We start from the raw sequence: 55,788 nt of genomic DNA on the forward strand, positions 1-55,788 counted from the left end.
GGGAGGTCCTTCGCGTTGCTCAGGATGACAGTGGTGTTGTCGTCCCGAACGTAGTGAGGGATCTCCTTGTTGGAGTTACTGCCAAGAGTTGGGAGGTCCTTCGCGTTGCTCAGGATGACGGAACGTAGTGAGGGATCTCCTTGGTGGGGTTGTTGCCAAGATTTGGGAGGTCCTTCGCTTTGCTCGGGATGACACGTGGTTAGAGTAACGATTCGCCCCTTATTAGTTCTTCAATAAGCATTGAAGTTGCCTGTCTACGAGTATAAAATGCCGGGATTAATTTTCCTGAGTGTTTACCCGAAGGTACACAAATTAAGGAGGGGGCGTGGGCTCTTTGTTGAAAAAAAACGCAAATGCTGTATCTTTTTTAGCGATGCTTCTACTTATGCCAGGTCTTTTGCATGCGGCGGCTCAAAATGCCGGTGGCAATGCACCAGCTACTAGCCAAGTTAATCCCCCGTCTCCACCAGCCAGCAGCCCCGCTCCTTTATCGCAAACTGGTCCAGTTGAACCGCTACTCAGTGGTTATTACCCTGCATACCCTCCAACCGCTCCGGCAACGGGAGATCAAGCAGAATTGATTAAGCGCGGAGAGTATTTGGCGAGAATGGGAGATTGCATTGCCTGCCATACCGATGTCAAGGCAAAAACACCCGCTTTCGCAGGTGGGTTACCGATCAATACGCCATTCGGCACCTTCTATAGCCCCAATATTACACCTGATAAAGAAACAGGTATTGGCAATTGGTCTGAGAAAGATTTCATTCGCGCTATGAAACAAGGCCGGGATCCGCAAGGTAGAAATTACTTCCCCGTGTTTCCTTATATCTATTTCTCTAAAATAACAGATGAAGATGCCCGAGCGCTTTATGCTTACTTCATGAGTATCCCCCCAGTAAAGCAGAAGAATAAAAGTTTGCCTTTCCCGTTTAATGTTCCAGGGGCCCGCTTCGGTCTATGGGGTTGGAATCTTTTATTCTTTTTTCCAGAAGATAATCCTATTAAGTATGATCCCACTCGGTCAGCTGAATGGAATCGTGGAAGGTACATTGTTGATAGCTTGGGACACTGCAGTATGTGCCACACACCTTTAAATGTTTTTGGTGCTCCCAAAAACCGGTTCTATTTAACTGGTGCTTTTGTTGACGGTTATTGGGCACCAAACATTACCAAATACGGTTTAGCAACTGCTACCCACGCTGAGGTTTCAAATGTGTTTTCAAAGGGTGAATTAATTAATCGAGCAGGTACTGTTGCAGGTCCTATGGCAGAAGTTGTTCATAATAGCCTGACCCATCTGACTGAGGAAGATCGGCTAGCAATGGCCACTTACTTGAAAACAGTCATAAGTGAAGAACCGTTAGGGCTTCAGGGTTCAGAAGCACAGCCTACTTTAAAGCGTGGGAAACAAGTCTATGTCAATGCCTGTGTAATTTGTCACCAAAATGGAGAAATGGGTGCACCCCTAATCGGTGATTCTTCCAACTGGTATTTTCGTTTAAAGCACAGTGGTTTGACAGGCCTTTATCGACATGCCATTGAGGGTTATAACAGTATGCCCGTTAAAGGCGCGTGCGTTACTTGCTCTGATAATGACATCATTGCCGCAGTTGATTACATTCTTAATAACTCCCTAACACGCTCACAGTGGAGTGACTTGACTACCGGTGGAGCAGCAAAATACCCCTCAAGCGGTAGCGAAATATATGAAGAAAACTGTGGCGTTTGTCACAATCAAGGGCTACACGGTGCACCGAAGATTGGAGATAAAAAGATATGGGCGCCTTTAATCGCACAAAATATGGATGTACTTATCCAAAACACGATGAAAGGTCCAGATCATCCTGCAAATGGAGGTTGCAAACACTGCACGACAGGAGAGGTGATTGAGGCAATCAAATACATGGTGAGCCAATCTAAAACAGAGGGTAATTTCTCACTTTGGTGATGATGCTAATTCGAGGCTCTAACAAATTTAATCAGTAGGTCATGACTATGAGAAAAGCCTATGCATATCATTCTGATAGTCTTTTAACTCAAAATCTTGGCAAAATGAAGAGGTGAAAACGGGGATGCTAAATAGGTCGAAGGTAAGCAAACAGCTTGCTGTCTTGATTGGGATGTTGACTGGGCAGTCAGCAATGGCCGAAGTCGATAAGTGGCAATTGAATATGCCAAAAGGGGTTACCCCGCTTAGTCGAGATATGTACGATTTGCACATGATTGCTATCGTCATCTGCGCAATCATTGGCATAGTGGTATTCGGAGTGATGATTTATTCCCTGATTCACCACCGCAAATCCAAGGGCTTTACCCCCGCCACGTTCCACGATAATTTCCGGTTAGAGATTGTTTGGTCCATTATTCCATTTTTAATTTTAATAGGGCTTGCTATACCTGCAACCAAAGTGTTAATCCGCCAAAATGACGCCAGTGAGTCAGAGGTGACGGTTAAAATAGTAGGTTACCAATGGAAGTGGCAGTATCAATACCTTAACGAAGGAATCAGCTTTTTTTCCAATTTGTCGACTCCTGTGGCACAAATTTATAATCAGGAACCTAAAGGAGATTGGTACTTATTGGAAGTGGACAAACCTTTAGTTCTACCTGTCAATAAAAAGGTTCGTTTTCTTGTGACTTCTAATGATGTCGTCCATTCTTGGTGGGTTCCGGATATAGGCGTCAAACGCGATGCAATCCCGGGATTTATGCATGAAGCCTGGGCAAGAATTGAAGAACCAGGAACCTACCGTGGCCAATGCGCTGAACTATGCGGCATAAATCATGGATTTATGCCGATTGTCGTGCAAGCAGTAGGTGAGGAAGAATACAATCAGTGGGTTGCAAGCCAAGTCAAAGTGAAGGATCAATACGCGCAGGCAGCAAACGCACCTTCTGAGCAGCCAGAAGTTGCCCTTGATGAACTGATGAGTCGAGGTAAGCAAATGTACGATCAGAACTGTGCTGCCTGCCATAGAGTCGATGGTAAAGGGTTGCCACCCATGTACCCTGCACTAAAAGGAAGTTCAGTGGCAGTAGGTAAACCAATTTCTCGACATATCTCGCTTATCCTAAACGGTATTCCAGGCTCAGCGATGCAACCTTATCGGGATCAATTGAGTGATAAAGATATAGCCGCAATTGTGACTTACGAGCGAAACGCTTGGGAAAATAATACAGGTGATGTGGTTCAACCTGCTGACGTTGCGAAAGTGCGTCAAGGCGAAATAAAACAACCTAAAATGGTGGAAAAAGCAAAGGTCGGAGGTTTACGATGAGTCAAGTGCTAGCACATGATGCAGAACACGAAGAGCATGGTCCAGAACAAGGGAAAGGGTTCACGGGGTTTGTCAAGCGATGGCTCTTTACCACAAACCATAAAGACATTGGAACATTGTACTTATGGTTAGCAATGACCAGCTTCTTTGTGGCGGGTGCTATGGCTTTAGTCATTCGAGCCGAACTTTTTCAACCAGGTCATCGCTTCGTTGATCCGAATTTTTTTAACCAAATGACCACGTTACATGGCTTGATCATGCTTTTTGGAGTAGTGATGCCTGCGTTTACGGGAATGGCTAACTGGCAAATTCCCATGATGATTGGCGCACCCGACATGGCTTTACCTCGTTTAAACAACTGGAGCTTCTGGATCCTCCCTTTTGCATTCACTTTGCTTGCTTCAACCCTATTTCATAATGGTGGTGGACCCAACTTCGGCTGGACAATGTATGCTCCCTTGTCGACAAAATTTGCTCCGCCGAGTACCGATTTTATGATTTTCTCAGTGCACATGATGGGGCTTTCTTCCATCATGGGGTCAATTAACATCATTGCAACCATCTTAAATATGCGTGCGCCAGGAATGACATTAATGAAAATGCCCATGTTCGTTTGGACTTGGCTTATCACCGCATTTCTACTTATCGCGATCATGCCAGTCCTTGCAGGTGCAGTGACGATGATGCTTGCTGATCGGCATTTTGGCACCAGCTTCTTTGAAGCAGCGGGTGGTGGTGACCCCATTTTATTCCAACACGTGTTCTGGTTCTTTGGCCACCCTGAAGTGTATGTTCTTGTGTTACCTGCTTTTGGAGTTGTCTCTGAAATTATCCCCACATTCAGCCGCAAACCCTTATTCGGTTACCACTTCATGGTATATGCGACCTTGAGTATTGCCTTTTTGTCGTTTATTGTTTGGGCACATCACATGTTCACCACAGGAATACCACTAACCAGTGAATTGTTTTTCATGTACACGACGATGCTGATTGCTGTCCCCACAGGAGTTAAAGTCTTTAACTGGGTCAGTACAATGTTTAAAGGGGCAATGACTTTTGAAACCCCGATGCTTTTTGCAGTGGCATTTGTGTTTTTATTTACAATCGGAGGATTCACTGGGCTGATGCTTGCGTTGGTGCCCGCTGATTACCAATATCAAGACACTTACTTCGTTGTTGGCCATTTCCATTATGTACTCGTTCCCGGCGTTATTTTTGCCCTATTAGGTGCTACCTATTACTGGCTGCCGAAGTGGACAGGGCATATGTACAATGAGTGCCTGGGTAAATGGCATTTTTGGCTGTCAGTCATTTCAGTGAATGTGGCCTTTTTCCCCATGCATTTCTTGGGTCTTGCTGGTATGCCGCGGCGAATTCCAGATTATGCATTGCAATTTGCCAATTTTAATATGGTATCAACCATAGGTGCTTTCGTTTTTGGATTCTCACAATTGTTATTCTTATACAATGTGGTGAGAACCGTACGCAAGCACGGCCCGAAAGTAGAGGCAAGAGTGTGGGAAGGCGCCCATGGCTTAGAGTGGACTTTACCTTCTCCACCCCCTTACCATAGCTTTGTAACGCCACCTCATGTCGAGTCGGAACACCTTCTCCACTATTGAGTAATGGTTGAGCCTATCCATGCGGGAACTCGGCTTATAGCCGAGTAGATAAGTAATGTGAGGTAGAATGGCTGTAAAAAGTCATAAAAAATTAGTGATTATTTTAGCTGTAACTGTGCTTGCTATGTTTGGTTTTGGCTTTGCATTGGTGCCGATTTACAACAGTTTGTGTAAAACCCTAGGCATCAATGGGAAAGTGAATGATAAGCCAGTAGTCTATGATGCAAAGTCGGCAAAAATTCTTTGGGATCGAGAGATAACCGTAGAATTTGTTGCGACCAATAATGGAGGGGTGCCTTGGGCATTTTATCCAAAGGTGCAAAAGATTAAGGTTCATCCAGGAGAGATTGCCAAGCTTGCCTTTTATGCTGAGAATAAAACAGATCACCCCATGACGGTGCAAGCGATTCCAAGTGTGACACCAGGTATAGCAGCTAAATATTTGAAAAAAACAGAATGCTTTTGTTTTACCCAACAAACACTGAATGGCCATGAGGCGATGAACATGCCTTTGTTGTTCCACCTGGATATTGATTTACCGGCGAATGTGAGGACAATAACATTGTCTTATACCTTGTTCGATGTCACTGGTAGAGTAATTTCTAATCAAAGTGTTGCTGCGGGTAAATGAAGTAGCAACTAATAACAGGAGAAAAGCACATAATGGGAGCGCATGGTACTTATTACATCCCTAAACCCAGCCATTGGCCACTCGTTGGTTCAATCGGTTTAACCACAACATTGGTTGGAGCGGGTTCTTGGCTGCACTCTGATTGGTACGGTCCCTATATTTTCACGTTAGGCCTCGGTATTTTAATTTTCATGATGTTTGGCTGGTTTGGACAAGTTATTTATGAGAATCAAAAGGGAGTATACGATTTACAGGTCGATCGCTCATTTCGCTGGGGCATGTGCTGGTTTATTTTTTCCGAGGTTTGTTTTTTCGGTGCTTTTTTCGGTGCGTTATTTTATGCCCGTCTATCTTCTGTCCCCGAATTAGGTGGAGAACTCAACCCAATTACCCATATTACGCTTTGGCCGAATTTTACTGCGACATGGCCATTGCTCAAAAACCCCAATAACCAAGTGTTTTTTGGTGCGCATGAAGGCATGGAAGCTTGGGGATTGGCTGCTGTGAATACCCTCATTTTATTAACTTCAGGTGTCACCATCACTTGGGCGCATTGGGCTTTAAAATTAAACAATCGCCGGCAATTGATCGTGGGTATGGTATGCACCATAGCTCTCGGTATCCTGTTCTTGATTTTACAATCGTATGAATACCACGAAGCTTATACGAAAATGGGACTCACGCTTGACGCGGGTATTTATGGCACTACCTTTTTCATGTTAACCGGTTTTCACGGCCTGCATGTGACCATAGGAACAATCATGCTCATTGTTATCCTCATTCGCTGCATCAAAGGACACTTTACACCAGAACGACATTTTGCTTTTGAAGGGGTAGCTTGGTATTGGCACTTTGTGGATGTGGTCTGGTTGTTCTTATTCATTTTTGTGTATTGGTTATAGAAAGGAAAACGGAGAGCAGACCCTATTCTCTCCCTTCCCCTAGGTCCCGCGGCTTGTCCGTGGGATTAGAAGAGGGGAACGCTCTATTAGGGTGTAAAGCAACGTCTTCACAGCAAAAGAGGGTTGCTAACGAGGCGTGCAGAATTCTAGGTTTGAGATGAAATCAAATCAACAACACTTTGTAAATTTTGCAGACTATCGTAGTGGATAATCAGCGCGCCCTTACCTGACTTTCCAGGTTTGATGCGAATTTTTGTATTCAGTTGCTCCGCTAGTGTTTCAAGTTTTGCTTTCACCGTAGGGCAAATCTCGGGAGTATTAACCTGCTGCTCCTTTTTGCCTTCCTTAACTCGCGCAACCAATTTCTCCGTTTCACGCACCGACAAATTTCTGGCAACAATCAGTCGAGCGACTTGTGCTTGCTGCTCTTCCTCAAGGATAAGTAAAGCCCGAGCATGTCCCATATCCAAATCACCATGCTCTAAAAAACGCTTCACTTCGGTATTTAAACTAAGCAAGCGTAGGTAATTGCTTACCGCAGCGCGGGATTTGCTGAGTAAATCAGCAACTTGCTGATGTGTGAGATTAAATTCGCTGGTTAGACGATGCATTGCCCTTGCTTGATCCATGGCGTTGAGATCTTCCCGCTGCAAATTTTCGATTAAAGCCATGGCCATGGCTGTTTCATCATCAACCTGACGGAGTATGACAGGAACTTCAGTCAGTTCTGCCAATTGGCAGGCACGCCAGCGCCGCTCGCCCGCAATAATTTCAAAATGGCCGTCCGATATTTCCCGAACGACTATGGGTTGCATTAAGCCTTGCTGCTTAATGGACTCTGCTAATTCGATAAGAGAAGTTTCTTCGATTTCTGTACGTGGTTGATATTTACCTGGCTGCAGGCAATGAATAGCTAATTTAAAATAATCTTGAGGCTGTTTTTCAGCCAGTAAATGAGTGGTTGCGTTACTACCCAATAATGCGGATAAATTTCGTCCTAAACCGCCACGTTTTGCTGTCATATCTACCTCAATTTTAAGCGGTTACTGTCTGTTTGCTCATAACCTCAGCAGCCAATACCATGTAGGCGGCAGCTCCTGGGGATGATTTGTCATACTGTAAAGCCGGCATACCGTGACTAGGCGCCTCAGCTAATCGCACATTACGAGGCACTACCGTTCGATAGACTTTGGAATGGAAATGCTCGAGCAACTGTTTGGAAACCTCGGCACAAAGCCGGTTGCGTGCATCATACATCGTTCGCAATACGCCCTCGATGTGTAAGCGAGAATTTACTGAGGCTCTTATTTGATCGATGGTGGTCATTAAAGCCGCTAAGCCTTCCAGTGCGTAATATTCGCATTGCATGGGAATTAATACGGAGTCAGCAGCAACTAACGCATTAATAGTAAGTGTATTTAACGCAGGAGGGCAATCAATCAAAATAAAATCATAAGCCGATTGAATGGGCTGCAAGGCTTTAAACAGAAATGTTTCACGATGGTCTCTTTCCATGAGACTGACTTCAGCAACGGTTAAATCACCATTAGCGGGTATTAAATCAAATCCGCAGGTGGTTGCGAGGCAAGCTTGTTCAGCTAAGCAATCGCGCAGTAAAACATCGTTTGTGGTATGAACTAAATTATTTTTATCGATACCTGAGCCCATTGTTGCATTACCCTGAGGGTCAAGGTCAACAAGCAAGACAGATTGGCGATTGGCAGCAAGGGAAGCTGTTAAATTAATCGCGGTTGTGGTTTTACCCACGCCTCCTTTTTGATTGGCAATTGCAATGACTTTCGCCATAGTTATTCCTTAGTTGCTTTTTCAATAATAACGCAGCAACGTTCTACATCCATACCGGGCACTTTGTAAGAATGAACCTGATAGGGCAGATTGATACTCGCTAGTTCAGTTTCAGGGTGGCGGCCTTTCATGGCAAGCCAGATCCCATTCCTGCCAACAAGATGCTGCGTCCACTTGATCATTTGTGCTAAATCACTAAAGGCTCGACTGGTTACTGTACCAAAATCGACGGAAGGGTGGTAGTTTTCCACGCGACTTTGTATTACTTCGACATTATTCAATTGTAACTTGCGCTTTATCTCTTGCAGAAAGCGGATTTTTTTGCCGCTACTGTCTAATAGTGTGATGTGCAAATCAGGATTGGCTAGTGCCAAAGGTATACCAGGGAGACCTGCACCCGTGCCCACATCAAGTACTCGATGGCCCTTAATCCAGGACATAATAGCCAAACTGTCTAATACATGACGGCTGACCATAGTGTCTAAATCCCTGACCGCAGTTAAGTTATAGGTTTGATTCCACTTTTGCAATAAAAGTAAATATTGCATAAAGGGATTTGCTGCGGCAGACAGCCCTAATTCGTCTATTCCACTAACTAATTTTTGAATGCTCGTTTCAGGGAGGCTCATGCAGATGCTCGATGTTTTTTTAAGTGAACTAATAGTAACGATAAAGCAGCCGGAGTTACTCCTGAAATGCGACCAGCCTGGGCGATGGTGGTGGGTTTAATGCGATTGAGTTTTTGGATGACTTCACTGGATAAACCGGCCACTTGATTGTAATCTAATGTTAACGGTAGTCGAGTATTTTCATGTTTACGCAAGCGCTCAATTTCAAGCAATTGGCGTTCAATATAGCCGGCATATTTGCATTGAATTTCCACTTGCTCAGCAACTGCTTCAGGGAGCTTAGGTAACCCAAGCTCAGTAATCGCTTGCAAATGAAGGTAATTGATCTCTGGCCGCTTGAGTAAATCTGCCGCGCGGCAATCCTGTTGCAAGGGGTTTTCGAGCAAAGAACCTAAAGCCTCATTATGAGTAACGCGCACAACAGTGCTTTTTAAATGGGCTTGAGCACGTTCTATGGCTTCACGTTTTTCGCAGAAAATTTGCCAGCGTTGTTCACCCACCAAGCCCAATTCTCTTCCTTTTTCGGTCAGGCGCAAATCAGCATTGTCCTCTCGCAACAAAAGACGATACTCGGCGCGTGAAGTGAACATGCGATAAGGTTCTTGAGTGCCGCAAGTGATCAGATCATCAATCAGCACTCCCATATAGGCTTCATCACGACGTGGACACCAAAGCGGTAGCTCTTTTATCTGTAAGGCAGCATTCATTCCTGCAATTAACCCTTGCGCGGCTGCTTCTTCGTAGCCTGTGGTTCCATTGATTTGCCCAGCGAAAAAAAGGTTGCTCAGCGGCTTAGTTTGCAAAAAAGGGGTAAGGCCGCGGGGATCAAAATAATCGTATTCGATGGCGTAACCAGGTCGAGTGATATGGGCGTTTTCAAAGCCGCGGATAGTGCGCACAAATTGCACTTGCACCTCGAAAGGTAAGCTGGTTGAGATACCATTAGGGTAAATCTCGTCGGTAGTCAAGCCCTCAGGTTCCACGAAGATCTGATGCGATAATTTATCCGCAAAGCGTACAATCTTGTCTTCAATGGAGGGACAATAACGCGGGCCGACTCCCTCGATAACCCCCGCATACATGGGCGATTGATGTAAATTGGCTTGAATAATTTCATGGGTTTTTTCTGTTGTATGCGTGATATGGCAAGGCAATTGTTGTGGGTGATCTTTGACGCTACCCAAGTAGGAAAACACAGGAACAGGGCTATCGCCGGGTTGTACCGTCATTTGGCTGTAATCCAATGTGCGCCCGTCAATTCGCGGTGGTGTTCCCGTTTTTAATCGGCCCACAGGAAGGTCTAATTCACGCAGGCGCTTTGCAAGCGCAATCGCTGGGGGATCGCCAGCACGGCCGCCGGCATATTGGCTCATCCCAATATGAATTTTTCCACCTAAAAAAGTCCCTACTGTTAAAACCACCGCGTGGGCGCGCAATGTCAAACCCATCTGTGTCACTACTCCTGTGACTCGCCCGCCTTCGATAAGCAAATCATCAACGGCCTGTTGAAATAAAGTGAGGTTGGGTTGTTTTTGCAAGATTTGGCGAATGGCCTGGCGATAAAGCACCCGATCGGCTTGAGCGCGAGTTGCACGCACGGCAGGTCCCTTGGATGCATTGAGGATACGAAATTGAATGCCCGCTTGATCGGCTGCCAATGCCATCGCCCCATCCAACGCATCAATCTCTTTGACGAGATGGCCTTTGCCAATGCCGCCAATAGCAGGATTGCAAGACATTTGTCCAAGCATGTCCATGTTATGGGTGAGCAGCAGTGTTTGTGCACCTATCCGGGCAGCAGCAAGCGCTGCCTCAGTGCCTGCGTGTCCGCCGCCGACAACAATGACATCATAGTGTTTTTCAAGATTCATGGAAAGAAACGTACTAGACAATAAAAAGCGCAATTATACACTTTTTTGGCAACCTGCGCGACACTCTTGCCGCTATAGCAAAGCGCTAAATTTCTGTAGACTAGCCTCGGCCCAAGAAAAGCTAATGGGCTAAGCCGACTCCAAGGTCGGACCGAGGCCAATCTACTTGTTTATTGCCCTAGCAAAAGCCAAGATCATGAGTGTTTATAACGGCGAGATCAGCATTGGATGGCTCCTCCGCTAATTTGGTGTAATCCTCTGAGGGTTTCATCAAACCAAATAAATTACGTCCTTTTTTCGCTTCTTTTGCCGCGGTGTTTTCAAGCTGTTTAAGATCAGGATTGCTTGCAAAAGCCGCATAGTCTGCTTCATTAAAATAAGGCAATTTCTCATGCTTCGGTTCAAAACGGTTAATGATTGCGTTGGTAATAACTGCCAAGGCAAATCCCGCGGCTAGGACAGCCAACCCTATTCCTAATGGCATGAATATCAGCGACACGAACACCAGCGGTGGAATTAATGCATCAATTAATACCGAACGCACTAGTTTGGCCATCTGAAACTGTGCTGCGCGTTGCTGATAGTCGGATTCAGCCAGCGCCAATTTCATATCCAAGTAGAGCTGTTTTTTAAGATTGGGATCTGTTTCTTTTTTGAAAGCCCCTAAAAGGCGCTCACAAGTCTCCCTCTCAAGCTTGCTGGATTCTCTTGATTTGGCCACTTCGAGAGCGCCAGTCACTGCTGCCGTGGCAACCGTGAGGACAAAACACAGTGCAGCCCCCACAACCCCGATGATCATTGCGGTTGCGGGTACGATTGCAGCCGGTGGGAAGAAGAAACAGCACATGATGCTGAACGCCACCATAAGGCCTAAAGCATAGGCCCAGTCATTCATCAGACTGTATTTTTTATACTTCCATTCAAAATTGGCTTTGGTTTCCATTTTGTTAAGAGTCGTTAATTCGTTTTCCATACGCGCAAGCTTTGCTGCTAGCTCTTGTTTTTTAAACACATTAAGTTCGTTTTCAAGCGCAAAAGCCAGCGACGCTATTTCTGAGGCCAATTTTTCTTTGTCTCGTCTAATGGCTTCCATTTTTGTGTTGTGTTTTGTGGCTTCCTCGCAGAAACGCCATGTGGCGAGCGCAAGATCCATAAGGAGCAGGGCAACCGTTACCACATTGCCAGCATAACCCAGCATGCCGCCACCATTAAGCCAGAAAAAGCACACCATGTTGGCAACCCCCCAAATGGAGTCATTCAATAAAGCGAATTTTCGTTGATTCCATTGCGTAAGGAATCGCTCCCAGCGCGGAATATGGCATTCTTCTTTCGAGGGGTGAAAAGTGTGTTTCCATAATAGAAAAAGATTAATGCCAAAACGAGTGTAATAGAGTACCCAGCTCATGTAACCAGTGATAGGGGATGGTGCTGTCAAATTGGCTTGTGCTTCCAGTTTGTTGTAGAAATCATCAGGCAACATCGTAAAAATGGTATCGAGCATTCCACCGCCCCATACCCAATATAGGCGGCTGTTATTCACTTCAGTCATCCATTTGACGAGAGTGCCTGTGTGGTTATCCATGAACTGCTCAAATTTTTCAACAAACCATGACGCGATTTGCGTTAAGCCAATAAATTTTAGGCATTGAGTGGCAAGTGCGATGTTGGCTTCAAGATCGTCTTCAAAAGGAGTGGCTTGACCGCACACTCCTGTCGTATCTAACTCTTTAATACGTTGCACACAAAGCGCTAAAGCGTCTCCATGGTCTTTTAAGGTATATCCTCTTTTTTCTGTGGAGTCGAGCTGATATTGAGCATAGAGTAAATAATAAGTATAAATAAGCTTATTTTTTAATCTGATTTTTTGTTCAGGCGTTAAAAAACCGAAACTTGCTGGATTCGTTGTACCGAGTTCTTCTTTGTAGAATGTATGCAAAGCGAGTAAAGCCGCTCGCTGTTTTGCTAATTTCTTAGTGTTTAAGCGCAATAGGGCATCTTGTGCATGGTGAGCTTCAGCATAGAGTAAATAAATTGACTCTTGTTCTTCTTTGGTATGCACCTCAAATGAAGTTTTGATTGCTATGCTGATACCACCACTCATGACATCACCCCGCGATTCTTACTGCTAGATCTGAAAGAAAAATGCACAGAAAGTTCAATATGTTCTCTTTTATACCATATTAGTTATTCATTGGACAAGTTGCCAGGGCAAGAATTTACGGAATTGTTAACTTATTTACTGAAAATTAGGGTTAAAAATCAAAGGATAGTCCGAGAAGCAGGAAATTAAATTTTTTCGAATAATTTCTCTATGTTTGCCCAATAAGACGAACTCACTTCTTCTCAGTGGCGTCTCGGCTAAGGCGATGTCGTAGAGGAGGCGCATCTAAATGAGTACTATTCGATTTTTCAATTTGGTGGTTCAAGATAAAAGGGTTAAACTAAGCAACTGGATTCAATTTGTCGAAATGAAATGAAAAAAGCAGTTGTCTTACTATCTGGGGGCTTAGATTCCACCACTTGTTTAGCGATAGCGCACAAAGAAGGCTTTGCTTGTTACGCACTTAGCTTTGCCTACGGGCAGCGACATTCAGCCGAACTGGCTGCCGCTCGGCGCGTGGCTCAACATTTTGCTGTGGCCGATCATCGCATTATTGCTTTGGATATAGGTCAACTTGGCGGTTCGGCGTTGACCGATGAATCCATCCAGGTTCCAGATTACACGGGAAGCTCAGAAATCCCTGTCACTTATGTGCCCGCACGCAACACGATTTTTTTATCTTATGCATTAGGGTATGCGGAGACTATTGGTGCACGAGATATTTTCATTGGCGTGAGCGCTGTTGACTACTCTCATTACCCTGATTGTCGGCCCGAATTTATCGCTGCATTTCAAACCCTTGCTAATTTGGCTACCAAAGCTGGCGTGGAGGGGGATGCTTTTCGTCTTCATGCCCCCCTTTTGCATTTATCGAAAGCAGAAGCTGTTCGTATTGGCAATCGATTAAATGTAGATTATGCTTTAACGGTCTCCTGCTATCAGGCCACTGAAAGCGGGAAAGCCTGTGGTCGATGCGACAGTTGTTGCATTCGTAAACAAGGTTTTAGGGCTGCTGGCTTCAAGGATCCAACAATTTATGTTTAATATGGGCAAAATTTATTCTTTTTGAGCATAAATTTTATTGTTAAAAAACATGCACTTTACAATTATGTTACAACATATTGAGCATTTTTGATTCACATTTTGTGAAAGGCTTGTTATGATCCGTTTCGATTTTTAACCTTAGGAGTAAACATGCAATCAAGACCTAGAGATAAGACTGTTGTTGATTCAACAAGTAAAATGGGAAGCTCAAACGAATTTGTGGACTTTGATACTCCCGATTTGCTTTCCGGAGAAACGAAGAAGCCAAAAAGAAGCAATAAGGGTATTATCGCTTCAGCCGCTGGCAAAGTCGGGGGCGCAATCGTTGGTGCAGCTCAAGCCATTGGTCAGTTCATCAAAGACCACAAATACGCTATTGCTATAACTGCGCTTGCAATTGTTGGTGGTGCTGCTCTTACTGCTGGTATCATCTTCTTCTGGCCTGCTATCGTAGCTAGTGCGGCTGCTTTCACTGTCGCTTTACCTACTATTGGTACGGTTGCTCCTTTAGCATGGCTTAGCACATTAAGCCTTCCAGCCGCTGCTGCTGTGCTTGGTGCCTTTGCTGCTGTTGGAACAATGATTGCTGGTGGAGTTCTTTACGGTACGGCTAACCTTTTACAAGGTACTTGGAACTTCTTAAAGCACTCAGCTAACTTCTTCCGTGGTCCAACACCTTCTACTGAGCCCGCTACCAAAGAGGAGCTTAAGCAGATAGTTAAAGAGGAAGTCAAAGAGATAGTTAAGCACCAAGTTCAAAAGAAACTTGATGGAGCTATGGAAGTTGTTCACCAGCACATCAACGAAGAAGAGCAAAGACTAGGCGTCCGTGTTGATCATGCTGCCGGCTTTGTAGTGCGTGCTTTAATGCAGGGAGCACCTCGTTCGCAAGAGCCTACTGCTAGAGTTTTTTCCATGCCAACGCGCGGGGAGCAGGAGCAATTTGACCGTCGTGACGGATCAACTGTGGACACTATGTTCGGAACTTTTAGTAATCCACACCAATCTGGACAACCAGGTGCTACTGTATCTCATGGCAATCAGGATTTATTGGATACTGCTAGTACTAGTGATCAACCTCAACTACACTAATGTGTTTGAACTCTTTTTAACGCGGCTTCTGCCGCGTTTTTTATGCCCATTTTAAAAGGGGGCGTTTTGCTCTTTTCTGTACATCAAAACAAGCATTCCTATTTCCTATACGTTATAATCTTCCTTTTATTGCAATGAGCAAAATGGTATGACAAAAGTACGTAAAATGCTGGTAACTAGCGCGCTCCCGTATGCGAATGGCCATTTGCATTTGGGGCATTTGGTTGAACACGTGCAAACCGACATTTGGGTGCGTACCCATACTATGCTGGGGCACCAATGCATCAGTGTGTGTGGGGATGATGCGCATGGCACGCCAATTATGTTGAAGGCAGAGCAACTCGGATTGAGTCCAGAAGCGCTAACCAAAAAGATGCAGCAAAGTCATGAACACGATTTTAACGCGTTTGCGATTCATTATGATTGTTATCACACCACACATTCGCCTGAAAACCAAAGCTTGGCTACAATGATTTACGAACACCTACAAAGCGCTGGGGTCATTGTTAAAAAAACGATTCGCCAAGCCTACGACCCGGTAAAAGAAATGTTTTTGCCTGATCGTTATGTGAAAGGAACTTGTCCGAAATGCGGGGCAGCGGATCAATATGGCGATAACTGTGAGTCGTGCGGAGCCACGTATTCTCCTACTGATTTAATTGATGCGGTCTCTGCTATCTCTGGTGCGAAGCCCATTGAAAAGGATTCAGAGCATTATTTCTTTGATCTCCCCCATTATGAGTCCTTATTAAAAGAATGGACGCGCAAAGGCCATCTGCAAACGGAGGTGGCGAACAAGTTGGATGAGTGGTTCGCTGCGGGTTTAAAACAATGGGATATTTCGCGTGATGCCCCCTATTTTGGTTTTAAAATACCTGGCACGGAGAACAAATATTTTTATGTGTGGCTCGATGCGCCTATCGGTTACATGGCAAGCTTTAAAAAGTATTGTAATGAGCAAGGGCTGTCGTTTGATGAGTTTTGGGGTAAAGACGCAAAAACTGAACTTTATCATTTTGTCGGCAAAGACATTGTGTATTTCCACGCGTTATTTTGGCCCGCTATTTTAGCAGGGAGTGGTCATCGGCTGCCTACTGCTGTGTTTACTCACGGGTTTCTCACGGTTGATGGGCAGAAGATGTCAAAATCACGTGGGACATTTATTGAAGCACGTACCTACCTTAACTATTTAGACCCTGAGTATTTACGCTATTATTTCGCTGCGAAATTAAATGGCCGAGTGGATGATCTCGATTTAAATTTCGATGATTTTATCAATCGCGTGAATGCCGATTTAGTCGGCAAAGTGGTCAACATTGCCAGTCGTTGTGCTGGATTTATCAATAAGCGTTTTGCTAATCAATTGAGTGGAGAGCTTGCAGAACCTCAGTTATACCAGGAATTAGTGGCTGCACGCAGTGAAATTATCGAAGCTTTTGTCCAACGCGATTACGCACGAGCTATTCGTCAAATCATGGATTGTGCTGATCGAGTGAATCAGTACATCGACGCCAATAAGCCTTGGGTGTTGGCAAAAGAAGAATCACGATTAGCTGAAGTACAGGCGATTTGTACAATGGGGTTAAATCTATTCCGCATATTAATCACCTACTTAAAACCAGTAGTCCCTACGATGGCTGCTTCTGCGGAGCAGTTTTTAAATTGTACTCCTTTAACTTGGGACAGTATTGATAAGCCTTTGCTTAATCATGATATCAACCCATTTACCCCCTTAATGACACGCGTTGAACGAGAAAAAATCGACGCGATGCTTTTGCACACGAAGGAATCATTAATGAGTACAACCGACGATAAAAAAGCAGTAGCTGCTACTGAAAATACCATTAGCATCGAAGAGTTCAGTAAAATTGATTTACGCGTTGCCCGCATTGTTGCTGCTGAGGCCGTAGAGGGTGCTGATAAATTATTGCGGTTACAACTGGATTTAGGTGAAAAACAAAAACAGGTTTTTGCAGGCATTAAATCCGCTTATCAGCCTGCGGAGTTAGTAGGCCGTTTAACCGTAATGGTGGCTAATTTAGAGCCAAGAACCATGCGTTTTGGGGTATCGGAAGGCATGGTCTTAGCGGCGGGTGATGGCAAAGGTATTTTTCTGCTGCAACCGGACAGTGGTGCTCAGCCGGGGATGAAGGTTAAATAATGATTTTAGTGAGTCAATGCCTTACGTCCTCTTTTCCTATTTCAAACGGCTTGTCCGCGGAATGGAGAGGACAAGCCGTGGAGAGTGAACAATGAAGTCCGTTAAAGCCATCGATGCACTGCTTCCTCAGACGCAATGCACAGAATGTGGTTACGCGGGGTGTTTGCCTTATGCGGAGGCCATCGCGCAAGATAAAGCGCCTATCGATCGATGTCCTCCTGGTGGGGTCAAAACTGTGAAAGCACTTGCCGAGCTATTAGGCATAGACGCTGAACCTTATCTCCCAGTCGCACAAGCAAACACACGTCCTCCTGCGTTGGCACACATCCGTGAAGCGGAGTGTATTGGTTGCACTAAATGCATTCAAGCCTGTCCAGTCGATGCCATCGTTGGCAGTGGTAAGCTTATGCACGCTGTCATCACCACCGAGTGTACCGGGTGTGGGCTTTGTGTCGAACCTTGCCCTGTCGATTGCATCGAGTTAGTGCCTATTCCTGAATTTCATTACGATAAAGATCTTGCCAGACAACGTTTTAATGCAAGACAAGCCCGCTTATTACGCGAAGAGCAAGAAAAACAACACGCTTATCGAGAAAAGCGACAATTGGCTCTGAAGACGACCGACGAAATGTTGGACGCGAAAGCCAAGCAGGATTATATTTTGCAAGCGCTTGCACGCGTGCAAGCGAAAAAGACCAATAACCATGAATAAACAAAAACGCCGGGCCATTTTTGAACGCTTTAAAGCACGTAATCCCAAACCCACCACCGAATTGAATTACAGCACTCCTTTTGAGTTATTGATTGCGGTGATGTTATCGGCGCAAGCGACCGATGTTAGTGTCAATAAAGCGACCGCTAAACTTTTTCCTGTAGCCAATACACCGCAAGCGATATTGGATTTAGGTGAAGAGCAGCTTAAGAAATACATCAAAACCATCGGGCTTTTTAACAGTAAAGCGCACAATGTGATAAAGACATGCCAAATGTTGATCATGCAGCACGGCGGAGAAGTTCCTCACTACCGGGAGGCGCTGGAAGCTTTACCTGGTGTTGGACGCAAAACAGCGAATGTGGTGCTCAATACCGCTTTTGGGGAGCCTACTATTGCTGTGGATACCCATCTTTTTCGTGTAGCGAACCGAATCGGTATTGCCAAAGGGAAGACTCCTTTAGCCGTGGAGCAGGCACTGCTTAAAAACATCGATAATGAGTTTATCGACGATGCGCATCACTGGTTGATTCTACATGGCCGTTATGTGTGCACCGCTCGTAAACCACGCTGCCCTGAGTGCTTGATTCGTGATTTGTGTGAGTACCCGGATAAAACGGCTGAGTGTCATCCTGAGCAAAGCGAAGGACCTCCCAACTCTTGGCAGTAACTCCATCCAGGAGATCCCTCACTACGTTCGGGACGACAATACCACTATCATCCTGAGCAAAGCGAAGGACCTCCCGACTCTTGGTAATAACCCCACCAAGGAGATCCCTCACTACGTTCGGGACGACAATACCACTGTCATCCTGAGCAAAGCGAAGGACCTCCCGACTCTTGGCATTAGTAACCCCACCAAGGAGGTCCTTCGCTTCGCTCAGGATGACAATCCACCGTTGGCAATAATCCCATTAAGAAGATCCCTCACCATGTCTGGATGACAAAGGTTACGTGTCTATCGATGCTTTATTGTAAACGCAATGGTAAGATGTAGTATTCGTTAATGTGCCATCTTTGAAGAAGGAAAGAGCGATACTGTAGTGTAATTGATCATTTTCGAGAGACCAGCTGAATTTGCCCACACCCACTTCGATGCCATCAAGGGCCAAATTGCCTTCTTTACGGTAAGCAAGCAGAGAGCCCAAAAGTTGCTGGCCATCGCCGCTCCAATGGAGATGGGCAATATTTTTATCCACAACAAAGTTGCCTTGAGTACTGTAAGCTGAAATAGTATCAATAGGCATTTGTTCATTATCAAAGGTGATTGATGAAAAATCTGAACTTTGCTCAATGGTGAGGGAGATTTTTTCCTCAGGGTCATTATCACACACACCGGTCCAATGACCTGAAAAATCAGCATATCCATCGTGTGAGCGCAGACTTTGCTGACGATTTGGCTGTTTCTCTTGAAACAATTTAGGAAATAACGGAATTGCAGCAAAGCTCGACGAAGCTAACGCTAAACTTAAGTGAATTAAAATCAATTGTTTTTTCATGAAATTATCCGTTTGTTAAATACAATGAGTGGTATCGATACCCACTTTTTTAAAGGCAGTTTCAATAGGCTCAGGGTTTACATTTAAATCTTTAGCTGCATAAGTGACGCCGCAAGCACCGTCAGTAAAACCGGTTGTAGGTGTCCAATATTTGGAGTTAGCGACCACCATGACGTGGAAAGCGGTTTTAATCCCCAGTTGTCTGGACATAAGGTAGAAAGCCCTATTAAATACACCACTGGCGGTATGCACCAAAAAGCTTTGTTTTTCGAGTTCATTGTCCGGATATTTTGATTCGGCCAAGCCTAAAAGCTCAGGATAGCTGACCGTGCAAATGCTACGTTGGGTTCGGGCCATTGTTTTATCCACACAATCCGCTGAATTCCCATCTAACGAGGGCAAATCTAAAAAGCGAATCGCTTTGATGGGCAATGAGGGGGGGATTAATGTTTCACCAATGGCCCAAGTGACTTCATTCGGAATGAGATAAACCTTATTGTATAATTTGGGGAATTTTTCTAAGAGATACGCACGAGAAGCTTGAGCAGCCATATCGGAAAATGATTCATTCAGAGCGCCAGGCTCATCATGGTATTCAAGATTCGCGTGTTGCTGAGTAAACCCGTGTGCTACTTCATGGCCTGCAACATCCAAGGATACTAAGGGGTAAAAATAGGAGCCATCCCCAAAAGACATGGTGGCACCATCCCAGAAAGCATTGTCAAAAGCAGAGCCAAAATGCACGCGCATAATGAGTTTTTGAGGGTTTCCATCATCGTCTTGCAAGGCATTAAGTCCATACCACTCTTTAAATAAACCAACAATCATATGACCAAAAAAATAGGCGTCATTACCCGCCGAATACGCCCCATTGACAAAATCTTCGATATTATTATTGCAAGAATATCGATAAGGGGTGCGAATAAACCCTGGCCAATCCCACTCAGAATTGAGATTAACTAGTGTCACTTTCTCATCAGCAAGAATACAAGTTTGATCTTGTTGAGTGACTTCTAGACTAGGTAAATCATCCTTTCCATACCAGTACTCATGAACTTTTTCATTCCCTCCAGGACCGATGTCAGAATAGTATTGGATATTGTTCCATTGCTTCATGACCTCACCTGTTTGTGCATTAATGATGAAGAAAGGCCAAACAGGTTTATCATTCGATAAGCTTTTAAAAGAAACCAAATAAGTTAATTGCAATTGATTATCTTGAGTTACCCTAATCTGCAGCTCGCTTTTTTCATTACTAGAATTGGTTGGGTTAGCTTGATTAAAATAGTGGTTTTTCGCTAATTGAATAGCGTGTTGCGAACTAAATGCCGGATTGGTATTGAGCTGAATGTCATCAAATAAATGGCCGTTCACTTGCTCACCCATTAACCCGCGACGATTTGGATTTGCGCTCACGGTAACCTGGGCGCCAACAATAGGAATCCCTTTATAGAGTTGCTGATAGCGTGTTATGACAACCTTATCTTGCCGTGTGCGACTCATAGGTTTTAACTTATTCATACTCACGGAGGAGCCAACGGACATCGTTGCTTGATGCGAAAAAGAGAATGGCTTCAGTTGACTTATAGGCGCTTGGTGCAAATTGACATAAGTTGCTGCCCAGCTCGTTGAATAAAGGGAAATTAAAGCAGCAAACGTTATATTTTTTATCATATCGGTAATCTAAATTGCAAATAGATCGCATTTTGACATGAAAAGGCGCATTGAGCAATGGAAAGTTGCTAAGATGAAAGAGCTCATCTTATTTCATGATTTGTTTTAGCATAAAGAGCCCTGCTGGGATATCCCTGGGAGTTACTCGATTAATCAAATGGACTTTGATGAAACCACTATTACAATAAGCGCTTACGCTTAAAGTAATAAAACATAAGCATGGCTAGAATTAACATAATAAAAAGAATAGCAGGGTAAGAATAGCGCCATTTTAGTTCTGGCATGTAGACGAAATTCATCCCGTAAATGCCAGCAATGAACGTTAAGGGAATAAAAAGACTGGCGAAGACGGTCAGAATTTTCATTGTTTCGTTCATCCGTGTGTTGAGGGTAGAGAGATACATTTCTAGAATGCCGTTGATTGTTTCACGTTGCAGATCAATGGATTCGAGTAAACGGGCAGTATGGTCAAATAAATCGCGATAATAAAGAATGTACTTCACATCAAGTAAATGCTTTTGCTCGATAACAAGAATATGAACAATATCATTGAGAGGTGCTATCACTTTGCGCAATGTCATGGTTCGCCTTTTCATGGTGTATAAGTTTGTCAAATTAATCGCTGCGGGATTTTTTATTAATAGGTTTTCCATCTTTTCAAGGATTTGTTCGCATTCTTCAACAAAATTAAAATAATTATCAATGATGCAATCCATAATCATATAACCAAGGTATTCGCTACTTTGTTCTCTAATAATGGGTTCTTTTGCTTTTAGGCGTTTCTCAAGCGGCGTAAAATCACATCGATTGGATTCGCGAAAGCTAAGCAAAAGATTTTCTTTCAATACCATACTAAATTGCTCGATATTATAGGTAAGATTGTGTGTTGGCGTATCAAGCATTTTGAAAATAATAAAGAGACAATCCTCAAGATCATCTAATTTAGATCGTTGACGAGTGTTTAAGATGTCTTCAATGATTAAGGGGTGAATAGCAAATTCGGCACACAGGCGAGTAATTTGTTCGGTATTAGCAAGGCCGTAAACATCAATCCAAACGTGTTGCTTGTTCGCTAAAGCCTGACGAACAAGCTCAGGCTGAAAAGTTTTAAGCTTTTTATAACTTTTAGCGTCATAAATGTGAACCGATACTTGAGTGGCTACAGGAGGGTTTTCGCCCACGTAAACGGCAGTACCTGGCAGCAATCCGGCTTTGGCTGAAGATTTTTTTTTAAACGGAGTCATAAACAGTCCTTGTCCTATTTTTATTCAAATTATAATCTCCAGTGTAAAGATAGGCTAGTTTAGTGAAGAATATTTGCCAAAATAAAAATAAAAATGCTATATTCCTGGTCATTTTTTCAAATTCTGCCAAGGGGTAATCTTTGGGTTGCAAGACGAGTACAACTTAAAATGGCTGCCTTTTCAATTGGATTATCGAAACGAAGTTATTTGTCACTTACAGTGAGTATGATGACATGCCTTATCTTGTTGATTAATGTTTCATTTAAAATTATTGAACTGCATGGACTTATGTTCACTGCAAGCAGTGTGCTCTGCCCATTAGTTGCTATCCTTTATTTAATGGTTTTAAGAGAATGCAGCATCGTGCAACAGCGGCATATACTTAACCAGTGCTTACTTGCGTTATACCTTTTTTCGATAGGTATTTACCTACTGGTCAATTTACCTGCTGCTGAAAATATGCACGACAATCCTACTTATCAGATTGTTTTTGAAGCCATTCCTAAAAAATTTTTTGCATCGACGATTGCTTTTGCAATCAGTTTTTATCTGCCGCATTTATTTTGTTGTGCCCGCAAAACAGTCATATTGATCTCACCCAAAGGACGCCTTCTATTGGCGGTACTAGGAGGGTATGCTTTTTTTAGCTTTAATTTTTTGTTGCTTTTTTCTCATCCTCTGATTCAACAGTTTCAACAGATTTACATTGATTCCTTAATCATCAGTGGTGGGATCTTATTAGGTTTTGGGGTGGTGCATTTATCCGCGCAGTTCATATTAAAACCTGTCAAAATCGTGTTGAAAAAAAATGCGTTGCCTGCCTATTTATCAGTGCCTATGTACCATTATCTTGTCAGTTTTTCAGTCACTATCTTATTGATTTGCCTTGCTTGCGAGTATCGTTTAGTTTCCTTACCGGAAGGATATACCTTAGGGGCAAGTGGGCTATTATTCCCTTTAACCATTGTAGCAAGTAATCTAATTGGCGAATTGTTTGGTTACAGAGCAAATTTACGGTTAGCAGTCGTCCTTATGCTAACTGAATTAACGTTTGATTTGCTGTTAATGGGCGCCGTAGCGTTACCTGCACCGGAATTTTTTAATTTAAACCCTTTTTACTCTTATATCCTGCCGCGCCGGATCCCTGCAGGAACCTTGGCTCTATTTGTTACCTTTGTTGGCAATGCCATGTTGCTTGAAAATTTGAAGTACACTGGCCTTAACCTTAACCGAAGCACACGGATCTTGATTGCTAACGTGATCGCCTCTTCTCTTCTGTGCTTGGTTAACTACACGCTTTTATACGGTGGGGTTTACTCCTACGATCAAATTTTTAGTTTGGCAATGAGCTCCTGGACTTACAAAATCATTGCAACAGTAGTCAGTTTACCCCTTGTGGTATGGTTGTGTAAGCGTTGTAGTGAACAAAAAATATTACAGTCGACGCTTAAAGATAACGTAACTTATTGAGTGAACAACTAGTTGGGCCTCGACCCAACGTTCCTGCTCTTGTTCAGCGGTTATTCTTTTTTCTCCTTTTTAACAGGTCTTTTCCAGCCAAAAATTGTTTTTTGCTTGCTGACTGTCAAGGTGAGTTCCCCTGGAGGAACATCTTTACGGATTGTGCTTCCAGCACCAATGGTTGCATTAGCACCGATGCGTACAGGCGCCACAAATTGCGTATCCGAACCGACAAATACACCATCTTCGATGACGGTTTGATGTTTATTTGCGCCGTCGTAGTTACAGGTAATTGTTCCTGCACCGATATTGACTTCTTTTCCTATCGTGACATCGCCAAGATAGCTTAAATGACTCGCCTTAGTCCCTTCCGCCAGCACAGCGTTTTTGGTTTCCACGAAATTACCAATTTTACAATCGGCGGCAAGTTGAGTACCGGGTCTTAAGCGTGCAAAAGGACCCACATGACAATTGTTATCCAGTACGCAATCTTCTAACACTGAGTTAGCAAAAATTTCACAATTTTCACCTAAGGTGACATTTGTTAGGACGCAATGTGGACCAATTCGACAGCCTTTTCCTAGACGTACATGGCCATTGCATATCACATTGACGTCAATGAATACATCTGGACCGCATTGAAGTTCGCCACGCACGTCCAGGCGGTTTGCATCACTGATACTTACCCCAGAGAGCATCAATTGCTCTGCAACTCGCTTTTGCCAGACGCGCTCGAGCTGTTGGAGCTGCAGTCGATTGTTGACCCCTTGGATTTCTAAGAGATCCGTGGCTTGCATTGAGGTGATCGGCAAATTCTCAGCCACTGCCATCGCAATAATATCGGTGAGATAATATTCACCTTGAGCATTATGAGCATTCAATTGAGGTAACCATCGTGCTAAGTCTGCTGCTGATACGCAGCAAATGCCGCTGTAAATTTCGTTGATGCGCTTCTGATCAACTGTTGCATCTTTTTCTTCAACAATCGCGCGAATGGCCCCGGAGCCATCACGTACAATGCGTCCAAGCCCAGTCGGATTATCGAGCATCGCGACGAGTAAACTGAGCGGAATCGGTTTTTTCTCATGGGAAAGACTGGCTTTGACAAGCGCGCGCAAGGTTTCAGAGCGGATTAATGGCACATCGCCTGAAAGCACTAAAACTTGAGATTGGTCAGGAATATGCGTGAGTGCTTGTTTTACGGCGTGGCCAGTCCCCAATTGTTCCGTTTGCAAAACCCAATTCACGGATGAATTAGCGAGGGCTGATTTGATCGCTTCTCCCCCATGACCATAAACCACATGAATCGCGTCTGGATTTAACTGTTGCGCCGTCTCGATGACCCATTGCAGCATGGGTTTGCCTGCTAAACAATGCAGTACCTTGGGGGTATCGGAATACATTCGTTTGCCTTGACCGGCAGCTAAAATAACTATTTGCAGTGACATGAGTGTTATTATTTCCTAAAGTTAGCGCATCTTTTTAATTAATAGATGCTGAAATAAACAAATTGTATGTAGGTTGCTAATCAAATCATGAATAGATATGATAAAAAAATTGCGACAAAAGGAGTAGTGCAATAACGATTTTTCTTGATATAACCCAATATTTTTTGATTGACCATATTCCTTATGCTCAGGATGACGGGCTTAACTCACCACATAAGTTTTTTTCCATCAGCAGCTTAACCTGCTCACTATCTAAGTTTTTACTGAATAAATACAGCAATTTGCAATGGGCAGCCTCAGGTGTCATGTCATGGCCACTGATTAAACCAGCTCGTTTCAGCGTATAACCAGTAGCATATTGACCCATTTCGACCTTTCCTTGCTGACATTGGCTGCAATTGACAATCACAACACCGCGCTCACAAGCATCCTGCAGAATATTTAAAAAGTGTGGATCATTATTTTGTGCATTCCCACTACCATAGGTTTCAAGCACTAATCCGCGCAGTGGTTGCTGTAGGATGTAATCTAATACTTTAGTTGCGAACCCAGGAAACAAGCGAAAGTTCGCGATGAATTGTGGACTAATCATCTGTAAATGAAACGGTTGTTGAGGTGACGGTAGTAAAAGCTCTTTATGAAGCTCAATACTAATGCCAACTGTCGCTAAATGAGGAAAATTCGGGGAGTCAAACGCATTGAAGCGCTCAGAGCTGATTTTTTGTGTCCTGTTCCCGCGTAACAATTGCTGATTGAAGTAAATGCAGACTTCATTAATAGGTTGATGCGCGCAAAGCCATAATGACGTGATCACATTGTCCATCGCATCGTTTCGCACTTCAGATAAGGGAATTTGCGAGCCGGTGACAATGACGGGTTTAGATAGGTTTTCCAGCATGAATGATAAAGCGGAGGCGGTATAGGCCATAGTATCTGTGCCATGAAAAATCACGAAGCCGTCAAAATGGTTGTATTCCGCGTTAATGTCACTGGCAATGCGATTCCAGTCACTGACTGTCATATTCGAAGAATCAAGTAACGGTTGATATTCTTTGATCACGTAATTGGGCATTTCCGAGTGTTTTAACGCAGGAATTTGTGCGAGCGCGGTTTGGACGTACCCTAATGCGGGTTCATAGCCGTGACTGGTTTTGATAGAACTGATTGTGCCGCCAGTGTTAAGAATGAGGATGCGTTTTTTCATAAAAAAATTTCAATTTTTGCGACGATTATACGCTGTGAAAGCAATCTTTTGCAGTCCCTTTACGCATTGAGCAAGAATGTTTGTTAGCAATTTAGAATATAATTATTTAACATGATGATTTTTCGCATAAATGATAAAAGAGTTACGGGTATAAATCGGATTTAATTTTGTGGTTATTCTAGGAAAAGAGAAGCAAAATAAGTTGGAGTGCAGGTTTATGTCAATTTTTCAAGATAAAACGACTAAAAAGCACAGATTTATTTGCCAACCTCTTCCACTTTATGGAAAAATCAAGGTATTAACGGTTTAGTGTAAGCAGTGAAAAATGGTGATTGATCGTGCCGGATACCGGTTGAACGTTGGTATAATTCTTACCAACTCATCCGGTCGAGTGTTTTGGGGAAGACGTAATGGCCATGATGCTTGGCAATTTCCCCAGGGTGGCTTGGCCACTGGTGAAACAGCGCTAGAAGCGATGTATCGAGAGCTACGTGAAGAAGTCGGTTTAGATAGGGAAGATGTAGAGGTGCTCGGTGTTACAAAACGCTGGTTGAAATATCGTTTGCCTAAGCAGTATCTTCGTCATGGTAGTGAACCCTTAGTGATTGGTCAAAAACAAAAATGGTATTTACTAAAATTAATCACTTGTGAGCAAAAAGTACGTTTGGACTTAAGCGATTCGCCAGAGTTCGACAGCTGGCGCTGGATCGATTATCACGAGCCTCCCGAGCAAGTAATTTTTTTCAAACGTCAAGTTTATGCGCAAGCGATGAAAGAATTAGAGTATCTGTTAAAGAAACGCCGCACTCCTTTTGGTGCACGACGTAGGCGAGGTAATCATAGTCGATAATGTTAAAAATACTGAAACGAATCGTCCAGGATGTCACTACAGCAAGTCATTTAACTGAAGCACTCTCTATTTTGGTGCAGCGTGTTCGCAAAGCAGTTGATGCTGACGCCGTTTCTGTTTTTCTTATCGACAATAAACATGCTGAATATGTATTGATTGCAACCGATGGTTTGAATCAGCAGGCTGAGTCCAGAGTGCGTGTGGGGTTAGATAGCGGTCTTATTGGCTTAGTAGGGCGACGCGAAGAGCCCATTAATATCGAAGACGCGCCTTCTCACCCTGATTTTCATCACAATCCCTTGCTTGGCGAAGAACACCTGCTCTCCTTTTTAGGCGTACCGATTATTCAACACCGGAAGCTCTATGGGGTTTTGACTGTTCAACGTGCAGAAAACCGCTGCTTTGATGATGCAGAAGAAGCGTTTCTGATTACTTTGGCCGCACAATTGGGTGGTGTTATTGCGCATGCCGAAGCGACCGGCGAGTTAGCACAGTTAACTCAACCGGTTCTCACCGGCACTGCTAAAGGCGAGGCCGCCTCTGTTGCATTAACAGGCGTTGGTTCAGTGCCGGGCATTGGTATTGGAACCGCGGTGGTGGTTTATCCAGCCGCGGATATTGATTCTGTTCCTCGTCATTCTGTGGATGGCGTTGAAGAGGAGGTTGTAACATTTTACGAAGCGTTACAAGCGGCGCGCGAGGATATGCAACGCTTAAGCAGGCGTATGAAAGCGACTGTTGCTGAAGATGAGCATGCTTTATTTGATGTTTATTTGCGTATTTTAGATAAAGACAGTTTGGGTGCTGAGGTCGAACAGGTTATCCGTGAAGAACAAATCAGTGCCCAAGCGGCGCTATCGGCAGTCATTAAAAAACACGTGCAGCAATTCGAAAGCATGGAAGATGATTATCTACGTGAGCGAGCGAGTGATTTTCGCGATCTCGGTCGCAGAGTACTTGCTGAATTACAGCGCGCACAACGTGAGGAAATTGCTTACCCTCGTCGTACGGTCTTGATAGGGGAAGAGATCACTGCCTCTGCATTAGCTGAAGTCCCCGAGGGTCAATTAGTGGGTGTGGTGTCGGCAAAGGGGGCGAATAATTCGCATGTGGCCATTTTAGCACGTGCCCTGGGCGTACCTACTGTGATGGGAGTTCGAGGGCTTAAGGTTGAGCATTTGTCGCGACGTGCTGTTGTCGTTGATGGTTATTTTGGCCATGTGTATGTTTCTCCATCCCGAGCTATCTTTTCGGAGTTCAAAAAATTAGCCCGGGAAGAACAGGAGCTGACTCAAAGCTTAGTGAGTTTACGCGATAAGCCGGCTGAAACACTGGATAACTACCGCGTTTCTTTGCAAGTCAACACAGGACTCGCAATGGATGCTGGGTTGTCAATGAGCGTCGGCGCTGAGGGCGTGGGTTTATACCGCTCGGAAGTGCCTTTCATGAGTCGAGATCGTTTTCCTTCAGAAGATGAGCAATACATTATTTATCGTCAAATTCTCAAGGCATTCGCGCCCCGATACGTCACTATGCGCACGCTGGATATCGGTGGGGATAAGATTCTTCCTTATTTCCCTGTTTCAGAAGATAACCCTTATTTAGGTTGGCGTGGTATCCGGGTTACGCTGGATCATCCCGATGTATTTTTAATGCAAGTTCGGGCAATGATGCGTGCGAGTGAAGAATTAAATAATTTGCGCATCATGTTGCCTATGGTTACTAATTTAAGTGAAGTGGAAGAAGCCGTATTTTTAGTAGAGCAAGCATTTGAAGAATTATTAGAAGAGGGTTGCTTGATTGAAAAACCCAAATTAGGTGTTATGGTCGAAGTGCCTGCAGCGGTGTACCTCGCAAAAGAGTTGGCAAAACGGGTTGATTTTTTGTCCGTAGGAAGCAACGATTTGACCCAATATTTGCTTGCTGTTGATCGAAACAATGCGCGTGTTGCTGGTATTTATGATTCATTCCACCCTGCTATGCTGCGTACGCTCATGAAAGTGGTTGAAGGTGGGCATGCGGCAGGTGTGGAGGTCAGTATTTGCGGCGAAATGGCATCTGATCCTTTAGCAGTGATGTTATTGCTCGCGATGGGTTTTGATACATTAAGCATGAACTCCACTAGTTTGCCTCGTATTAAATGGGTTATTCGTAATATCACCTTGGCGCATGCGCGCAAAGTGCTTGCCGATGTCCTTGAACTTGAGCACCCTGCTGAAATCAGAATGCTTTTGCAAAAAGCATTGGAAGAGGAAGGCCTAGGCAGCTTAATTCGCGCTGGCCGCGGGTAGGTTCCTCGCGTTGCTCAGGATGACAGTGTTATTGTCGTCCCGAACGTAGTGAGGGATCTCCTTGATGAAATTACTGCCAAGAGTGGGGAGGTCCTTCGCTTCGCTCAGGATGACAGTGTTATTGTCGTCCCGAACGTAGTGAGGGATCTCCTGGATGGGGCTACTGCCAAGAGTCGGGAGGTCCTTCGCTTCGCTCAGGATGACGGTGGTGTTGTCGTCCTGAGCGAAGCGAAGGATCTCATTGTGGGAGTTATTGCCAAGAGATGACAAAGGGTTTTTCCTCATAATATTAGGAGATCCGTTTATTACAAGCGTGAACATTGTTGAAATGCTATTGCATGGTAGCCTCTATATTGTAGCAGGCATTATAGCAGGCCTAGTCTCGGGTGTTATGGGAATAGGCGGGGGCATTGTTGTGGTCCCTGCATTGGCTTTTATTTTTAATCATAAGGCTAATTTTCCTCATGAATTGGTCATGCAAATGGCTGCCGGTACTTCTTTAGCGGTGATGCTTTTTACTTCGCAATCTTCTATACGCACGCATTATAAGCAAGGTGTCATTTTGTGGAGTGTGTATAGGCGTTTGTGGCCAGGAATCGTCATGGGGGCCATCAGTGGTGCTTTAATTTCCCATAAGTTATCGACGTTTTGGCTTAGAATGCTATTTGGTTTTTTCTTGCTGTTTGTATCCATTAAAATGCTTGCTGATATGAATAAGAAAGAAATTAAGCCCTACCATTTTCCTCCTGCTTGGATAAATGGGTTAATTAATTTTGTAATAGGCGGGATTGCCGGTTTACTGGGGGTAGGCGGTGGGGCTTTAACCGTGCCCTATCTGAGCTATTGCAATTTAGATATAAAAAAAATTGCGCCTATTTCTGCCTTATCGACACTGACTGTGGCGGCAGTAGGAACGGTTGTTTTTATCATTACAGGAGCCAACGAGCCTGGACTCCCGATGTACAGTAGTGGGTTTGTTTACTGGCCAGCGGTTTTGGGCATTGCAATTCCCAGTAGTTTTTTTGCTCCTCTCGGTGCAAAATTAACTTATATTATTCCGGTTAAGCAATTGAAGTATGGTTTTATTGCATTATTGATTGCAACGGCGATTGACCTACTCATTTTAAGAGGACTTTTTTAGGATATATCCATGTTAGCATTTCCGCAAATTGATCCGGTTGCTTTTTCACTTGGGCCCATTAAAGTCCATTGGTATGGGCTTATGTATTTGGTGGGCTTTATTGGCGGTTGGGGTTTAGCACAATGGCGAGCTAAACATTATCAATTGAATTGGACTTCTGAGCAGATTGGCGATTTGATTTTTTATGGGGCTTTAGGGGTTATTATTGGTGGGCGATTAGGCTACATGCTGTTTTATAATACCTATCAATTTTTTACTCAACCTTGGACCGTATTTAAATTATGGGAAGGCGGGATGTCCTTTCATGGCGGATTACTCGGCGTGGCCGTTGCGATGTGGCTATTCTCGCGCAAAGTTAAAAAACCGTTTTTGCAAGTCACTGATTTTTTAGCACCACTTGTCCCTTTAGGATTAGGAGCAGGAAGGCTGGGTAACTTTATTAATGGCGAGTTGTGGGGGCGAGTTACTGATGTGCCTTGGGCAATTGTTTTTCCTCATTCCGATGGCCAACCACGTCACCCTTCGCAATTGTATGAATTGGGTTTGGAAGGGATCATTTTATTTGTTTTCTTGTGGTGGTATGCATCGAAACCACGTCCGGTTGGTCGAGTTTCGGCGATGTTCTTAGTGGGGTATGCGATTTGCCGCTTAATTGCTGAATGCTTCCGGGAACCCGATGTACAATTGGGCTATATTGCATTTGATTGGCTTACCATGGGGCAACTGCTGTCTATCCCAATGCTATTAATTGGCTTATGGGGATTAAATTGGGGTAATAAACGATGAAAACGTATCTACAGCTTCTCGAACATATTTTAGAACACGGTGTGGAAAAAACCGATCGAACTGGAACAGGCACCCTTTCCATTTTTGGCTATCAAATGCGCTTTAATCTCGCCGAAGGTTTCCCGTTGGTTACCACGAAGAAGCTCCATACGCGCAGCATTATTCACGAGTTGTTATGGTTTCTAAGAGGCGATACAAATATTGCCTACTTAAACGAGAATGGAGTAACCATCTGGGACGAGTGGGCTGATAGCAAAGGCGACTTAGGTCCTGTCTACGGACAACAATGGCGGGCTTGGCCTGCTGCGGATGGGCGAGTTATTGATCAATTATCAGAAGTGTTGCAGCAAATTAAAACCAATCCTGATTCAAGACGGTTGCTCGTGAGTGCTTGGAATGTGGGGGAACTCGATAAGATGGCCTTAATGCCGTGCCATGCTTTATTTCAATTCTATGTCGCTAAAAATCGCCTTTCTTGCCAATTATATCAACGTTCTGCGGATGTTTTTTTAGGTGTACCGTTTAATATTGCTTCCTATGCTTTGCTGACCCATTTGGTGGCGCAGCAATGCGATCTGGAGGTTGGTGATTTTATTTGGACGGGTGGGGATTGCCATCTGTACTTAAATCATTTAGAACAAGCGCGTACACAATTACAGCGTACCCCATTTCCGCTGCCACAGCTGATTATAGGCCGCAAGCCTGCTTCACTGTTTGAATATCGGTATGAGGATTTTGAGTTTATCAATTACCAATCCCACCCAACCATTAAGGCACCGATTGCAGTTTAATTCATCCTGTGTGTAGGGATGGTTCTCTTGATTCTTGGTCGAAACTTGATTCAGAAGGTTCTTCGCTATGCTTAGGATGATAGGTTGTGTGTTGGGATGTACCGAGAACCAATAAAAATTGAGCGGAATAATAAAGATACATCTCTAAAATAGAAATCAAGCGGTCATTGTCAAAAATAAACCGATTCAAGGCAAAGGTCAGATCAGAAAAAAGAAATAACAAGGCACCGAGAGTCACTATGGGTGTATGTTGCTTCACATGCAATGCGCAAAAAATCATTGGAATAAGCCAACACGTATAGATCATTACGGGCACTTTCATTTCGCCTAAATAGGGATAGAGAATATAAAAACCGAACGCGAGAGTGGCTAAGATTACTATAAAAATGGATAGGCGCTTTTTTTGGAAGCTAGCAATTTTTAAAAATAACAGGATATAAGCACATTGTGCCAAAATAAATGACAAAATGGTGATTTGTAATGAGAGCTGAAAAGGCAAAGTAAGAACAGCATCCCCCAGAAATGAGAAGCTAAGGGCCGCAAACAATAGACCTTTTGTGGCAGGTTCGTGATTACGTAGACTAAATAAAATAAGAAAAATAATAGGCGTCGGTTTTAGGATAGTGGTGATGGGATAGTCGATATAAGATGAAGCGAGAAGGTAAATGAGCATACTTAATACAGCAAGCGTCAAAGTTATTTTTGAATATTGGCCTGACATTGTATTCCTGTTCATCACTTAGATAATAGTTCAGGTCTTCCTTTCGATGCCGTAAAGGGAGAGCTATTACCCACTGAAAGCATTGAGTATACACCGCTTATTCTCGACTGAATATTTGTTTTTCGCAGAAAATATGATTTAATATTGCGCACTAAGATTTGTTTAATAGCCAATTATGAAAAAATTGATCTTCTTTGTTTTAATTTCCCTCGCTGTGACAACTGGGCAAGCGAGTAAACTAAGTAAATTCCTGCATAAAATGGAAGAAGAAAATAGGGTTCGCCAACAACAGGAGTGGCAACAGGACATGAATTTTGCTGATCTTTCTTTCCGATTAGAGAAGCGGTATGTGGATGAGCGCGGACAAGACTGTCGTGATTATATTTTTAGAGCACGAAGCAACCCTTATCTGCATGGTTATTATACCGTGTGTGAAGAACGATAACCGTAAAATAGGTCACATGATTAATCAAATAGGGTTTCATTCTCATTAAATACCCTCTCATACAAACGCAGTAATTGTTTTTTTGTTACTCGATGGGTCGATAAAGGGGGTAATGCATGGATGCTAAAAAAATCAATTTCAGCTATTTCTAGATTTTCCATTTTCTCACCAGAAATAATTTCGCAATGGAAAAAGCACTTATACACGTGTGGCCATTGAGGCGGATGATCATGTTTCTGTTTATCCCATAATGCAAGTAACCTAAAGGGCGAAACTTCGAAGCCCGTTTCCTCCTTAGTTTCTCTAATGACGGCCTCTGAGGGCGATTCATTCACATCAGCAAAGCCACCGGGTAAAGTCCATAAACCGTCAGAGCGTTCTTTTACCAGTAGCAAATTGTCATCATTAAGAACAAATGAACGCACATCAAGCTTAGGCGTTGCATAACTTTCTTCTAATGAAAACAAATGATGAATTTCCTCTGCGGAATGAGGTGAAAAATGGCTGGCAAACTCAGCAGCAATTTCACGAAATCGTGAATACCTTTGGGTATCAAATTCATTATCGGAATAAGCAAGCCCGTTTTGAGCAAGGGCTTGAATTTCTGAAATCAGTTTAAGCCAGTCCATATTGCGTTGACTCATGAATGATTAGCTCCGGTTTTTATCTCTTTTTTGTTTGCTTTACTAATTAAAAAATCAAGAACTTTCAGTAGTCTCTCTTCTCCTTTAGCCATTTGCAAATCGGTCTTATACTGATTCGCTATGACAAAAGCGGGCACACCATTTACATGATAGCGGGCCATTAAAGTCGTGGCTTCATTGATTTGCATATCGATGGTTGTTGAATTCTCAAAGGCACTTTTTGCCGTAGCCGGGTCGACTCCTTGAGCGGTGAAAAAATCGACCATCGCTTGATTGGAATTCATGGCGTTATCTTTCGCTTGAATCGTTTTGAATAACAGTGGATTAAGCTTGCTTTCTAAATTTAAGAGATGAGCGGTGTAGTATGCCTTGGCGTAATAGGCCCATTCTTTATGAAATATCACGGGTACACGTGAAAATTGAATGGTATTACCTTGCTGTTTTACCCAATTCTCAAGCGCCGGTTCAATTCGGTAACACCAGGGACAACCGTAACTAAAAAACTCGGTGACAGGAATTTTATTATTAGGCGCCTTTGGCTCAGTGAGACCACTGACAAGCTCATAATCTTTGCCCGCGATAAATTCTTCAGCAAAGCCTAGCAAAGGGAGAAATAAAAAAACAATGGGTATAAAACGTTTTAACATCATTAGTCTCTCTTTTAAATTTAAACTAGTGCCGCATGCAGCCTGCTTGGCGTTTTTTCGTCAACTAGGATAGCTTAATGTAAGCCTTGAATGTAATAGGCCACTGCCTCCATGTCTTCCTGGCTCATGCGTGCACTAATATCACGCATAATGGAATTCAAGTCGTTTGTTCGTTTCTTGTCTTTAAATGCCTGCAATTGCTGGATGGTATACTCTTCATGTTGTCCTGTTAACACAGGAAATCCAGCTTGTGCATTTCCAGTGCCTTTAGGGCCGTGGCATGCGATACAGGCTGTAATGTGTTTCGAAAAATCACCACCACGATACAGGAGTTCGCCTCGTTTTAAAAATTTTTCGGGTGTTTCTCCTTCTGCAATGGGCTGATTAGAATAAAAATTTGCCAACTCTGTCATATCCTGATCATTTAAATTGGCTAATACGGCCGTCATTGTTGCAGCATTACGCGTAACACCTTTTTTAAAATCATGCAGCTGCTTGATAAGATAGCTAGCATGTTGCCCTGCAAGATTAGGCCATTGTGGATTACTACTCACTCCTTGTGCGCCGTGACAGGCTGCACATACGGCGGATTTTAGTGCTTCTGCTTCTGGTGTTTCAGCGATACAAGTCGTCACTGTGCCGAGCAAAAAAATGGCACAAAAGATTTTTTTCATTCTTTTCCCGTGGTTTCAGCTGGTTTAATGGTACACTGTTTGTGTAAAAATCCCAAAATGAATTTTAGCGGAAGTACCCTTTTCGTAGGTTAGCCTTGGCCAAACGTGCATAGTTCATTGTATAACGACACAGTAATCATCGGCGGGTTAAAGGCTCAACCTACAATGGTTATGCAAGAATAAGGGACACTACAGGAATTTAAAATAAATGCTAATGAATCCTTATGCTCAAGCTGTTTTCTTAAAAAGTGCGGCGCGCGTTGATCAGCTCCCTCCGGATGAAGGGTTTGAAGTTGCTTTTGCCGGGCGTTCGAATGCTGGCAAATCAAGTGCATTGAATTGCTTAACGGGTATTAAGCAATTGGCCCGTACCAGCAAAACACCTGGTCGAACACAGCTCATTAATCTATTTAATATTGACGAGTCTCGGCGCCTTGTGGACTTGCCTGGTTACGGCTACGCGAAAGTTGCACAGCGTATTAAGGAAGATTGGCAGCAAAATTTAGCGCATTACCTAGAAGTAAGGCAATGCCTACGAGGTTTAATCTTATTGATGGATTGTCGCCATCCTTTGAAAGAGCTCGATCAAATGATGGTTGATTGGTCAATTAACCGGCAATTGCCAGTCCATATTCTTCTAACGAAGGCGGACAAGCTGAGCCGAGGCGAGACAAAAAGCACGGTACTCAAAGTACAGCGGTTTTATCAATCGATGGCTGGTTTGATTACCGTGCAAAGTTTTTCTTCCTTGAAAAAAGAGGGTATCGAAGCGTTAATTAATAAATTAAATGAGTGGTTTGCCTTAACTGACGACAGACGCTAATTTATATTCATCGGCCAATCGATCCGCTAAACGTGTGGTTTCAGGGATACGATACTTAGGGGATAATTTTAAAATCCATTCTCGCGCCGCTGTCAAAGTGATTTTGTGGCCAATAGAAATATAAACGGGATTCACTTGCGCGCGTGTCCTTAAGACGCAGCCAATGATATTCTCTTTATTATCATACAAGTAGGAAAAGTCGCCTCGATTTTTTCCGGGATGCTCATGACTACCGTAAAGTTTCGATTTCCCGCATCCGATGGTTGGAATGTCGTAAGCTAAGCCTAAATGGCAAGCCAGACCGAAACGTCGAGGATGCGCCATGCCTTGCCCATCACACACAATGAGATCAGGTTTAATGGTTAACTTATCGATTGCTTGAGCAAGCGAAGGAAGCTCTCTAAATGACAGAAAGCCGGAGCGATAAGGAATTTCGACTGGACACGTGGCTTTTGTTACCTCAAGGACAGCGAACGATTCCGCGTCGATGACCACTGCAATCGCAAAGGCTTGATTGTTTTTCACGTTATAAGCGATATCAAGCCCGGCAATGGTCTTAATTTTTGTTTTTATGTCTTCGGTGCGAATTAAGCTCGACCATTCGTTTTGATAATGAATGGCTTGTTGTGTGTTAAATCGATTATTAATAACTAAATTAGGGGGATTTATTAGGTTCATAGCGGCTAAAAAATACTAAGAATTTAGGCACCCCAGCGGCGCACAAGACCCAGATCAATATCCAATAAGTCTAAAATTCTACCAACAGAGTGGTCGATTATATCATTAATTGTTTGAGGTTGGTTATAAAATGCCGGTACAGGGGGTGCAATAATTGCTCCCATTTCAGTCACAGCAACCATGTTTTTCAAATGGCCGAGGTGAAGAGGAGATTCTCTAACCATTAAAATCAAGCGACGCCTTTCTTTTAATACCACATCGGCTGCACGCGTTAACAAGGTGTCGGAATTACCCGAAGCGATATTGGCTAAAGTGCGCATTGAACAGGGAGCAATGATCATGCCTAAGGTTTGAAAAGAGCCACTGGAGAGGCAAGCGGCAATATCATTAATATTGTAATGTTTATCCGCCAAATGATTAAGTTGTGCCGCGGATAGAGTCGTTTCAAGAGCGCGAGTTTGTTGAGCTGCTTTGGAGACAATTAAATGCGTTTCAACCTCGTATTCCTTGAGACATTCGAGTAGGCGAATGCCGTAGATGATGCCAGAGGCACCACTAATGCCAATGATAATTCGCGGTTTTCTCTGAGTGGCCACTGAGTTTTAATCCTCTAATTTAGATGGCGTCATTTTATTCGCTGCAATTAACTTATCAACTGCTTGCGGATTCGCGAGGGTTGACAAATCACCCAGTTCACTAAGCTGTATCTCTTCATTTTCAGCAATTTTGCGCAAAACACGGCGCATGATTTTGCCTGAGCGTGTTTTGGGTAAATCAGTTACGCGTTGAATGACATCAGGTTTGGCAATACTACCAATGGTTGTTTTAACAATATCGAGTAATTCTTCTTCCAATCGGGGGTTTGGATTACTATCGGCCTTTAAACTCACAAACGCATGTATACCTTGTCCTTTTAGCGAATGTGGAATTCCTACAACTGCTGCTTCAGCAACCTGCGGATGAAGAATAAGGGCGCTTTCAATTTCTGCTGTGCCTAAGCGATGCCCTGAAACATTAATGACATCATCAATGCGCCCAGTAATCCAGTAATCTCCCTCTTGATCGCGTCGTGCACCATCGCCAGTGATATAGTAGCCATTAATGAGGTAAGTTGCACGGTAACGTTGATGATCACCTGCAATGGTTCTAGCCATGGAGGGCCAAGGGTATTTAATGGCTAATGCGCCTTCACCAGCACCTTGTATCTCATTGCCGTGCTCATCAAGAAGCACCGGGTAAATGCCAGGTAAAGGTTTACTGGCAGCACCTGGTTTAGCGGATTCTAAAGGTTCTTGTGGGCAAATCATGATGGCACCGGTTTCAGTTTGCCACCAAGTGTCGACAATGGGGCTTTGATTTAAGCCAACTTGATCATGATACCATTGCCACACTTCAGGATTAATGGGTTCCCCCACCGTGCCGAGTAAACGCAGCGATTTGCGCGATGTGGTGGCTAACCAATCATCTCCCTCGCGTTTAAGTGCACGAATTGCCGTCGGCGCAGTATAAAAAACACTGACCTCATTTTTATCGATAATTTTCCAACAGCGAGAGGGATTGGGCCAAGTGGGTATGCCCGCAAACATTAGCGTAGTAATGCCATTACATAAAGGACCATACACCACATAGCTATGCCCAGTTATCCAGCCAATATCGGCAGTACACCAAAACACCTCATTTCCAGTACAGCGAAAAATATAATCATGGCTGTAAGCCACTTGAACTAAATAACCGCCCGTGGTGTGGACAACGCCTTTTGGCTGACCTGTACTGCCTGAAGTGTAGAGTATGAAAAGAGGGTCTTCTGCTTCCATGGGCTCCGGCGGACAATCGGTGCTGGCTCGCTCTTTTAATTCATGCCACCAATGATTGGAGTTGGGCTCGAAAGGGGTGAATGTGTCGCTATTTTTCACCACCAGTGTCTGAATATTCAAATTCTTGCTTGCTTCATCAGCTTGTGGCTTCAGGGAAAAAAATTTGCCACCACGCTGATAACCCTCTGCGGTGATCAGCAATTTGCAGTCAGCTGCTTCAAGACGCTGCCGCAATGCTTTGGCAGAAAAGCCCGCAAACACCACTGTGTGGACAGCGCCAATGCGGGCGCAAGCCAACATGGCAATGGCAGCTTCGGGAATCATAGGAAGGTAAATGCCCACTCGATCACCCTTATGAATGCCGAGGGATTTTAATCCATTGGCAATACGGCAAACCTCTTGGTATAGCTCAGCAAAAGTCAGCTTCACCTGCTGATTTTCTTCGTCGCCCTCCCAAAGAATAGCGGGGTGATTTGCTTTATGAGGAAGATGTTTATCAAGGCAATTGGCACTCACATTGAGTTTTCCCTCGCTAAACCATCGCACGTCAGCGGTGGCCAAACTGCCCTGCAAAACGGTTTTCCACGGTTTAATCCAATGGACATATTGAGCCGCAGTCTTAGCCCAAAATTGCTCTATTGCTTGAGGATTAATGTCTTGAGGAAGTCGTTCCTTGTTCATAGCATACCTATTCGTTAGCAATTGCTTTAATAATGGCTGAAAAATCCAATTGGCTTTGGCCTGCTTCGTTAAATTGACGATAGATGGCTGTTGCCAGTGCACCCATTGGCGTTTCAACACCCTCTGCGGCAGCGGAGCTTTGGCTTAAATTTAAATCTTTTAGCATCATGGCTGCGGTAAATCCGGGTTGATAATTATTGTTAGCGGGAACATTAGGGAGAATTCCCGGTACGGGGACATACTTGCTTATAGCCCAGCACTGCCCTGATGAGTTATTAACCACCTCAAACAGATTTTTTGCTGATAATCCAAGATGGTTTGCGAGAACAAAAGCTTCTGAAATAGCAATCATTGATATTCCCAAAATCATGTTATTGCAAATTTTTGCTGCTTGTCCGCTTCCCGCCGCACCCGTATGAATGATTGTTTTGCCCATTACCGAAAGGAAAGGTTTGGCTTGAGTATATGCGTGTTCTTCTCCGCCGACCATAAAAGTCAGTGTGGCTGCTGATGCACCAGCAACTCCTCCAGAAACAGGCGCATCGACAACCAACAGCGATTTCATGGTGGCTTGTTGATGCAATTTTCTACTGGTTACCACATCGATGGAAGAACAATCGATGTATAAGCTATTCGCTGCGGCATTGGCAAACAAGCCATCGTTTTTTAAACAAACTTGACTGACTTGTTCTCCGGTTTGCAGCATCGTGATGATCACGTCTTGGTTTTTTGCGGCTTCCACCAAGCTGGACGCTGTCAACCCCCCGGCGTTGGTCAATGCGCTGACCGCTTCTTTTTGTAAATCGAAACCAGTGACTTGATGTCCTGCTTTCACTAAATTCATAGCCATAGGCAAGCCCATGTGCCCGAGGCCTACAAATCCTATGCGTGCCATCCTTGTCTCCTTATTGACTTCTTTCCGAACTCTACCGCGGAGAAAAGCCTATTTATTCATGGGTTGGCATAGCAAACGTGCCTTTACTTAAATCAGTCGCAGGCCATTTGCTGGTTACCGTTTTGCGTTTTGTGTAAAAATTAATACTTTCTTCACCATGCATGTTGGTATCCCCAAAAGAGGAATTTTTCCAACCACCAAAAGGATGATTCGCAATGGGAACGGGAATAGGAATATTAACACCGACCATCCCTACTTGGACTCGCTGAGTGTATTCCCGCGCACTGTAACCATCACGCGTAAAAATAGCGGTGCCGTTACCGTATTGATGGCGATTCACTAAATTTAATGCTTCATCAAAATGGTTAACGCGCAGGACGACTAGCACCGGACCAAAAATCTCGTTTTGATAGATCGACATGGACTCAGTGACCTCATCAAATAATGTTGGACCCACAAAATAACCTTGAGGGTATTTTGCATGTTTAAAGGAGCGGCCATCCACCAATAATTTTGCGCCTTCGGCCTCTCCTTTATCGATTGCCGCCAGCACGCGTTCTCGATGTGGTCGGCTAATTAAAGGACCCATATCGCTGCTTGGTACATCCCCAGCATCAACTCGAATCGCTTTGACTAGAGGGATTAATTTTTCTAAGAGCTTATCAGCGGTCTCGTCACCCACTGCAACCACAGCGGAAATGGCCATGCAGCGTTCACCTGCTGAACCAAAAGCGGCTCCAACGATGGCATTGGCGGCTTGATCTAAATCCGCATCAGGCATGACAACACAATGATTTTTAGCCCCCCCAAAGGTGTGGGCTCGTTTTCCATGCGCTGTGGCAGTGGTGTAAATTGCTTTCGCAACCGGGGTTGATGCTACAGCAGTAAAAGCGCTGATATCGGGATGAGCTAATAAATATTCCACGCATGCCTTATCCCCTTGCACGCAATTCGCAACCCCAGGAGGTAATCCTGCATCAGCCAATAATTCAAGCAAGCGTACAGGTGCTGAAGGATCTTGTTCAGAAGGTTTTAAAATAAAGGTATTGCCGCAAGCCACAGCGGGAATAATCATCCACACAGGCACCATGACTGGAAAGTTAAAAGGGGATACACCGGCGCATACTCCTAAAGGCTGACGGATAGTATGGCAATCAATATGAGTAGTCACATCAGCAGAAAAGGTTCCTTGCAGTTGATTAACGAGCCCGCAATGAAATTCAACCACTTCGATTGCACGTGCGACAGAGCCTTTGGCATCTTCCAGCGTTTTACCGTGCTCTTTAGTGACCAGTTGCGCCAGATCAGATTGGTATTTTTCCAAAAGCGCTCTAAAGCGAAATAAAATACGAGCTCGCTTAATGGGCGCTGTTTCTGCCCAGGAAGGGAAGGCCGCTTTAGCGGTTGCAACGGCTTTATCACAAGTGGCTTTATCGGCAAAAAACACTTGTCCGATTGCTTCGCCAAGTGCTGGATTGTATATCGTATGAGGATTTGCAGTGGTTGTGGTTAGTTTTTCACCGCCAATGTAATGTGGAACTACATAACCCATTCTCTACTCCTGTCCCTAATTAATTGTTAGTCTAGAAAGGCGATAATTGTGGCTTCGTATTGCCTTTTATCTTCTCCTATCTGAGAGCCGCGCGTTTCAATGACTTCAAAATGGCTATGTTCGCCTGCTTTTTGTAAAGCGTTTTGAATTGCTTGGTCAATGCCAACCTCGGAGTATCCGATAAAATCTCCCTTTTTTGTTGTTGCCATCCTTATACCATCCATAGAGACTTGAGAATTATTAGTGTAGCACGAGGTTCTTAAAAATGGATTAATATCAAATGGAATTGTTTCAAAAGATTTATTGAATAATAAATGAGTCTATGACGATGATGAGTCCGTCGTTATATTGCTCGAGATAAGTCCAATACATTTTCTAACCCGTAATAAAGCTTATTGAGTGTTAATACTCGCTGGCAGGCAAGAACAATCCCGGGCATAAATGAAGCGCGATCAATGCTGTTATGGGTAATGGTCAGCGTTTCGCCATGAGCGCCAAAAATAACTTGTTGGTTAGCTACAACACCAGGTAGGCGAAGCGAATGAATGGGAATGCCATGATGGGTACCTCCTCTGGCTCCCTGCACAAGCTCATGTAAAGCGAGCTCATTTTTTTTGGATGTCCTTGCCTTTGCAATCATCTCTGCTGTTTTCATAGCAGTGCCTGAAGGGGCATCTAATTTTTGTTGATGATGAATTTCAATGATTTCCACTTCGGGTAAAAGGCGTGCCGCTTCAGCAGCAAAACTCATCATTAATACTGCACTGATCGAAAAATTGGGTGCAATAATTCCCCCTAATTTCTTTTCAGCGCATTTATCTTTAAGGATTTGAATTTGTTCATCAATCAGACCACTGGTTCCTATGACAGGATGTGCACCACTTTCGATGATCACTAAGCTATTGTCAAAAACGCAGTCTGCACGAGTAAGGTCGATTACAATTTCAGCGTTCGTCTCGATGATGGACCGACGTAAATCGTCTTGTCGACCTAAACTTCCCACGAGTGCAAAATCGGGATGATTTTGAATTGTCTGACAAGCAAGCACTCCCATCTTACCTTTCGCCCCATTGACTATTACTCGCGTTGGCATGTTATCTCCAAATTGATGGCCCAGTAACACCTTAGGGCTATTTACCTTTCTACTCGTTTAGCCCGATATTTTAGACTTTTCTGAGCGCCGATGCTCGAAATCAAGCCCATTTTGATTGAAGTAAGCAAAATGAAAATAGACCTATTCTGCTTCTTTTGTAATTTCTGTCGTGGTCTCTTCTGATTCGGCTTCTTTTTGTGCTTCCGCCTCAGCCTTAGCTTTTGCTTTTTCCTGAGCACGAGCTTCTTTTTTAGTCTGTTTAATTTTTCTTTGTTCGGCTAATTCGATTTTACGAGCCTCACGAACAGTACGCCATGCCCAAATGGTTGCTGGAAGCCAACCAATAACCGACGCTTGCAAAATCAAAGCGACCAATGCGCCCCCGGGATTATCTTCTATTAATAAAGCAAGCCACGGGAAAAAGATTGCCAGAAAGCCCATGAAAAAACTCTTGATCATCTGCTACTTACCTCTCAGATTAACCTAAATAAAGTATACACTGATTAATTTTAAATTGGCGAACCTTAAAAAAGACTTAACTTTTTCTTTGCTAATAAAGGGCTATTATGACGCGCAATCACGAGGGGTTAAGGGCTTGCAAATTAAGGACAAACGCTGTACATTGTATGCGCATTTCAAATGGAAATTTTTTCCAATATAGCAATCTACATCCCCGCCCATTCCTAAATAATCCTTTAAGCGGTGTTGTCTTTGCTATAGACATTTGATAGAGGGTTAGCTAATTAAGGGTAGTAGAAGAATGAGAAGACAAGAGCTTCATCCGCGAACAGCTGTAATTAATAAAGCGCAAAAAAATAAATCTAAAAAAGCTCGTAATGAAGCTTTATCCTGGCTTGCAGCCACTTTTCCACAAGTGTTCGATAATAGTTTGCGAATTCGACCACTCAAAACAGGCATTATGAATGATATCTTAGCTTACGCTGATAAAGCGCAAGAAGCAGGCATATCCAAGAGTAAGCTTCGGGAGGCAGTGGTGCTATTTACTCGCCGCATTGATTATTTAACTTGCCTCAAGGCGCGTGAAATGCGAGTGGATTTAGAAGGGAACCCTGTGAATCCAGTCACTGAAGAAGAAGCCGAAAGAGCAGCGAGTAAAATTAAAAAAAGGGTCGAGAAGAGTGCGCGCAATGCACGCAAAAGCCTGCTCAGTAAATCGCCAAATCAATCTATCAGGCTAAGCCACTCAAGTTCTCCAATCAATCAAGAGACGATTCCTCCCTATCCCGAACGCGCTCCTGCTTACAGCATGCAAAATGCGGCTGCGCAAACACAACGTCCTGCGCCAGTGATTGTAAAACATAAGAGTGCTCGGCAATTTGATCCTAACGCAGTTGCACGGTTGAAAGAGAAATTAGGTTTATCGCGCAAGACTGAGGTTGAAAAGGAAAACATGGAGTAGAAGGTCAATTGAATCCTTTCCAGCCTCCCAGGGAGGAAGGGCTCATGCTCTACTTCCGCGGCGAAAATCCGCGGACGTAGAAATAAGAAGAAGGGATTTACATGAACTGTCTTTGCGGGAATGGCAAGTTCTTTAAGCGCCGGCAAATAACTTTGTGATGCGCTCTGGCAGAGGAATAGAGCAATTCTTTCGATAATCGACCCAGACTATTTTACTGGTTCCTTGAGTCATCAATTCCTCACCTTGATAAATGTCATGATCAATGACGATGCTTGAACGGCCAGGGCTATGCAAGCTGCTGTTTAGGGTGAGTGTCGCTGGATAGACAATGGGTTTTAAGAAAGTGCAGGCGACATGGATAACAACAGGTCCTGTTTCTTGCTTCATATCTAATTGGATATTCTCTAACCATTCGATGCGTGCTTGTTGAAAATAATCGAAGTAGCGCCCATTGTTAACATGCCCTAAGGCATCCATGTCGCCCCATTCGATAGAAAAGACTTTTTGATGAATAACTATTTTTTGATTTGTCATGATAAATCCATGGGGTCGATGTCCACATTCCAGCGAACCATATTGCTTAATTTATTCATTGTTAACCAGGCTCGAAGCTTCGTCAATGCATGATGCAGTATTTTACGTGAGGACGATTTGATAAGTAACTGCATGCGATGTTGTTTAGCCTTACGTGCTAAAGGGGCGGGTGCTGGGCCAAGAACTCTGATGCCTGCTGCCTCTAACTGTTCTTTTGTGGTGTGTAAAAACTGGAGTACTTTGGAAGGGGCTTTATCTTGAGCGCGAATAACCGCTAGGTAATGGTAGGGAGGCAATTCAGCGTGTTGGCGCATAGCGAGTAGTGCTTTAGCAAAAGCATCATAGCCTTGCTGAACAAGCAAGTTAAGCAATGGATGTTGGGGAATATGGGTTTGAATAACTACTTGCCCGGCGTATTGAGCACGGCCAGCTCGGCCTGAAACTTGAGTGACAAGTTGCCCTAGCCGCTCTAAGGCACGAAAATCTTGATTATAAAAACCAGCATCAGTATCAAGAACGACTACTAAAGTTAGCCGTGGGAAATGATGACCTTTGGCTAGCATTTGCGTACCCACAATCAATTGGGCCTCACCCTTATTGATCCGTTCAAGTTGGGTGTTTAATTCATTTTTTTTCCTTACTTCATCACGATCAATGCGTAAGAGATTGGTATGGGGAAACTGTGTTTGCAGAAACTCGTGGATTCGTTGTGTTCCTGCACCGATAGGCAGCAATTCGGAACTGTTACATGCGCTGCAATGAGTGGGTATTTTTTTTGTCACCCCGCAGTGATGACAAATGAGCCGGCCTAATTGGCGATGCAAGGTAAGATGGCTGTCGCAGGCATGGCAATCGGCCATCCAGCCACATTGGTGGCAAAGCAACACAGGAGCAAAACCTCGTCGATTAATGAAGACAAGCACTTGATTCCCTTGGCTTAAATGTTCACTAATCAGAGTTAAACTACCAGGTGCCAGTCCCTGTTGCAGTGGGGTATTGCGAATATCGAGAAGTTGAAAGCGAAGGGGCGAGGTGGCAAGTGCCCTTTGATTAAGGCGTAAGAGAGTGTATTTGTTTAATACACAATTATATAAACTTTCGAGACTAGGTGTCGCTGAGCCTAAAATAATCGGAATGTTAGTTGAATAAGCCCGCATTAATGCGGTATCCCGTGCAGAATAACGCACACCCTCCATTTGTTTTAACGAGGCATCATGTTCTTCATCAATAATGATTAAACCCAATGATGGCATCGGTGTGAACACAGCAGTGCGTGTACCAATGACTAATTGAATGATGTTATCCTGAGCTAGCTGCCATGCGACTTGTCTTTCTGTTTCATTGAGATTGGAGTGAATGACCGCCATTGGCTGGTCAAAACGCGCACTAAACCGTGCCAGCAATTGCGGAGTAAGACCGATTTCAGGGACTAAAACCAGTACTTGCTGACCCTGCTCTAAGACTTTAGCAATCAGCTGCAAATACACTTCGGTTTTGCCACTGCCTGTGACTCCTTGCAACAAGAAGCAGTGATAGCGGTTTAAATGCTCAGTGAGCTTATTTAAGGCAGCAGTTTGCTCCTCATTCAACAGGAGTGGGTGATCAGTGATTGGGTTAGGTGGAGTGGGAAGCGCGAATTTTTGTGTCACGGAAATCAGGTGGAGTGCTAAAAGCGCATCGATTTGGGTTTGAGTAAATCCCTCTTTTAGTAATACCGATTTGCCCACCGGATCTTTCTGTTGGCTTAAAAAATCAACAAGAGCACGCTGCTTTCGGGCTTTTGCCGATAAACAGGACTGCGCTGAATCACCTGGAACAATGAGCTGATAATAATCGCAAGTAGGTAATTCTTTATTTTTGCCTAGACGATATTTTTTCGGCAAAGCAAGTGGAATCACTTCCGATAAGGGCGACTGATAATAGCTACTGACCCATTGACACAAGTGAAGTAAATCGTCATTTAATAAAGGGTCTTCATCAATAACAGAAGTAATTGATTTAAGTCCGCTCGTTTCTTTTTCCAAAGTGTTAGAACCAATCACTAAACCTAAGCGAGTCGTGTTGCGAAAAGGCACCCATACCCGCGAACCAATGCATGGTTGCCGATCATCAGCCAGATAATCAAAATAATCGCGATTGGTGTGCGGAATACAAATTTGATAGCACGTTTTCAACTGCGTTGCCATTCGTGGCTTGCCGATTGACCTGGGGCGGAAAAGACTTTAACAACCACTTTTTCAATACGGTGACGCTCGAGTTCCGTTTTATTCTTAATTAATTCATTCACAAACCAGCGTGATAATTCTTCAACTGTGATGTTTGTTAGGGGCATTAATGTCACGTCTTCTTTTAAAAAGGGTATTTTTTTATGGTTAAAAGTAAAATAGTAATACGCTTCATCTTCTGCGAATTCTAGGAAAGGTGAAAATTGCGGCATTAAGAAAGTTTGATTTAACGATCGGCACAGGTTATGGATACGCTCTTTATAATAACGATAGTCAAACGTCATCCCATTTTCTTCTACCCAGGTCGTTAATGCTAAATAAACAGCATACATATGGCCGTGCAAAGGTTCTCGCTCAGTGGCTGAAAAAATCGTGGTATGGCCCGCTGAAAATTTCATCGACTCTTTTTGTAATTCCACGGTAGTTAAATATTTTTTCATCATAAACTCGCTCGTTTATCGTGCAGTTGAAAACCCGTTAACGAAGTTTGCATGTTTTTGGTTAAGGCAATGACTTTAAACAGCTCGCCCATTTCACTGGGCTGAATAAGCTGTTTGACTGCCTGGTGAATCTTTAATCGTTCCCGTTCACTGTTGACCTGTTCTAGTAAGCTTAACAAACCGTTCGCCAGCAAAAAAGAGGCTTGATTACAGTAGCCTGCAACATGGAATCCAGCGTCCTGGGCGGCTTCGGCAACATGGGTAAAATCAACATGGGCCGTGATATCCTGCTCACCCACATGAATAAGGGGATTCGTGTGCGCGTGGTGGCGGTAATGGCACATTAACGTGCCAGTATTGCGATCAGGATGATAATATTCATGCCGTGGGAATCCATAATCAATGAGAAGGGCTACCCCCTCATTTAATGAGTGGTAGCATTGTTGAATCCAATCATCAATGAACAAATTAACTTCAGAAAGATAAGGTACTTGCTCTTTAGGTAGAATTTGTGTGACATAAGCGAGCAAACGCGGGTTAGTGCAGGGCTTAAATACTTCGATCAATTCACCCTGGGAATTAAGGCTGACAAAACTTTCTTGGATGCCTTCTGCGGTGTGTAAAAAGCGGTGCACAGGCATGGCATCAAGCACTTCGTTCGCAATAATAACTCCATTGAAAGCCCGTTCAGGCCAGCGGTCGAGCCATTTTATCCGTGTAAAAAGATGGGGGATTGTTTGTTGGATGAGCTCGGATTGCCGTTGACGTAAATTTGGACTGACCTCAAGGATATAATAAATTTCAGGCAAGCAATTTAACCCTTCGAGTGTGGTCAAAAGATCAACGCATAACCGTCCGGAACCTGCACCAAATTCAAATAATGCAGGTGAGCTTAAGCCTTCGAGCACCTCTTTGCATTGTCGAGCAAGCGTTTGCCCAAACAGAGGAGTTAACTCAGGTGCGGTTACGAAGTCTCCATGAGTACCAAATTTTTGCAATCCCGCACTATAATAGCCAAAATACGGTGCATAAAGGGCTTGCTGCATAAATTCCACAAAAGGGATATCCCCTTGCTGTTCTATTTGAGTGCGAATTAATGTTAGTAAACTCATCATTGCCTTAAATCCCTAGAAAAAGTAGATAGGCATCCTCGACTGTCGTGGTCTTTTCTAGGTAAAAATTGATAAAATGGGGAACATACCTTGAATCCATTCAACACACAAGCGCTAAAAGTGGCATTAATCACGGGTGCGGCCAGACGCATTGGTGCTGCTATCGCAAAACACCTCCATCAAGCAGGTTATAAAGTCATTATACATTGCCGCAGTGCCTTAGTTGAAGCACAACAGTTAGCCGAGCACTTAAATCAACAACGTCCGAATTCGGCTTTCGTGTTGCAAGCTGATCTTTGTGAGCAACATGCGGTGAAAGAATTGCTTTCTTCAGCTATCGCTTGGGCGGGACGTTTGGATTTGCTCGTCAATAATGCTTCTATTTTTAGGCGTACTGGCCTGACGGAATTCGATGACAATGCGTGGGATGATTTATTTGATAGCAACGTGAAAGCCCCTTTTTTATTAAGCCTTGCGGCTCGCCCTTTCCTTACCAAACAGCAAGGAGCAATCATTAATCTCACGGACATTCATGCCGAGAGGCCTCTAAAAGATTATGCGATTTACTGTCAAACCAAAGCAGCACTTGTCATGCAAACCAAAGCGTTGGCACGCGAATTTGCACCGCAGGTACGCGTTAATGGGATTGCACCAGGCGCAATCGTATGGCCTGAAGAAGACAATGCGCTTTCTTTTGAACTACAGCATGAAATTGTGGGCAAAACCCTTTTAAAACGCCATGGCGATCCCCTTTTTATCGCTCAGGCAGTATTAGCATTGGCAGAAAATCCTTTTATCACTGGCCAAATTTTGAATGTGGATGGAGGGCGGAGTATTGGGTAAGACGTGCCTTATACGAAGTCTTGCCATTGAATTTTATTTTTAATAAAATTCACGCCAGTCCAATGAGGGAAAATCAGGAAGTAGTAAATGGAAGTTTTTCACTTGTATCTTAAGGCTCATTTCCCCGCAGCTTACTCTTCAAATTGCTCTCTTTTATCGAAATTACGCATGTTTTCTACTTTGGTCAGCAGCACATAGAAATTATTTGGGAGAAATAGTGATGCCTAGACACGAACAGTTAGTAGCCCAGCTTTTTAATGATATTGGTTTTCCCCAAACTCCAAGTGCGCGAGTAAAATTTTCAATGGCTGTAGCAAGCATTATTTTAGCAGACAGGGTAAACAATCCCCCTTCTAAAGAGGAACATAATTGTATCGTATTCAACAATCTCCCTGAGCCTGCTGATAGATACATATGGACTGCATTAGTTTATTTTGGAAAAAATTCTTCCGTATCATTCGATCACACGGCTATTGTAATGCACCCATGGCCAAAATTTAAGGAGGAGGATGAGCTAGGTTATTTTTCTACTTTTTCAAGAAATTCACTCTTTGAAACAGAGTTTAAAAAATATTTAACCAAAGAGATGTTAATCATTTCTGATAATCCTCAGGTATTTTCTGACATCTCAAATAAAACTTACAAAACGGTTGAGCAACAAATAGAAGCTAAGAAACGGCAAAGAAGAGAAGTAGAAGCTAGAGGGCAGGAAGAAGCTAGAGGGCAGGAAGAAGCTAGAGGGCAGGAAGAAGCTAGAGGGCAGGAAGAAGCTAGAAGACAGGAAGAAGCTAGAAGACAGGAAGAAGCTAGAAGACAAGAAGAAGCTAGAAGACAAGAAGAAGCTAGAAGGCAGGAAGAAGCTAGAAGACAGGAAGAAGCTAGAAGGCAGGAAGAAGCTAGAAGACAGGAAGAAGCTAGAAGACAGGAAGAAGCTAGAAGGCAGGAAGAGGCTAGAAGGCAAGAAGAGGCTAGAAGGCAGGAAGAGGCTAGAAGGCAGGAAGAGGCTAGAAGACAAGAACAAGAAGAGGCCAAAAAACAGGAAAGAGCTAGAAAGCGAGAGGAAGTTGAAAGGTTATTAGAAGAAGCTAAAAGGTGGAAGGAGGGTGAAAGCCTGACAGATTTTCTCAAAAGAGGGGAAGAGGCTAGAAAGCTTGAAAAAGCTATAAAGCGCGAAGAAGCTGAAAATTTGGAAGTAGTTGAAAAATCCGAAGAAACAAAACAATTGAGAGTAGGTGAATCATGGGACGATTATCATGAGAGACAAAGACAGGAAGAAGCTAGAAGACGCGCAGAAGCAAAAAAATTGGAGGAAGCTAAAAAGTTAGAAAAAGCTAGAAAACTTGAGACTAAAGCGCTGAGAGAGGTAGGGATTCCAGATGAAATTCTCGTTGATCTCCGGCGAGAAAAAATTAAAAAACGAAGTGAAAAATACAAGGAAAAAGGTAATCATTTAGAACACACGGCAGACATTAAACTGAGAGATGAGCAGAGTGGCGAAGCAAATAGGCGAGCATGGCAGGAAATCATTCAGCAATATGAACAAACTAAGAGAAAAAGTGAAAAAAAACAAGAAGAAGCAAAAAAAGCGTCTAACAAACCCCAAAATGAAGTTTTTTTGGGATTTTTTAAAAACCATGAATATACTCCCAGTATTCTAAATGTTGCAAATTCCCTCCAAAATGGCGCTTATATTGATTATCAAGATGGAGAAGGAAATACCGCTTTAATTTATGCCCTGTCTCGACAATACGATGCAATTGCTGAATACCTATTAAACCAAGGGGCTAATCCTTTGTTGCAAAATAAAAAAGGTCTAAAAGCAATTGATATGGCTGTAAAAAACTCAGCGATTTATGATCTGATCTTGGCGAAGGAAAAAGAAGAGAAACAAATTGATGATTATTCCAAAGGAATACTTAAGCGTCCGAATCCAACCAATGAATCGTCAATATATGATACGAGGATAGAAGCTGAGAAACGCGAAGTCTATAAGAAAATGGAATTAGACCATTTAAATAAAGAGCTAATTGAAGAAGTCAAAAAATATGATGCGTCTACATCGAAGATTAAAGAGTTGTTATGGGAGGGGGCTGAAATTGACTATCCGTGCCCTGAAGATGGTAGTACTGCTTTAATGTTCGCAACGGAGTTACAAAACGAGCGTATTGTTGATTGTTTGTTAAAACAAGGGGCCAATCCTTTAGTGACTAATTTCTGGGGTGAAATAGCAAGCGATTTAATTCCTTCTAACTCATCAATTTACGCGCGACTTAAGAAAAGAGAAAAAGAATGCAGGTTTGAATTTCTTCCTAAAAAAGACAAATACAGTCTTTTATTACAAGAGTATATTTGTGAACCTATAGTAAAAATGCAGAAAATTGATGAATTCCTTGCCTTAGGCGCTGATGTTAATTATCAGAGGCTAGACGGCTCTACGGCCTTAATTATTGCTGCAGATGATCAAAACGAACGGGTCGTTGAATACCTATTAAGAAACGGAGCAAATCCATTTCTAAAAAATAAATACGGTAAAACTGCTAGAGATTTAGTTAGCCGATATTCTAGTATTTTCCAGCTTATTAAAGGATATGAGTTGTTATTTGCTACAGCAGCAGGTGATTTGGAAACCGTTGAGAGGTTATTAACCAGCGATAAATCTTTAATCGACTTTCAAGGTAAGGAGGGTTACACACCGCTCCTCGTCGCAGTTGAACAAAATATAAAAGAGCTTGTCCAATATTTTTTAGAATATGGAGCAGATCGCACTGTAATCCGAGATGACGGTCTTGGTGCTCTGGAGCTTGCTAGTGATCCTGAAATCAAAATGCTACTTAAAGGTGAAGTTAAGCAAGAAGCAGCGATTAGTTCCTCTGCTGACTCCCGTACCCATCGGAGCTATTTTTTTAGTAATCCAGACGGAGAAGCAGCTCCGACAGATAAGCCACCGACTATCGGTTTGCAGCATGATGGCGAATTAAGATGAAATACAATAGGGAAAATCACAAATTAATCGAAATAGTTACTGGGATATATCCTCAAGTTCGCCCTTTAAAAAAAATTCTTCTTGAAGGGGCAGATATAAATTACCAAGATAGTGCAGCGGGTTATACTCCATTGATGTTTTTAGTTGTCAATCACCATGACCGAATTGCAGAATATTTATTGTATCAAGGAGCGAATCCTTTAATAAAAAATTACGAGAGTAAATTAGCAAGTGAATTAATTTCTCCAATCGATACTGTCTTCCCTATGCTCAAAGACTTTGAGTTGTTATTTGCAGTGTTGGATAACGAATTTTCTGCTGCAGAAAATGCTCTTGCTGGGGGCGCACTAATTAATTGTCGTAATAGGCGGAGTTACACCCCATTGATGATTGCTGTTGAACAAAATCAGGAGGAAATGGTCGAATTTTTACTACTACAAGGTGCCACTCCCTCCCTCACTTTAGCCAATGGGCAATATCTGACGGATTTAACCTGTAATCCCCTTATTCTTGACTTGTTGGAAGAGGCCAAACATTGGGGTGAGGAAATGCAAGTTAACATTAAAAAGCCAACGAACCGCTTTTTTACAGCTCAAAGGGATAAATAAATTTAATGAGAAAACATTTTATGGCCAATCTACTCTCCTCTGCTACCAAAGAGTTATACACCGAAATTTGTAATGATTTTCCAGATATTGCAAAAGTTGAGCAATACATCGCAGCAGGAGCTGATCTAAATTATCAAGCAGAGGAGGACGGTTATACGCCTTTAATGCTTGCTGTTGATAAAGATGACGAGACCTTAGTCAAATATTTACTGGAAGCAGGCGCTAATCCTTTAGTCAAAAATTACCATCAAGAAATAGCCAGTCAATTGGCTTTACGCCATTCCCCCATCTATCAGTTACTTAAAAATTACGAACTTGTATTTTTAGCAGCAGATGACGATGTTGTAAGCGTTAAATCAGTACTCGCTGAGGGCGCGAATATTAATTTTCAAGGGCAGGAAGGGTATTGTGCTTTACTGATTGCCGCTGAACAGAATTGTTTAGAGCTGTTCCAATTGCTACTTTGTCATAGAGCTGATTTATCCCTTAAGCGGGACGATGGTATGGGGATATTTGAATTGGCAGGGAATGCTAGAATTTTAGGGGCTATAAGATCACTCATCACTGAGCACACGGGAGCAATCGATAAACAGAACAGTAGAGAATAAGAAATGGTGATGGATAACAATCTAGAATCAAAAGCTTTGTTCGAGGAAATCCGCAAAGCAGAACCTAACCTCCTCAAAATAGAAGCTCACTCAATAAAAGGAGCAAATATTAACGACCAGTCGCAAGAAAATGGCTATACCCCTTTAATGCTTGCGGTAAAAAAACAAGAGATTCCGCTGATAACCTTTTTACTTCAACAGGGTGCGGATCCTTTTTTGAAAAATGATTTGGACCAAACAGCCAGTGATTTGGCGGAAGAAAATCCCCCAATTTATAAACTCATCAAAAATTATGAGCTTTTATTGGCTACGCAACGGGAAGACAGTGAGAAAGTAAAAGATGCTTTGGCAAAAGGGGCTGAGATCAATTTTCAGGGTAAAGGCGGCTATACGGCCATTATGATCGCGGTTAAAAACAATAGCCTTCAAATGGTGGAATTGCTTATTACTTATAAACCGAATTTTTATCGAAAAACGGATGAAGGAGATACTGTTTATAGTTTGGCAAGGAATGATTTAATTTACCACACGTTAGATGTTGGTAAGCCACTGACCCCGCAGGAAAAAGAAGATTTTTTTAAAGCAATCAACGCACCGCGTGATGACGATGAGGAGCGCTATGAACGCGGCCGATTAAAAATGCTCGAAGAAAGGAAAAAGCATCCTTTTAGCTTAGATCAGTTACAGTTCCAACGTTTTGACCCCCCTGCCACTGAAGAGGAGATAGACGCCTTACAAGATTATATTGGTCACCCTTTACCGAAATTATATAAAGAAATTTGCCGTCGTTTTAATGGTGGACAGCCGAAAATTAATTATTTTAATGACATAGACGGCGATGTAGACCAAATTGGTTATTTTGAGCAAGTTACCAAAAAAGGAGAAGAAGGTTATACCATTTGGGATGTAATGAAAAATTTTAGTGCTGCGTTAAAAAAAGATGAATTACCGTTTGCTAGCGATAGCTTAACGCAAAGTATTTTTTACCTCAAATGGGTGGGTGAAAACGTACAAGTTTGGCGCCTTTTCTATGGTGCATTAGCCTATGCAGTAGATCCCTATGATGACGATGATGATGAAGACGATGACAATTACAAGCCTAAATATGTGCATGTATTAATCAATGAATCCTTTGAGGCTTTTCTGGAGACTTTATATGCAGTCGAAGAATGATGTACCCACACAAGGTAATAGAGTACTAATAAAAAACCTAGTGTTGGAGTCTCCTTCTGGCAATTTGACAAGGGGAAGAGCAAGCTCTGGCAAATCTCGTCAAAATTTGCGTGATATTGAGCATAATCGTAGAGTTGTGAACTCCAAAATGGAAATATTGGATTGAGGAAATGCAATTTAGCTTAAAAAGCAAACAAATCGCTTTGCGACAATTCAAAATGATAAATAATTTAATGAGGAAAAGATTTTATGGCCAATCTACCCTTCTCTGCTAGCAAAGAGTTATACACCGAAATTTGTAAGGATTCTCCAGACATTGAAAAAATTAACCAATCCATCGCAAAAGGGGCTGATCTAAATTATCAATCAGAGAAGGACGGCTATACCCCTTTAATGCTTGCGGTGAAAAAACAAGATATTCCACTGATAACCTTTTTACTTCAACAGGGTGCGGATCCTTTTTTGAAAAATGATTTGGACCAAACAGCCAGTGATTTGGCGGAAGAAAATCCCCCAATTTATAAACTCATCAAAAATTATGAGCTTTTATTGGCTACGCAACGGGAAGACAGTGAGAAAGTAAAAGATGCTTTGGCAAAAGGGGCTGAGATCAATTTTCAGGGTAAAGGCGGCTATACGGCCATTATGATCGCGGTTAAAAACAATAGCCTTCAAATGGTGGAATTGCTTATTACTTATAAACCGAATTTTTATCGAAAAACGGATGAAGGAGATACTGTTTATAGTTTGGCAAGGAATGATTTAATTTACCACACGTTAGATGTTGGTAAGCCACTGACCCCGCAGGAAAAAGAAGATTTTTTTAAAGCAATCAACGCACCGCGTGATGACGATGAGGAGCGCTATGAACGCGGCCGATTAAAAATGCTCGAAGAAAGGAAAAAGCATCCTTTTAGCTTAGATCAGTTACAGTTCC

Annotated in this window: 51 protein-coding genes; 25 read left to right on the top strand and 26 right to left on the bottom strand. The window is 43.2% G+C overall.

Annotated elements, in window-relative coordinates; genetic code table 11:
- The first annotated feature begins 325 nt into the window (after positions 1-325).
- The 5 genes from B5D33_RS10225 (at position 326) to B5D33_RS10245 (ending at position 6,433) form a co-directional block, all read left to right on the top strand.
- Complete coding sequence (locus B5D33_RS10225) at positions 326-1,948, top strand: c-type cytochrome (protein WP_058451339.1); 1,623 nt, start codon at positions 326-328, stop codon at positions 1,946-1,948.
- Positions 1,949-2,072: 124 nt separating this feature from the next.
- On the top strand, positions 2,073-3,278 hold the full coding sequence (gene coxB / locus B5D33_RS10230) for a cytochrome c oxidase subunit II (RefSeq protein ID WP_058451340.1): 1,206 nt from the start codon (positions 2,073-2,075) through the stop codon (positions 3,276-3,278).
- Complete coding sequence (gene ctaD, locus B5D33_RS10235) at positions 3,275-4,900, top strand: cytochrome c oxidase subunit I (RefSeq protein ID WP_058451341.1); 1,626 nt, start codon at positions 3,275-3,277, stop codon at positions 4,898-4,900. The genes coxB and ctaD overlap by 4 nt, the downstream gene beginning before the upstream one ends.
- 67 nt (positions 4,901-4,967) lie before the next feature.
- Positions 4,968-5,531, top strand: coding sequence for a cytochrome c oxidase assembly protein (locus B5D33_RS10240; RefSeq protein ID WP_058451342.1), 564 nt, complete (start codon positions 4,968-4,970; stop codon positions 5,529-5,531).
- A gap of 32 nt (positions 5,532-5,563) precedes the next feature.
- Entirely contained in the window at positions 5,564-6,433 is an 870-nt protein-coding gene (locus B5D33_RS10245) for a cytochrome c oxidase subunit 3 (RefSeq protein ID WP_058451343.1), read from the top strand.
- A gap of 146 nt (positions 6,434-6,579) precedes the next feature.
- Here the strand turns inward: B5D33_RS10245 and B5D33_RS10250 are convergent, their stop codons facing one another.
- From B5D33_RS10250 to B5D33_RS10270, 5 genes are all read right to left on the bottom strand, one after another.
- Positions 6,580-7,455 (bottom strand): ParB/RepB/Spo0J family partition protein, encoded by an 876-nt coding sequence (locus B5D33_RS10250; RefSeq protein ID WP_058451344.1) that lies wholly within the window; start codon positions 7,453-7,455, stop codon positions 6,580-6,582.
- A 13-nt stretch (positions 7,456-7,468) separates the two neighbouring features.
- Positions 7,469-8,239, bottom strand: coding sequence for a ParA family protein (locus tag B5D33_RS10255; protein ID WP_058451345.1), 771 nt, complete (start codon positions 8,237-8,239; stop codon positions 7,469-7,471).
- A 2-nt stretch (positions 8,240-8,241) separates the two neighbouring features.
- Positions 8,242-8,868 (bottom strand): 16S rRNA (guanine(527)-N(7))-methyltransferase RsmG, encoded by a 627-nt coding sequence (gene rsmG / locus B5D33_RS10260; RefSeq protein WP_058451346.1) that lies wholly within the window; start codon positions 8,866-8,868, stop codon positions 8,242-8,244.
- Positions 8,865-10,739 carry a tRNA uridine-5-carboxymethylaminomethyl(34) synthesis enzyme MnmG gene (gene mnmG, locus B5D33_RS10265; RefSeq protein WP_078767412.1) on the bottom strand — a complete coding sequence of 625 codons (1,875 nt, stop codon included), beginning with the start codon at positions 10,737-10,739 and terminating at the stop codon, positions 8,865-8,867. Before mnmG ends, rsmG begins: the two co-directional genes overlap by 4 nt.
- A 178-nt stretch (positions 10,740-10,917) precedes the next feature.
- Positions 10,918-12,840, bottom strand: coding sequence for a hypothetical protein (locus B5D33_RS10270; RefSeq protein WP_058452286.1), 1,923 nt, complete (start codon positions 12,838-12,840; stop codon positions 10,918-10,920).
- Between the two features lie 372 nt (positions 12,841-13,212).
- Between B5D33_RS10270 and queC the strand changes: the two genes are divergently transcribed.
- The 5 genes from queC to nth all read left to right on the top strand — a co-directional run bounded on the left by queC (position 13,213) and on the right by nth (position 18,519).
- Positions 13,213-13,884, top strand: a complete 672-nt coding sequence (gene queC / locus B5D33_RS10275) for a 7-cyano-7-deazaguanine synthase QueC (protein WP_058452285.1) — start codon at positions 13,213-13,215, stop codon at positions 13,882-13,884.
- A gap of 198 nt (positions 13,885-14,082) precedes the next feature.
- Positions 14,083-14,976: an APC family permease gene (locus B5D33_RS10280; RefSeq protein ID WP_133140932.1), complete on the top strand. Its 894-nt coding sequence runs from the start codon at positions 14,083-14,085 to the stop codon at positions 14,974-14,976.
- A gap of 148 nt (positions 14,977-15,124) precedes the next feature.
- Positions 15,125-17,137 carry a methionine--tRNA ligase gene (metG, locus tag B5D33_RS10285; RefSeq protein WP_058452283.1) on the top strand — a complete coding sequence of 671 codons (2,013 nt, stop codon included), beginning with the start codon at positions 15,125-15,127 and terminating at the stop codon, positions 17,135-17,137.
- A 91-nt stretch (positions 17,138-17,228) separates the two neighbouring features.
- Positions 17,229-17,849, top strand: a complete 621-nt coding sequence (locus tag B5D33_RS10290; RefSeq protein ID WP_058452282.1) for an RnfABCDGE type electron transport complex subunit B — start codon at positions 17,229-17,231, stop codon at positions 17,847-17,849.
- The gene (gene nth, locus B5D33_RS10295) at positions 17,842-18,519 is read left to right on the top strand and encodes an endonuclease III (RefSeq protein WP_058452281.1); all 678 of its coding nucleotides are present in this window, start codon (positions 17,842-17,844) and stop codon (positions 18,517-18,519) included. Before B5D33_RS10290 ends, nth begins: the two co-directional genes overlap by 8 nt.
- Before the next feature lie 280 nt (positions 18,520-18,799).
- On the opposite strand, the gene B5D33_RS10300 is transcribed toward nth, so the two are convergent.
- From B5D33_RS10300 to corA, 3 genes are all read right to left on the bottom strand, one after another.
- Entirely contained in the window at positions 18,800-19,348 is a 549-nt protein-coding gene (locus tag B5D33_RS10300; protein WP_058452280.1) for a hypothetical protein, read from the bottom strand.
- Between the two features lie 15 nt (positions 19,349-19,363).
- Positions 19,364-21,022, bottom strand: a complete 1,659-nt coding sequence (locus tag B5D33_RS10305; RefSeq protein WP_058452279.1) for a M4 family metallopeptidase — start codon at positions 21,020-21,022, stop codon at positions 19,364-19,366.
- Positions 21,023-21,201: 179 nt separating this feature from the next.
- Positions 21,202-22,266, bottom strand: coding sequence for a magnesium/cobalt transporter CorA (corA, locus tag B5D33_RS10310; RefSeq protein ID WP_058452278.1), 1,065 nt, complete (start codon positions 22,264-22,266; stop codon positions 21,202-21,204).
- A 168-nt stretch (positions 22,267-22,434) separates the two neighbouring features.
- Here corA and B5D33_RS10315 point away from each other — a divergent pair, with 168 nt between their 5' ends.
- The gene (locus tag B5D33_RS10315; protein WP_058452277.1) at positions 22,435-23,736 is read left to right on the top strand and encodes a VUT family protein; all 1,302 of its coding nucleotides are present in this window, start codon (positions 22,435-22,437) and stop codon (positions 23,734-23,736) included.
- Between the two features lie 50 nt (positions 23,737-23,786).
- Here the strand turns inward: B5D33_RS10315 and glmU are convergent, their stop codons facing one another.
- Positions 23,787-25,175: a bifunctional UDP-N-acetylglucosamine diphosphorylase/glucosamine-1-phosphate N-acetyltransferase GlmU gene (gene glmU / locus B5D33_RS10320; RefSeq protein WP_058452276.1), complete on the bottom strand. Its 1,389-nt coding sequence runs from the start codon at positions 25,173-25,175 to the stop codon at positions 23,787-23,789.
- A gap of 187 nt (positions 25,176-25,362) precedes the next feature.
- On the bottom strand, positions 25,363-26,379 hold the full coding sequence (ansA, locus tag B5D33_RS10325; protein WP_058452275.1) for an asparaginase: 1,017 nt from the start codon (positions 26,377-26,379) through the stop codon (positions 25,363-25,365).
- A gap of 325 nt (positions 26,380-26,704) precedes the next feature.
- Here ansA and B5D33_RS10330 point away from each other — a divergent pair, with 325 nt between their 5' ends.
- The 5 genes from B5D33_RS10330 to thyA all read left to right on the top strand — a co-directional run bounded on the left by B5D33_RS10330 (position 26,705) and on the right by thyA (position 32,238).
- On the top strand, positions 26,705-27,229 hold the full coding sequence (locus tag B5D33_RS10330) for an RNA pyrophosphohydrolase (RefSeq protein ID WP_058452274.1): 525 nt from the start codon (positions 26,705-26,707) through the stop codon (positions 27,227-27,229).
- Positions 27,229-29,520 (top strand): phosphoenolpyruvate--protein phosphotransferase, encoded by a 2,292-nt coding sequence (ptsP, locus tag B5D33_RS10335; RefSeq protein WP_058452273.1) that lies wholly within the window; start codon positions 27,229-27,231, stop codon positions 29,518-29,520. Before B5D33_RS10330 ends, ptsP begins: the two co-directional genes overlap by 1 nt.
- Positions 29,521-29,761: 241 nt before the next feature.
- Positions 29,762-30,661 (top strand): sulfite exporter TauE/SafE family protein, encoded by a 900-nt coding sequence (locus B5D33_RS10345; protein ID WP_234802493.1) that lies wholly within the window; start codon positions 29,762-29,764, stop codon positions 30,659-30,661.
- Between the two features lie 9 nt (positions 30,662-30,670).
- Positions 30,671-31,447 (top strand): prolipoprotein diacylglyceryl transferase, encoded by a 777-nt coding sequence (gene lgt / locus B5D33_RS10350; protein ID WP_058452270.1) that lies wholly within the window; start codon positions 30,671-30,673, stop codon positions 31,445-31,447.
- Positions 31,444-32,238 carry a thymidylate synthase gene (gene thyA, locus B5D33_RS10355; protein WP_058452269.1) on the top strand — a complete coding sequence of 265 codons (795 nt, stop codon included), beginning with the start codon at positions 31,444-31,446 and terminating at the stop codon, positions 32,236-32,238. The genes lgt and thyA overlap by 4 nt, the downstream gene beginning before the upstream one ends.
- A 1-nt stretch (position 32,239) precedes the next feature.
- On the opposite strand, the gene B5D33_RS10360 is transcribed toward thyA, so the two are convergent.
- Positions 32,240-32,959 carry a lysoplasmalogenase gene (locus B5D33_RS10360; protein ID WP_058452268.1) on the bottom strand — a complete coding sequence of 240 codons (720 nt, stop codon included), beginning with the start codon at positions 32,957-32,959 and terminating at the stop codon, positions 32,240-32,242.
- 175 nt (positions 32,960-33,134) lie between these two features.
- On the opposite strand from B5D33_RS10360, the gene B5D33_RS10365 reads away from it, so the two are divergent.
- Positions 33,135-33,404 carry a hypothetical protein gene (locus B5D33_RS10365; RefSeq protein WP_058452267.1) on the top strand — a complete coding sequence of 90 codons (270 nt, stop codon included), beginning with the start codon at positions 33,135-33,137 and terminating at the stop codon, positions 33,402-33,404.
- 20 nt (positions 33,405-33,424) lie between these two features.
- Here B5D33_RS10365 and B5D33_RS10370 read toward each other — a convergent pair whose 3' ends face one another.
- From B5D33_RS10370 to B5D33_RS10380, 3 genes are all read right to left on the bottom strand, one after another.
- Positions 33,425-34,048: an NUDIX hydrolase gene (locus B5D33_RS10370; RefSeq protein WP_058452266.1), complete on the bottom strand. Its 624-nt coding sequence runs from the start codon at positions 34,046-34,048 to the stop codon at positions 33,425-33,427.
- On the bottom strand, positions 34,045-34,695 hold the full coding sequence (locus B5D33_RS10375; protein WP_058452289.1) for a thiol:disulfide interchange protein DsbA/DsbL: 651 nt from the start codon (positions 34,693-34,695) through the stop codon (positions 34,045-34,047). Before B5D33_RS10375 ends, B5D33_RS10370 begins: the two co-directional genes overlap by 4 nt.
- A gap of 74 nt (positions 34,696-34,769) precedes the next feature.
- Positions 34,770-35,369, bottom strand: coding sequence for a c-type cytochrome (locus B5D33_RS10380; RefSeq protein ID WP_058452265.1), 600 nt, complete (start codon positions 35,367-35,369; stop codon positions 34,770-34,772).
- Positions 35,370-35,577: 208 nt separating this feature from the next.
- Here B5D33_RS10380 and yihA point away from each other — a divergent pair, with 208 nt between their 5' ends.
- Positions 35,578-36,192 carry a ribosome biogenesis GTP-binding protein YihA/YsxC gene (yihA, locus tag B5D33_RS10385; RefSeq protein ID WP_058452264.1) on the top strand — a complete coding sequence of 205 codons (615 nt, stop codon included), beginning with the start codon at positions 35,578-35,580 and terminating at the stop codon, positions 36,190-36,192.
- On the opposite strand, the gene nfi is transcribed toward yihA, so the two are convergent.
- The 8 genes from nfi to B5D33_RS17055 form a co-directional block, all read right to left on the bottom strand.
- Positions 36,172-36,870 (bottom strand): deoxyribonuclease V, encoded by a 699-nt coding sequence (nfi, locus tag B5D33_RS10390; protein WP_058452263.1) that lies wholly within the window; start codon positions 36,868-36,870, stop codon positions 36,172-36,174. The two genes, yihA and nfi, sit on opposite strands and share 21 nt — an antisense overlap.
- A 23-nt stretch (positions 36,871-36,893) precedes the next feature.
- Positions 36,894-37,466: a UbiX family flavin prenyltransferase gene (locus B5D33_RS10395; RefSeq protein ID WP_058452262.1), complete on the bottom strand. Its 573-nt coding sequence runs from the start codon at positions 37,464-37,466 to the stop codon at positions 36,894-36,896.
- 6 nt (positions 37,467-37,472) lie between these two features.
- On the bottom strand, positions 37,473-39,365 hold the full coding sequence (acs, locus tag B5D33_RS10400; protein ID WP_058452261.1) for an acetate--CoA ligase: 1,893 nt from the start codon (positions 39,363-39,365) through the stop codon (positions 37,473-37,475).
- Between the two features lie 7 nt (positions 39,366-39,372).
- Positions 39,373-40,260 carry a 3-hydroxyisobutyrate dehydrogenase gene (mmsB, locus tag B5D33_RS10405; protein WP_058452260.1) on the bottom strand — a complete coding sequence of 296 codons (888 nt, stop codon included), beginning with the start codon at positions 40,258-40,260 and terminating at the stop codon, positions 39,373-39,375.
- Between the two features lie 52 nt (positions 40,261-40,312).
- Positions 40,313-41,812 carry a CoA-acylating methylmalonate-semialdehyde dehydrogenase gene (locus B5D33_RS10410; protein ID WP_058452259.1) on the bottom strand — a complete coding sequence of 500 codons (1,500 nt, stop codon included), beginning with the start codon at positions 41,810-41,812 and terminating at the stop codon, positions 40,313-40,315.
- A gap of 26 nt (positions 41,813-41,838) precedes the next feature.
- The gene (locus tag B5D33_RS10415) at positions 41,839-42,021 is read right to left on the bottom strand and encodes a dodecin domain-containing protein (protein WP_058452258.1); all 183 of its coding nucleotides are present in this window, start codon (positions 42,019-42,021) and stop codon (positions 41,839-41,841) included.
- 134 nt (positions 42,022-42,155) lie between these two features.
- Positions 42,156-42,905 (bottom strand): 4-hydroxy-tetrahydrodipicolinate reductase, encoded by a 750-nt coding sequence (gene dapB, locus B5D33_RS10420; protein WP_058452257.1) that lies wholly within the window; start codon positions 42,903-42,905, stop codon positions 42,156-42,158.
- Between the two features lie 141 nt (positions 42,906-43,046).
- Positions 43,047-43,346, bottom strand: a complete 300-nt coding sequence (locus B5D33_RS17055) for a YqaE/Pmp3 family membrane protein (protein ID WP_065240000.1) — start codon at positions 43,344-43,346, stop codon at positions 43,047-43,049.
- 319 nt (positions 43,347-43,665) lie between these two features.
- Between B5D33_RS17055 and B5D33_RS10430 the strand changes: the two genes are divergently transcribed.
- Entirely contained in the window at positions 43,666-44,325 is a 660-nt protein-coding gene (locus tag B5D33_RS10430) for a ProQ/FinO family protein (RefSeq protein WP_058452255.1), read from the top strand.
- A 132-nt stretch (positions 44,326-44,457) separates the two neighbouring features.
- Here the strand turns inward: B5D33_RS10430 and B5D33_RS10435 are convergent, their stop codons facing one another.
- From B5D33_RS10435 to B5D33_RS10450, 4 genes are read right to left on the bottom strand one after another with little or no spacing between them, the layout of a single operon-like run.
- The gene (locus B5D33_RS10435) at positions 44,458-44,859 is read right to left on the bottom strand and encodes an acyl-CoA thioesterase (protein ID WP_058452254.1); all 402 of its coding nucleotides are present in this window, start codon (positions 44,857-44,859) and stop codon (positions 44,458-44,460) included.
- Positions 44,856-47,045, bottom strand: a complete 2,190-nt coding sequence (locus B5D33_RS10440; protein ID WP_058452253.1) for a primosomal protein N' — start codon at positions 47,043-47,045, stop codon at positions 44,856-44,858. Before B5D33_RS10440 ends, B5D33_RS10435 begins: the two co-directional genes overlap by 4 nt.
- Complete coding sequence (locus B5D33_RS10445) at positions 47,030-47,524, bottom strand: 6-pyruvoyl trahydropterin synthase family protein (protein ID WP_058452288.1); 495 nt, start codon at positions 47,522-47,524, stop codon at positions 47,030-47,032. Before B5D33_RS10445 ends, B5D33_RS10440 begins: the two co-directional genes overlap by 16 nt.
- Complete coding sequence (locus tag B5D33_RS10450) at positions 47,524-48,636, bottom strand: class I SAM-dependent methyltransferase (RefSeq protein ID WP_058452287.1); 1,113 nt, start codon at positions 48,634-48,636, stop codon at positions 47,524-47,526. The genes B5D33_RS10445 and B5D33_RS10450 overlap by 1 nt, the downstream gene beginning before the upstream one ends.
- A gap of 90 nt (positions 48,637-48,726) precedes the next feature.
- Between B5D33_RS10450 and B5D33_RS10455 the strand changes: the two genes are divergently transcribed.
- The 6 genes from B5D33_RS10455 to B5D33_RS16745 all read left to right on the top strand — a co-directional run.
- Positions 48,727-49,479 carry a pteridine reductase gene (locus B5D33_RS10455; protein ID WP_058452252.1) on the top strand — a complete coding sequence of 251 codons (753 nt, stop codon included), beginning with the start codon at positions 48,727-48,729 and terminating at the stop codon, positions 49,477-49,479.
- A gap of 220 nt (positions 49,480-49,699) precedes the next feature.
- Positions 49,700-52,462, top strand: a complete 2,763-nt coding sequence (locus B5D33_RS10460) for an ankyrin repeat domain-containing protein (protein WP_058452251.1) — start codon at positions 49,700-49,702, stop codon at positions 52,460-52,462.
- The gene (locus tag B5D33_RS10465) at positions 52,459-53,070 is read left to right on the top strand and encodes an ankyrin repeat domain-containing protein (RefSeq protein WP_058452250.1); all 612 of its coding nucleotides are present in this window, start codon (positions 52,459-52,461) and stop codon (positions 53,068-53,070) included. Before B5D33_RS10460 ends, B5D33_RS10465 begins: the two co-directional genes overlap by 4 nt.
- A 5-nt stretch (positions 53,071-53,075) precedes the next feature.
- Positions 53,076-53,678: an ankyrin repeat domain-containing protein gene (locus B5D33_RS10470; RefSeq protein ID WP_078767415.1), complete on the top strand. Its 603-nt coding sequence runs from the start codon at positions 53,076-53,078 to the stop codon at positions 53,676-53,678.
- 9 nt (positions 53,679-53,687) lie between these two features.
- The gene (locus B5D33_RS10475) at positions 53,688-54,851 is read left to right on the top strand and encodes an ankyrin repeat domain-containing protein (protein WP_160158642.1); all 1,164 of its coding nucleotides are present in this window, start codon (positions 53,688-53,690) and stop codon (positions 54,849-54,851) included.
- A 249-nt stretch (positions 54,852-55,100) separates the two neighbouring features.
- A partial coding sequence (locus tag B5D33_RS16745) for an ankyrin repeat domain-containing protein (RefSeq protein WP_214608090.1) occupies positions 55,101-55,788 on the top strand: 688 nt, incomplete at its 3' end.

It is taken from the genome of Legionella maceachernii (genome assembly GCF_900167045.1).
Taxonomy (GTDB): Bacteria; Pseudomonadota; Gammaproteobacteria; order Legionellales; family Legionellaceae; genus Tatlockia; species Tatlockia maceachernii.

Excerpts from the sequence above, each read along its gene's own strand:
- dapB (WP_058452257.1), bottom strand. The coding sequence starts at position 42,905 with ATGCCAACGCGAGTAATAGTCAATGGGGCGAAAGGTAAGATGGGAGTG.
- B5D33_RS10290 (WP_058452282.1), top strand. The coding sequence starts at position 17,229 with ATGAAGTCCGTTAAAGCCATCGATGCACTGCTTCCTCAGACGCAATGC.
- rsmG (WP_058451346.1), bottom strand. The coding sequence starts at position 8,868 with ATGAGCCTCCCTGAAACGAGCATTCAAAAATTAGTTAGTGGAATAGAC.
- B5D33_RS10330 (WP_058452274.1), top strand. The coding sequence starts at position 26,705 with ATGGTGATTGATCGTGCCGGATACCGGTTGAACGTTGGTATAATTCTT.
- mmsB (WP_058452260.1), bottom strand. The coding sequence starts at position 40,260 with ATGGCACGCATAGGATTTGTAGGCCTCGGGCACATGGGCTTGCCTATG.
- B5D33_RS10240 (WP_058451342.1), top strand. The coding sequence starts at position 4,968 with ATGGCTGTAAAAAGTCATAAAAAATTAGTGATTATTTTAGCTGTAACT.
- B5D33_RS10475 (WP_160158642.1), top strand. The coding sequence starts at position 53,688 with ATGGATAACAATCTAGAATCAAAAGCTTTGTTCGAGGAAATCCGCAAA.
- B5D33_RS10410 (WP_058452259.1), bottom strand. The coding sequence starts at position 41,812 with ATGGGTTATGTAGTTCCACATTACATTGGCGGTGAAAAACTAACCACA.
- B5D33_RS10250 (WP_058451344.1), bottom strand. The coding sequence starts at position 7,455 with ATGACAGCAAAACGTGGCGGTTTAGGACGAAATTTATCCGCATTATTG.
- B5D33_RS10305 (WP_058452279.1), bottom strand. The coding sequence starts at position 21,022 with ATGATAAAAAATATAACGTTTGCTGCTTTAATTTCCCTTTATTCAACG.
- B5D33_RS10435 (WP_058452254.1), bottom strand. The coding sequence starts at position 44,859 with ATGACAAATCAAAAAATAGTTATTCATCAAAAAGTCTTTTCTATCGAA.
- B5D33_RS10450 (WP_058452287.1), bottom strand. The coding sequence starts at position 48,636 with ATGAGTTTACTAACATTAATTCGCACTCAAATAGAACAGCAAGGGGAT.
- B5D33_RS10460 (WP_058452251.1), top strand. The coding sequence starts at position 49,700 with ATGCCTAGACACGAACAGTTAGTAGCCCAGCTTTTTAATGATATTGGT.
- nfi (WP_058452263.1), bottom strand. The coding sequence starts at position 36,870 with ATGAACCTAATAAATCCCCCTAATTTAGTTATTAATAATCGATTTAAC.
- thyA (WP_058452269.1), top strand. The coding sequence starts at position 31,444 with ATGAAAACGTATCTACAGCTTCTCGAACATATTTTAGAACACGGTGTG.
- ptsP (WP_058452273.1), top strand. The coding sequence starts at position 27,229 with ATGTTAAAAATACTGAAACGAATCGTCCAGGATGTCACTACAGCAAGT.
- B5D33_RS10470 (WP_078767415.1), top strand. The coding sequence starts at position 53,076 with ATGAGAAAACATTTTATGGCCAATCTACTCTCCTCTGCTACCAAAGAG.
- B5D33_RS10280 (WP_133140932.1), top strand. The coding sequence starts at position 14,083 with ATGGGAAGCTCAAACGAATTTGTGGACTTTGATACTCCCGATTTGCTT.
- B5D33_RS10300 (WP_058452280.1), bottom strand. The coding sequence starts at position 19,348 with ATGAAAAAACAATTGATTTTAATTCACTTAAGTTTAGCGTTAGCTTCG.
- B5D33_RS10360 (WP_058452268.1), bottom strand. The coding sequence starts at position 32,959 with ATGTCAGGCCAATATTCAAAAATAACTTTGACGCTTGCTGTATTAAGT.
- B5D33_RS10270 (WP_058452286.1), bottom strand. The coding sequence starts at position 12,840 with ATGAGTGGTGGTATCAGCATAGCAATCAAAACTTCATTTGAGGTGCAT.
- glmU (WP_058452276.1), bottom strand. The coding sequence starts at position 25,175 with ATGTCACTGCAAATAGTTATTTTAGCTGCCGGTCAAGGCAAACGAATG.
- metG (WP_058452283.1), top strand. The coding sequence starts at position 15,125 with ATGACAAAAGTACGTAAAATGCTGGTAACTAGCGCGCTCCCGTATGCG.
- B5D33_RS10465 (WP_058452250.1), top strand. The coding sequence starts at position 52,459 with ATGAAATACAATAGGGAAAATCACAAATTAATCGAAATAGTTACTGGG.
- B5D33_RS10370 (WP_058452266.1), bottom strand. The coding sequence starts at position 34,048 with ATGAGTCAACGCAATATGGACTGGCTTAAACTGATTTCAGAAATTCAA.
- mnmG (WP_078767412.1), bottom strand. The coding sequence starts at position 10,739 with ATGAATCTTGAAAAACACTATGATGTCATTGTTGTCGGCGGCGGACAC.
- ansA (WP_058452275.1), bottom strand. The coding sequence starts at position 26,379 with ATGAAAAAACGCATCCTCATTCTTAACACTGGCGGCACAATCAGTTCT.
- B5D33_RS10440 (WP_058452253.1), bottom strand. The coding sequence starts at position 47,045 with ATGGCAACGCAGTTGAAAACGTGCTATCAAATTTGTATTCCGCACACC.
- B5D33_RS10415 (WP_058452258.1), bottom strand. The coding sequence starts at position 42,021 with ATGGCAACAACAAAAAAGGGAGATTTTATCGGATACTCCGAGGTTGGC.
- nth (WP_058452281.1), top strand. The coding sequence starts at position 17,842 with ATGAATAAACAAAAACGCCGGGCCATTTTTGAACGCTTTAAAGCACGT.
- B5D33_RS10255 (WP_058451345.1), bottom strand. The coding sequence starts at position 8,239 with ATGGCGAAAGTCATTGCAATTGCCAATCAAAAAGGAGGCGTGGGTAAA.
- B5D33_RS10315 (WP_058452277.1), top strand. The coding sequence starts at position 22,435 with ATGGCTGCCTTTTCAATTGGATTATCGAAACGAAGTTATTTGTCACTT.
- B5D33_RS10365 (WP_058452267.1), top strand. The coding sequence starts at position 33,135 with ATGAAAAAATTGATCTTCTTTGTTTTAATTTCCCTCGCTGTGACAACT.
- queC (WP_058452285.1), top strand. The coding sequence starts at position 13,213 with ATGAAAAAAGCAGTTGTCTTACTATCTGGGGGCTTAGATTCCACCACT.
- B5D33_RS10375 (WP_058452289.1), bottom strand. The coding sequence starts at position 34,695 with ATGTTAAAACGTTTTATACCCATTGTTTTTTTATTTCTCCCTTTGCTA.
- B5D33_RS10245 (WP_058451343.1), top strand. The coding sequence starts at position 5,564 with ATGGGAGCGCATGGTACTTATTACATCCCTAAACCCAGCCATTGGCCA.
- ctaD (WP_058451341.1), top strand. The coding sequence starts at position 3,275 with ATGAGTCAAGTGCTAGCACATGATGCAGAACACGAAGAGCATGGTCCA.
- yihA (WP_058452264.1), top strand. The coding sequence starts at position 35,578 with ATGCTAATGAATCCTTATGCTCAAGCTGTTTTCTTAAAAAGTGCGGCG.
- lgt (WP_058452270.1), top strand. The coding sequence starts at position 30,671 with ATGTTAGCATTTCCGCAAATTGATCCGGTTGCTTTTTCACTTGGGCCC.
- corA (WP_058452278.1), bottom strand. The coding sequence starts at position 22,266 with ATGACTCCGTTTAAAAAAAAATCTTCAGCCAAAGCCGGATTGCTGCCA.
- acs (WP_058452261.1), bottom strand. The coding sequence starts at position 39,365 with ATGAACAAGGAACGACTTCCTCAAGACATTAATCCTCAAGCAATAGAG.
- B5D33_RS10430 (WP_058452255.1), top strand. The coding sequence starts at position 43,666 with ATGAGAAGACAAGAGCTTCATCCGCGAACAGCTGTAATTAATAAAGCG.
- B5D33_RS10445 (WP_058452288.1), bottom strand. The coding sequence starts at position 47,524 with ATGAAAAAATATTTAACTACCGTGGAATTACAAAAAGAGTCGATGAAA.
- B5D33_RS17055 (WP_065240000.1), bottom strand. The coding sequence starts at position 43,346 with ATGGGCTTTCTGGCAATCTTTTTCCCGTGGCTTGCTTTATTAATAGAA.
- coxB (WP_058451340.1), top strand. The coding sequence starts at position 2,073 with ATGCTAAATAGGTCGAAGGTAAGCAAACAGCTTGCTGTCTTGATTGGG.
- B5D33_RS10380 (WP_058452265.1), bottom strand. The coding sequence starts at position 35,369 with ATGAAAAAAATCTTTTGTGCCATTTTTTTGCTCGGCACAGTGACGACT.